We start from the raw sequence: 49,734 nt of genomic DNA on the forward strand, positions 1-49,734 counted from the left end.
GCGCGGCTTTATCCGCGCCGAAACCATCGCCTACGATGATTTCATTGCGCTCAATGGCGAAGCCGGCGCGAAGGAAGCGGGCAAGCTACGCCAGGAAGGCAAGGAATACGTCATCCAGGACGGCGACGTGCTGCACTTCAAGTTCAACGTCTGAGGGAAACCCCAAAGGGCTCAGCGATGGCAGTTCATAACGCCATCGGCTGAGTAGGCGATGCGCTCCTGCGCATCATGCACCATCAGGCGGGCCGGCCACGTCGTATCACTGTCCCCGCCTTCGCCGGGTTGGCGCACGATATCCACCCAATTGGAAAGCCCGATGTAGGCTGACCGGGCACCGCCAGGCAGATCGGCGCTTTCGGTCTTGGCGGCGAAGCGCTTGAGGTCGCTCCCCACGCGCAGGAAACCCTCATCGGGCCCGCCGATGAACAGCGGGTTGGCCTGCCCCTGTTTGGTGAAGGCGCAGCCCGGCTTGTCCAGGCCATAGCGCGCCACATCGTCTGGTGTGATAGGGCTGGGCAGCAGCGGCTTGAACGGCTCACGGCTCATCCGCTTGACCATCGCCACGGCTTGGGCATCCTCGGTCGCTTCGGCCTGCGGATTTTTGCTCCCGCACCCGGCCAGCAGGGCCAGAGCGGCAAGGGTCAACGCGGTTTTCATCATCATTTGCGCCCAAACAGTTTTTCGATGTCCTGATGGGCGAGTTTAACCCACGTGGGCCGTCCATGGTTGCATTGGCCCGAACGGGGAGTGCGTTCCATTTCGCGCAGCAGGGCGTTCATCTCGTCCACCGACAAGGCCCGCCCTGCCCGCACCGAGCCGTGGCAAGCCATCGTCGCGAGGACCAGATCGAGCTTTTCGCCGAGCAAAAGGGCATCGCCATTGCGGGCAAGATCGTCGGCAATGTCGCGTACCAGCGCCGTGGCGTCGCTGTTCGCCAGCACCGATGGCACCGCGCGCACCAGCATCGCCCCCGGCCCGAACCGTTCCAGCACCAGCCCGTGCCGGGCCAGCGCGTCCAGCTTGTCTTCCAGCGCGTCGCAGGCGACCTCTTCCAGTTCGACGACATGCGTCAACAGCAACGCCTGTGATCGGTTCATGGCATCGCCAGCGCCGGCTGCCTTCAGCCGTTCCAGCACCAGTCGTTCATGTGCCGCATGCTGATCGACGATGACCAGTCCATCCTCTGCCTCCGCCACGATGTACGTCCCGGCCACCTGCCCACGCGCGACGCCGAGCGGGTAGCGCAGCCCGCCGTCGTCGATTGCGCGCGCCGGCTCGGCCCGCGCGGAGGGCTGTGCCATGACGTCCGCCTCATAGGCGCGCCACACTTCCGATGCTTCTGAAACGCGCCCGCCAGCCATGCTGCCGGATGGTGCGCCGTACTGGCGGGAAAACAGGGATTCCAGCGACGATGGTCCCGGCGAAGAAAACCCGCGCGCCTCTGCCGGGCCGGGCTCGACCTGCCACATCGCCATCGCGGTTGCCTGCGGGGGCTGCGCGCTTTTCTGGCCGGCGGCATCCAGCGCGTGCCGCAAGGCGCTGACCAGAAAGCCGCGCACGAAGGCGGGGTCGCGAAAGCGCACCTCCGTCTTGGCCGGGTGAACATTGACGTCCACCTCCTCAGGCGGGACGTCCAGAAACAGCGCCAGCACCGCGTGGCGATCGCGCGCCAGCATGTCCGAATAAGCGCCGCGCACGGCCCCAACCAGCAGCCGGTCCTTCACCGGGCGCCCGTTCACGAACAGGTATTGGTGATCGGCGACACCGCGATTGTAGGTCGGCAGGCCCGCCACCCCGGTCAACCGCGCCGGGCCGCGTTCGTAATCGATGAGCACGCCCTCGTCGGCCAGTTCGCGCGCCACCAGACGGGCTACCCGCGCCGCCAGTTCCTCGCGCGGCTGCACCGCGATGACTCGCCGCCCGTCGTGCTCCATCGTGAAACCCACGTCCGGTCTGGCCATTGCGAGACGACGCACCACGTCCAGGCACGCGGCATATTCCGAGCGCGGCGAGCGCAGGAACTTGCGCCGTGCAGGAACCTTGCCGAACAGATCCTCCACACGGATGCGGGTGCCGGGCGGCAGCGCAGCTGGCCCATCCGTGGCGATGGTTCCGTGATCGACTACGCGCTTCCAGCCTTGCGCATCGGACTGATCGCGCGGGCGGCTTTCGATCGTCAACCGCGCGACCGATCCGATCGAGGGCAGCGCTTCGCCGCGAAAGCCCAGGGTGGCAACCAGTTCGATGTCTTCGCCCGGCAATTTAGACGTTGCGTGCCGTTCCAAAGCCAGGGCAATTTCGTCATGGCGCATGCCGCAGCCATCGTCCGTCACCTCGATCAGGTCGAGCCCGCCGGACGCGAGGCTGATGGTGATCTGGCTGGCGCCGGCGTCGATGGCGTTCTCCACCAGTTCCTTCAGCGCGGACGCGGGCCGCTCGACCACTTCGCCCGCAGCGATGCGATTGACGAGGTGCTCGGGCAAACGGCGAATGGTGGGCATTGCGGCCTTGTAGCTGAAAATGGAGGCCGCGAACGCGATGGCGGCTTTGGTAGGATCAAACCTAGCGACGAACTGTAGTAAATTCGAGACGGGCACCGCGCCTTTCCCCCCGGAATCGGGAACAAAATTTTGGCCTTTCGCGAATCCATGGTCTAAGGGGTGCCCTCCCACTCAGAAGCCCTCCCGTCGTCGTCGCAGTGGATTCGACCGGCGGTTGGAAAGAAACGGATTTTAGATGGCCGGCGTTCTCTCGCGATTCTTCAAACTCGGTTCCCAGAACATGGCCATCGATCTGGGCACAGCCAACACGCTGGTCTACGTTCAGGATCGCGGCATCGTGCTGAACGAACCGTCTGTCGTCGCGATCGAAACGCTGAACGGCGTCAAGAAGGTCAAGGCTGTGGGTGACGATGCCAAGATGATGATGGGCAAGACGCCTGACAACATCGAAGCCATCCGCCCGCTGCGCGATGGCGTGATCGCCGACATCGAAATCGCGGAAGAAATGATCAAGCATTTCATCCGCAAGGTGCACGGCAAGAAGAACCTGTTCCGCTATCCGGAAATCGTGATCTGCGTGCCGTCCGGCTCCACCTCGGTTGAGCGCCGCGCCATTCGCGATGCCGCCAGCAACGCCGGCGCCAGCCAGGTCTACCTGATCCTCGAACCGATGGCCGCCGCGATCGGCGCGGACATGCCGGTTACCGAGCCGGTGGGCTCGATGGTGGTCGATATCGGCGGCGGCACCACCGAGGTCGCCGTACTCAGCCTGCGCGGCCTGGCCTACACTACATCGGTGCGCGTCGGCGGTGACAAGATGGACGAATCGATCGTCTCCTACGTGCGCCGCCATCACAACCTGCTGATCGGCGATGCCACGGCGGAACGCATCAAGAAGGATTACGGGATCGCGATCATGCCGGCGGACGGCATTGGCGAGACGATCCACATCAAGGGCCGCGATCTGGTCAACGGCGTGCCCAAGGAAATCACCATCACTCAGGCCAACGTGGCAGAGGCGCTGGCTGAACCGATCGGGCAGATCATCGAAGGCGTGCGCATCGCGCTGGAAAACACCGCGCCAGAACTCGCCGCCGACATCGTCGACCAAGGTATCGTGCTGACCGGCGGCGGCGCGCTCATCCAGGGTCTGGACCAGTACCTGCGCGAGGAAACCGGCCTGCCGGTGTGCGTTGCCGAAGATCCGCTGTCCTGCGTGGCGCTGGGCACCGGCCGGGCGATGGAAGACCCGATCTATCGCGGCGTGCTGATGTCCGCCTGAGCGAACGTGCGGGATCGGCGGGGGGCTTTGTTCTCCCGCCTGAACCCTTGATTGGCGTGGCGGCGCCCTTGGCACCATAGCCGCCGCGCGGAACGACAGGAGTGCATGGCGCATGGCACCGCCAGCCAATCGGCGCTCCGGCTTTTCGCGCAGGGCGCAATATTCGACGTTTCTCCATTATGCCGCCGGCTTCATAGGAGCCGTGGTCGGGCTGATCCTGCTCGTCGTCTCGATCGTCAACCCGGACGCGTTTTCGATCCTGCGCGGGGCCGCGTCGGACGTTACCGAAAGCCCGGCGCAAGTAGTTGCGCAAGGGCGCGGCGCGAGCCAGAATTTCATCACTACCGTTGCCGGCTTCTTCAAGACCGGCAGCCAGCATGCCCGGCTGGAACGGGAACTGGCAGAAGCCAAGCTGCGGCTGGTGGAAACCCAGGCGATCCGGCTGGAAAACGCGCGCCTCAAGCAATTGATGAACCTGCACGAAGACGATGCGCAGCCGGTTGCCTATGCGCGCATGGTCGGCTCCACCGCATCGAGCACCCGGCGTTTCGCCACGTTGGGCGCGGGCCGTGATCGCGGTGTTGCCAAGGGTATGCCGGTCCGCTCGCATATGGGCCTGGTGGGCCGTGTGCTGGAGGTGGGCGCTTCCAGCGCGCGCGTGTTGCTGGTTACCGACACCGAAAGCGTCGTGCCGGTTCGCCGCGCGCGCGATGGCGTGCCCGCATTCGCCCAAGGGGTTGGCGATGGCACGATCCGCCTCCGCCTGCTGAACCTGGGATTGAACCCGCTGCGCCCCGGCGATGTGATGGTCACATCCGGTTCCGGCGGCTTGTACCGTCCCGGCACGCCGATCGCGGTAGTGGCGCAGTTGCTGCGCGACGGCGCGATTGCCCGCGTGCTGAGCAATCCGTCCGACACGGACTACGTGGTGGTCGAAAAGGCCTGGGCTCCCCCGCCCCCACCGCCCTTGCCCGTGGTCGACGCCAAGTCCCGGAAGCGCTAGGCGTGCCGCTGCTCTCCCGCCCGGACGGTACGGTCAGGCAACGCATTAACCGTCGCCCCTCCGTGATCGTGGCAAGCGCCCTGCCGTGGCTGACGGTGATCGCCGGCTCGATCATGCCGGGGTGGCTGCTGATCGCGTCGGCGCCCGTCCTGCCGCCGCTGGGATTCCTCGTTTTTCTGGCCTGGCGCCAACTCAGGCCCGGCCTGCTGCCGATGTGGGCCGGCCTGCCGCTGGGGATGGTGGACGACCTGTTTTCCGGCGCCCCGTTCGGCACCGCCGTGCTTTTGTGGTCGGTTGCCGCAATCGTGCTGGATAACGTGGAGACACGCCTCCCGTGGCGCAATTTCCTGACCGAGTGGCTGGTGGCGATCGGGCTGATCATCGCCTATATGGTGCTGTGCCTTGGCATCGCGAACATCGCCGGTGCTGCGGCGTTCATCGACGTCATTTTTCCGCAGGTCTTCATCTCGGTGCTTTTCTATCCCCTCGTCGGTCGCTTCGTGGCCCTGGCTGACCGCGTGAGGCTGACCGCGTTCGTGGCCGCACGATGAAGATCAATTTCCGGCGCTTCCTGCGCGCGCCGCACGTCACCACTGGAACCTTGCGCAACAGCTTCGATCGCCGGGCAGTGGTGATCGGCGGTATCCAGGGCGGTATCGGTTGCCTGCTGGCCGCGCGCATGACGTACCTGTCGGTGTTTGAGAACGAGAAGTACAAGCTTCAGGCCGAAAGCAACCGGGTCAACCTGTCACTCATTCCGCCACGCCGGGGCTGGATCCTCGATCGCAACGGCCAGCCTCTCGCGTCCAACCGCGCGGACTTTCGCGTCGACATCATCCCCGAGCGGATGACCGAGGGTGATCGCACGCTCGCGGAACTGGGCAAGCTGCTGTCTCTGACCCCGATCGCGATGCAGGACTTGCAGGACAAGCTGGAAAAGGCCCGCGGTTTCGCCGCCGTTGAAGTGGCATCAGGGCTGGACTGGGAGCGGTTCGCCGCCGTCAGTGTGCGGCTGCCCGACCTTCCCGGCGTGGTGACCCAGCGTGGCTATTCCCGCTTCTATCCTACCGGACCGGCGGTGGGCCACCTGATCGGGTATGTGGGCGCGGCCTCTGCCGAAGAGTACGAAAAGGACCGCGATCCCGTCCTCATCACGCCGGGCTACAAAGTCGGCAAGGACGCCCTCGAAAAATTCTACGAGAAGGACCTGCGCGGCAAGCCCGGTGCTCGCCGCGTCGAGGTGACGGCGTCAGGGCGGATCGTGCGCGACCTCGATACCCGCGAGGATGTGCCCGGCAAGACGATCAAGCTGACGATCGATGCCGGCATTCAGGACTATGCCGCCCGCCGCATCGGCCCCGAATCCGCTGCGGTGGTGGTGATGGACTGCCAGACGGGTGACTTGCTCGCGATGTGCTCGATGCCGTGTTTCGATCCCAACAGCTTTTCCGACGGCATCGGCCGGCTCGAATGGAAGATGCTGTCGGACGACGATCATGTGCCCTTGCGCAACAAGGTGCTGCGCGGGCTCTATCCGCCGGGCTCCACCGTGAAGCCGATGGTCGCGCTGTCGTTCCTGGAAGCCGGCCTCGACCCCAACGAATCGGTAATCTGCAACGGCGGCCTCAGGGTCGGCAACCGGGTGTTTCATTGCTGGCAGCACCGGGGGCATGGCTCGGTCAACATGGCCAAGGGCATCTACCAAAGCTGCGACGTGTATTTCTACCATTTCGCCCAGCGCATCGGCATGGACCCGATCGCGGCGATGGCGCACCGGCTGGGGCTGGGCCATGATTTTCCCCTGCCCGTGGCCGGCCAATCCTATGGCACCGTACCCGATCCCGCTTGGAAGCTGCGCAAATACGGCAAGGAATGGCAGACGTTCGACACCGTGAACGCTACCATCGGCCAGGGCTATTTTCTGGTCAATCCGCTGCAACAGGCCGTGCAGGCCTCCCGCCTTGCTACGGGCCGCATCATCATGCCGCGCCTGATCCACGGGCAGGAAAACACGATGCAGGCCTCGCTGGGCATTCCGGCGGATCATATCGCCTATATCCGCCAGGCCATGTCCGATGTGGCCAACGGGCCGGGCTCCGCGCCCCACGCGCGCCTGCCGTTCCCGGACATCAAGCTGGCTGGCAAGACCGGCACCGCGCAAGTCGTCGGCCTCAATGTCGGCAACGGCAAAGGCGGCTTGTGGAAGCACCGGGACCACGGGCACTTCATCTGCTTCGCCCCGGCGGACAATCCGCGCTATGCCTGCTCGGTCGTGGTCGAACATGGCGGGGGATCGGGCGCCGCCTATCCCATCGCGCGCGACGTGCTCACTTACGTGTTCGACAAGCAGAGGGGCATGGACATCCTGACCGAGCTTGAAACAGGCTGGGGCGGCACGCCCGAACAGCGCCTGGATGCGCGCTACAAAGCCTATTCCGCGCAGTACGGCGTCGGCGCGCCAGCGGTGCCCAGCGACGAAGAAAGCCGCAAGTTGCAAGCCGCCGACGGCGCGGACGAGCCGGCCCAGCCCATCACTGAGGCGCAGTCTCCCGCGCCCGAGCCTGATCCCAACGCCGCTGCCAGCGCTGCCCCCCAGGCATCGCCCTCACCCGTAGCCAGCCCCGGAAGCGCGCCGCAATGAACCGCTCGATCGTCCCCGAAGCGATCTCGCGCCAGCCTTGGCAGATGCTGATTCCGCTGTGCGGTCTCGTGTCGCTGGGCGCCGCCGTTCTGTATTCGGCCGCCGGGGGCAGCCTGCAGCCCTATGCGCTGACCCACGCGCTGCGGTTCTGCATCTTTCTGGTCATGGCGATCTTCATATCACGCCTGAGCCGCAACGTCTTTCGCACCATCGCCTACCCGGTCTATGGCGCGATCCTCGGGCTGCTGGTTCTCGTCGAACTGATCGGCGCTGTTGGCGGAGGCAGTCAGCGATGGCTCAACCTGGGCTTCATGTCGCTGCAGCCCTCCGAACTGATGAAGCCGGCCATCGTGCTGGTGCTTGCCCGCTTCTACGAAACGCTACCCCACGCGATGACCGCAAGCTGGCGCGGGCTTGTGCCCGCCGGCGTGCTGATCGCGCTGCCGGCGATATTCGTGCTGATCCAGCCAGACCTGGGCACGGCCACTGCCGTATGCTTTGGCGGCGTGGTGATCATGTTCCTGGCCGGCTTGCCGCTGTGGTGGTTCCTGAGCGCGGGCGGGGCGCTGATGGTCATCGCCCCGATCGCCTTCTTCACCTTGCTGCATGACTATCAGCGCAACCGGGTACTGGTGTTCATGGACCCGGAGGGCGATCCGCTCGGCACCGGCTATCACATCACCCAATCGAAGATCGCCATCGGATCGGGCGGCATATTCGGCAAGGGCTTTGGCAACGGCACGCAAAGCCATCTGCAATACCTGCCCGAAGCCCACACGGACTTCGTGTTCGCCACCATGGCGGAGGAATGGGGCCTGCTCGGCGGCCTGTTCGTGCTGACCGTGTTTGCGATCGTCATCGGCTGGGGCATGCGGGTGGCCCGCCGGGCACCGGACCGGTTCTCAAGCCTGCTGGCCGCCGGCATGACCGCCACGATGTTTTTCTATGTGATGATCAATCTGATGATGGTGATGGGTCTGGCACCGGTCGTCGGCATCCCGCTGCCGTTCATGAGCCACGGGGGAACCTCGATGCTGACCAACATGATCTGCCTGGGCACCATCATGGCGGTAAACCGGTGGAACCGTGGTGGCGGTTCGTTGTCCTGAACGGGCGCTGGAATTTTTGGAAATTGCCCCCTTCCCATCTGACAGCCAGTCTTTATAGGAGCCTCTCCGCCGCCGAATCGGCGGGCCGCAAGGCCCTCGGGGACAGGTAGCGTGGACGCATAGCTCAGTTGGTAGAGCAGCTGACTCTTAATCAGCGGGTCCTTGGTTCGAGCCCAAGTGCGTCCACCATCCTTCCCTCCCCGATGCATCGTGGGGACGCATAGCTCAGTTGGTAGAGCAGCTGACTCTTAATCAGCGGGTCCTTGGTTCGAGCCCAAGTGCGTCCACCACCCATCTCCGGCGTTGAAAACTCTCGCATTGGCGATCATCCACCAGGCCCGTAAGAGGCAGTCAGCATTCTGCTTAGCTGGTGTTTCGGGCATGGGGATTAATGGCGGTATCCTGCAATCTTGACGCAATTGGCGCAGTTCGGCCTAGCGAAAAGCGAAACGGCTTTTTCCGTTTCGTCGCAGCAAGCACCGCAGTGTGGATGCCTGCCATGGTGGCTCTTGCCCCTGCCTCGGCTCATGCGAGTGACGATGGACCATCCGATGCCTCGCCCATCATCGTTACCGGCCACGGCCTCGACGACGGCCCTGCGATACCGGCCTACGATGTGCAGACAATAGGCCGTGACGCCCTGGTGACCACCGCGTCGGGGCGGATTGAGGACGTGCTCTCATCCGTTGCCGGATTTCAGCAGTTCCGGCGATCGGATAGCCGCGCGTCGAACCCGTCGAACCAAGGCGTTACCTTGCGCGCGCTGGGCGGGAACGCATCAAGCCGCGCGCAAGTCCTGCTGGACGGGGTGCCCGTGGCCAACCCGTTCTTCGGGTACATTCCTTTAAGCGCCCTGGCGCCAGACCGTCTTGTCTCGGTTCGGGTAACACGCGGCGGCGGCATGGGCGCGTTCGGCACCGGCGCGGTGTCGGGCACCATCGGGATGCAAAGCGCCGGGCCGGACACAATCGGCCTGCTTCAGGGCGAAGCATTGATCGACAATCGCGGCGAAACGCAGACGTCCGTCACTGCCGCGCCGCGCCTGGGCGAAGGGTTCGTGGTCGCCAGCGTGCAATGGGATCGCGGCGAAGGATTTCAGACCACCCCCGCGGACCAGCGGGTGCCGGCAACATCGCGGGCCGCTTATGAAAGCTGGTCGGCATCCCTGCGCGCTGTGGCACCGCTGACCGACACGGCGGAAGTACAGGCCTCCACGCTCGTTTACGACGATCAGCGTACCTTGCGTTTCAAGGGGGCCGATTCGACATCGAGCGGTGAGCAGGGATCCTTGCGCTTCGTAGGGCACGGCGATTGGCAGTTCGACGTACTGGGGTATGTTCAGGCACAGGACTTTTCCAACGTCGTTGTCAGTGCGACCAGCTTCAAGAAGACGCTCGACCAGAAAAAGACGCCAACCCTGGCGATCGGCGGCAAGGCGGAAGTGCGCCCTCCCATTGGAAAGGCGCACGTCCTGCGCCTGGGAACGGACATGCGCCTCTCCAGCGGCAACCTGGTCGAAGTGCCATACAATGCCGCCGGACGGGCTACGGCGTTTCGTCGCGCCGGCGGCAAACAATCGGATTTGGGGTTTTACGTTGAGGATGACTGGACGCTGGGAAAGCTTGTGCTGACGGGCGGCGTCCGGGCAGACCGGTGGACCATCCGTGACGGCTTCTACCGCGAGTTGAACGCTGCCGGCACGGTTAACCAGAGCGTGCTCTATGCCGACCGTGATGGTTGGGAAGCCAATGCACGCGGCGGCGCGCGGTGGCAGACAACGCAGACGTTGTCGGTGCGCGCGGCTGCGTACACCGGGCTTCGGCTGCCTACGCTTAACGAGTTGTACCGGCCGTTCGTGGTGTTTCCGATCACCACGCGCGCCAATGCCAGCCTCAAACCCGAACGTCTGCGCGGCTATGAGGCAGGGCTGGATTTTACGCCTCGACCGGGCTTGTCGCTGTCCCTGACGGCGTTCGACAACCTCCTGAAAGACGCCGTCGCCAACGTTACGCTATCCCCCACCTTGCGCGAGCGCCAGAACGTGAAGGCCATCCGCGCGCGGGGTATCGAGGCAAGCGCCGGGGTGAAGGCCGGACGGCTGGACCTTGAAGCGTCGCTTTCCTGGACCGACGCGCAGGTGGAGGCTGATGGTTTGCAAGCGCAGCTCAATGGGTTGCGTCCGGCCCAGACCCCGCGCCATGCTGCAAGTGGCACCATAGCATGGACGCCGCGCGTTTCCTGGCGGCTTTCCGCAACGCTGCGCCACACCGGTGCCCAGTTCGAGGATGACCTGGAGACCAGCATTCTGCCCGCCGTCACCACGCTTGACCTGTTCGCGCAAATCCCTGTCATCACCGGGGCAACCTTGGTGCTGCGCGCTGAGAATGTGACGGATGCCACGATCGTGACGCGCAACCAGGCGGGCTCCATCGACCTTGGGCAACCGCGCACCGTGTGGGCGGGCGTCAAAGTCGATTTGCGATAACCTGCGCAGATCGTATCACGCGGCGGTGATCTCAATTCCGTAAGCCTTCGCAAGCTGTGCGATGACGTGATCGGCCAGTGGCACGGTGAACTGCAGACCCGTCGCCGTATCTCCGATCCAGCGGACCTGCGCCTCGATCGGCTTCATGTTGGCGATGCTTAGCCGAACGATCTGGCCAGGTACGAACGGCTCGGCGCAACCCACGATGCTGCAGCCCAGATGCGAAACGTCGCCCAGTTCCACCGGGAATACATGCCAGCTCGACTTGCGGCAGCGGGCATGGAGCAGAACGGCTATCCGCTGGCTCGCCCGGCTCCCGGTTTCATCCGACTTCATTGTGATTCCTTGATACGGCACTTGCCGGAAGGGCATAACAACCAAGCGTAAACCACGAGTTTCAGCGCGTGGGCGTTTCCTCGTCCGGTGGCGCGGTGCTGGCCGCCACCTGCGCGTCGATGGTCCTGGCGCGCGTAACCACATCATGCGTGGCTGCATCGTATCGCTCATCGAAGCTGGGCTGGCGCTTGCACCCGCCCGTCAGAAGCAGGATCGCCAGCACCGGCAACACAGCGCGCATCAGTAGTCCTTCTTTATGCGCACGTTCAGGCTGTTGACGCCCGAACCACCCGCCTGGCTCAGCACCGACAGCCACTTCGTCACGCTCACTTCAAGCTGGGTGGCGGTAAAGCCGCGCGCGTCAGTGATCAGCTCGACGTAGATGTCGTCGGTCAGATACTGGCCAGCGGCTACAGCGGTGCCGCGCCCGGTCGTCTGGTCCGGACCCAGAATACGCAGGCGGTCGATGCCAGTTGCCGAACGCAATTTGCCCAGCGGATTTAGGCCGCCACCCGTGCCCCGCAGCGAGTTCAGCGAAGATGCCAGCTGCACCGCCTGGATGGCGGAGAGGTTGGCGATCGAACTGCCGAACAGAATGCGCGAGAGCACCTCGTCGTTAGGCAGGCTCGGGTCTGACGAAAACGTGATCTGCGGATTGGTGGCGTGACCGGTGACTGCGACCTTCACGGTCACGTCGTCGATGTCGTCGGTGGCGGTGATATCGATCGTTGGGTCCAGCGTCGGGCCACCAGTGAACGAGGCTTTACCGTCGCTGAGCTGGAAGGACCGGCCGGCAAAACCCAGCGTGCCGCGAATGAGCGTCACGTCGCCTGAGACGACAGGCGCTGCGCTGGTTCCGGTCACGTCAAACTTGGCGCTCCACTCCGACTCCAGCCCCATGCCAGACACGTAGAGCTTTTCAGGCGCGCGCAGATGAAGGTCGAGGCGCAGCAGCGCAAAAGCGCTTGGTGTGGGCGGCGCAGGCTCGTCCCCGGTGATCCTCGCGGGGCCGCGCGGCGGCTTGAAGCGGACGCCGGTGAGCCGGGGCACTTGCGCCGCGCCTTCACGCACGACCTGATAGCGCGTTTCGGGCAGCCGGATATCGCCAGAGAGCAACGCGGGTTGCCCGGCTGCCTTGGTCAGGCGCACGGTGCCGGTGGCGGTAGCGGAAAGCGCGTCGCTGCGGGCAAGGCGCGCCTTGTCCAGCTTTACGGTCAGGTCCATCGGATACCCTGCGTCAGCCGCAAAGCTGACACGGCCCGATGCGCTGACAGTGCCGTCGCCTGCCTTGGCAGTGAGCGAACTCAGTTCAAGCGAATTGCCGGTGAACTTGCCCGCGAAAGCCATGCTGCTCAGCCGTGTTCCATAGGCCTGGTTTTCATAGACGATATCGCGGCCCTGAACGACGCCGTTGATACACGGATCGGATACGCGGCATGAAAAGTCTGCTGCAACGCCGATCGGGCCTGAGAAAGTCTGGCCGGCCAGTCCCGCGAACGAGAACAGCGTATCGGCTGGCCCATTGTAGCGGATGCCGCCACCCAACGGCGCGTTCATCAGACGGGCAGTCCAGGTGCCGGTCCCGGCGGGCAGCGGCCGCAGCGTTGCCACCAGACGCCCGATCACCGCGCCGCCGCGACGGAAGACCGCACGTGTATCCGCACCATTGGCCTGCAATTTGCCCGCGAAGTTGATGTCCACCGGCTGGCTGACCGTCGACGAGCTCGTCCGCGTGAAATTATTCAGGCTGAGACGGGCATCCGCCTGCGGGAACGCCCCGCTGCCGGCCTGCTCGAAATCGAAACTGCCGCTGGCCTTGCCGCCGATGCCATAGCCGGGCGCAAACGCGTTCAGGATTGCCAGATCGACGCCTTCCATCCGGCTTTGCAGCTTGATCCCGGCACCATAACTGCCCGCGAGTTTCAGAGTGCCGCCGCCGAACGTGATCTCGGTGGGCAGCAATTCGTACGTTCCATTGCGCGGTACAATCCGCGCGGGCGTCGCGGTCTTGAGGTCGAGGCCACGTACTTTCCCGTCCAGCGCCACGCGCCACACATCCGGCTGCAGGTCGGCGTTGACGCCCAGACGGAAAGGAACGCCGCTGACGCCTTCGATCAGGCCCTTCGCCTTGCCGCGCCCGTCGCGATAATCGACCAGCACGCGCGCTGCCGCCAAGTCGAGCGCCCCTATGCTGGTGCCGGCGATCTGCACATCGGCCACGATGGTCGGCTTGTCATACAGCACTGCGCGCCCGTCGATGATGGCAGAGCCGATCGACAGTTTGGCTGGGCCGGCAAACGTGGCGTCCTTGGCGCGCAGATTGAAGTCTGCCGCCTGATACTTGCCTTGCGCATCCAGTCGTACCAGACCGCCGATCCCGTTGCCTTTGGCGGTCAACTGCCCGGAGAACGGACCGGATGGGGTTTGAACGATGCGACCGGCGAAATCCACGCCGGACAAGTTGGCGTTGTTGATCTGGATCAAGGTGGCCTTGCCGAGCCCAAGCGTAACATCGGCGGTTAGCGGGCCATAGTCCGTATCCGCCTTGGCGTTAAGGCGGTAGCCGCCCGGCGCGCCGGTGATGCGCGCATCAAGGTTGGCGATGCCAATCCCGAGGCCGGGCCGTTCGGCGGTGACATGCGCGTCGGGATTGGCGATCGTGCCGGTCACCCGCACGCCCAGGTTGCCATATTGGCTTGACGTGCCATTGGCTGCCAACGTTATGCGGCCATCGGGTGACCAACTGCCCTGCCCGCTGGTGATGCGCATCAGCGGTGCGTTCAGCCTGACGCCTGAGAAATGCACGACGCCGTCCGACCCGTATTTCACGTTCGAGGATGCGGCAAAGTTTCCGCCCAGATACGTCTGCAGGTTAGGGTTAAGCAGTTTGGTCGATCGAGCGCGGACCGTGCCCTGCAGCGCGAAGCCGCGTGCCTCGGTCTTCAGGTCCATGTTGGTGCGGATGTCGAAGATGCCGATGCTGTCGAGCCGATAATTGTCGATCCGCCCGTCGATGGCCCCGGTGTACAGCCCCTTGCTCATGTCCGCGACGAGTATCAGGCCCGCATCGATACGGTCCGAGCGCAGGCGCATATTGTCCGACAGGATGCGCGGGCCCTTGATCGCCAGGTCGCCGTTCAACGTCACGTTGGCAAGGGTGCCACCGGCAACGCTGTCAAGCCCGGTCACCCGGCTCACGCGAGCCGCCACCGGGATCATGATGTGATCGGCATCGACTTTCGCCGCACCTTGTGTGGACAGGTTTTCCAGGCCCATGTCGTTCATCACGATCCGCCGCGCCGCCAGTCGATAGGCGACCGAGGGCGTGGCAAAGGCGCCATTCAGCGTAAGGTTGGCATTCATGCCCGCCCCGCTCAGGTTTTTCGCCAGTGCCGTGGGCTTGAGCAGCACGAAGGCCAGCTTGAAATCGGTAAACGTGTTTGCGCTGAGATCCACCACGCCAGCGGGCGTGAGGTTGAAGGCATCGCTGGACACCATCCCTGACACCGTCGCGCGGCGTTTTTCGAACGCGGTGACCAGATCCAGATTGGTGACGGGGCCAAGCAGGCTCGCGGTCGGCCCGGTAAACAGGCGCGCGGCCTGCGTCGGACCCTTGATTGTGAACGTGCCGTTGCGGGCGGTCAGCGCGAGGCGCGCCAGCGATCCACCGCCCAGATCGGCGTTCAGGTTCCCGTTCCAGGCCGCCCAGTCCCCTTTGCCGCCAAGCTTGAGTTTCACCGGCTGGTTCAGGCCGGCGAGGCCTGCGATCAGACCGCCACGCGGGGCGTCGAGGTCGATCGCCATGTCGAGCCGATTACGTTCCGGAACGGCATCCAGCAGCGCGGAAAACCGGTCGCCGCCGCCCTTGCCTTCGATGGCAATCGTCCCGCCACTGGCGCTGATCTGCGCCCGGCCATCGGCGATATGGGCCCGCCCCTTAACGGTCATGATGCGGCGTTGGCCGGCCACGGGCGCTTCAGCGATGAAGCGGTCGATCTTCAGCATGCCGACGTCGATGTCGAGGTTCGGCAGCAAGGGTTCATTGCTGGGCGGGGTTTCCCGGAACCGGGGTGAGCGGCGCAGGACGACCCGCTGCGCAGTGGCGCTGCGTACATCGACATGGTTCTGCAGGTAGGCGAACGGATGCCAGTCCACCTGGATCTCGGGCGAATACAGGAATTCGCCTGCCGGGTCGCGAACCGACAAGCCGCGCAGGATCATCTTGCCGTATAGCGAACCGTCGATCCGGGCCACGGTGATGCGCATGCCGTTTTCGAATTCGATTCCGGCGATCTGGTCAGCAACGAAACGGCGGCCCGGCCCCGTATTGATGCCGAGCACCACAGCGAGAACGAACGTCAGCAACCCCAGCAGTACGAAGGCCACTGTCTTGGCGATGCGTATCCGCACCCGGCGCCAACGCGAAGTCTGCGACGGCTCTGTCACCACCACAGTATCGTTAACCTGAACCCGATCGTCCCCCGTCATCAGAACGCCTGCCCGATCGAGACATAGACATTCAAAACAGATTCGCCCGGTTTGCGGCCCAGCGGTGTCGCCACATCGAGGCGGACCGGGCCGAAGTTGGTGTAGAAACGTCCGCCGATGCCGACGCCGTAGCGCAAGTCGTTAAACTGCGGGGTGGTCTGGCGATAGGCTTGGCCGCCATCGAGGAAGGCAACAACACCATAGTTGCCGAATCGATAGCGCGCCTCGAACGACCCTTCGTTAAGGCTGCGTCCGCCCACGGGTTTGCCATCGGGCGCCTGCTCGCCCAGCGCCTGATAGGCATAGCCGCGGACCGAACCGCCGCCGCCGGCATAGAGCCGCCGAGACGGCGCAATGTCGAACAGGCCAACGCCCTGAATCGTGCCAAAGCGGACCCGCCCTGCCAGCACCAGACTGTCGCTGACCGAAAAATAGGTAGAGGCGTCAAGTCGGCCGCGAACGTAGGGTTGCACCCCATTGCGAACCGACGCTTCGGGCTCCGCCAACGCTGTCAGGCGATAGCCTTTCGTGGGGTTTAGCAAATCGTCCGACGTATCGAAGCCCACCTGACCGTTGATCCCGGCGATGTAATACGTTTTGCGCGAACGACCGCCAGTGGCGGGATCATAATCGGTTTCCGCCGTGCCCAGAAACTCGATGCCATAGGCATACGTAAACCGCTTCTGCCACAAAGGCGTGGAATCGCGCGCAATGCGGGCTGCGAGCCGTCCGGTGTACGCGTCGTAGGCATCGTAGTTGTTGTGATAGGCCTGCGCCACGATTTCCAGCGTACGATCGCGCTTGCCCGCATTGGAGCGCCGGAAGGTCACGCCTGCACCCTGCTGGCGCGTGCCGGCAATGGCATTTGCGATCAGTGCGCCTTCGGGCGGGAACAGGTTGCGATGGGTCCAGGTGGCCTGCGCCGTAATACCCTCGCCGGCCGCGTAACCCACAGAGCCCGCGATCGTGCGCGGCGGCCCGGCATCCTGCACAACCTCAAGGTCCACATATTGCGTGCCGTCGCCTTCAGGCGTTGCCTGATCGGTCTTTTTCGGGGCAACGGTTACCGTCGAGAACAAGCTGGTGGCGACGAGCGCCTTGCGCAGGTCGTCCACCTTGCGACTGTCATACAGATCGCCCTGCTTGAAGCGGGCGAGCACCTGAATATGGTCCGCCTTGAAGGCCAGATCGCCCTTGGTCGTGATACCGCCAAAGCGGCCACGTGGCCCTACGGTGACCGGCAGAGTATACACACCCGATCCGGCGTCAGGATCCAGCAGGATATCGCGCTGACCCACTTCCGCGAAGGGATAGCCGTTTTCAGGCAACGCCACCGCGATACGGGCTTCGGCGCCCTGCACGCGATCGGCCACGATTGGCTCACCCACCTTCAGCGGGAAATTATCGGCGATCAGCGTGGGCGGCACGGTCGGGTCCGCCTTCACGTTCAATTCGGAAAACACGTAACGCTTACCCGGCGCTACCGTAAGCACTGCGGTCAACGCAGGATCATCCTGATTGCTCGCCGGATCGAGCCGCGTGCGCACGATCGGGCTGTACCAGCCCTCGGACGCCAGCACCGTCTGCATCAACTGACTGTCTTCGCTCAGCCGCGATGCGATCATCGCGCTGTTGGCGGCCTTGCCATGGCCTTTCTTGAGCGCAGACAGGGAATTGAACTCACCCGCGAGATCGGTGTCGCTCTGCTTGTCGGCAATATCGAGACCTTTCAGTTCGGTGCGATAGCGCACCTCGACATCCTTGCGGTCGCTCGGCGCATCGGCGGCGATCTTTACGGGCGTGACTTCGAACTGATTGATTGGCGGAAGTGGCGCAGTCAATTCCGCGTCGCGCACCGGCGCATCGCCGACCGGCACCGTATTCGCGGCGGTGGTCGTCGTCGGCTGCTGGACCGCGGGAGCACCGGCAACCTGCTGCCCAGCCTGTGGCTTGGCCGTTCTGCGCTCGAATTCGTCGATCGACTCCAGCGGCTTGTCCAGCTCGGGATCGTTCGTGGCGTCAAGCTTGGGTATGGAGGCGTTGAATTCGCCGTCAGGAATGATCGGCTCTACCTGGGGCAGATCGACACCCGCAGGAGGCTTCGGCACGACGACTTGCCCGGCTTCCAAACCGTCCGTGCCTGTCTGCGCATCGGCGCCACTAGCGGCCGGGGCGGAATTGCCCCCCGATTGTTGCGCTGCAACAGACAAGGGAAAGGTCGCCGCGACAACCAAAGTGACCGCAATGACATTTCTTGCACATCCGTCCCGCAAAAAAAGGGAACAAGCGGCCTTTCGGTCGATTAGCGAGGACATGAACAACGCGACAAATCACCCCTGTGCCAGACAACCGCGTCCGGCCCCTCCTGAACATGCGTATAGCACGGCGTTAACGAAAGTTCCCTTTCATCGGCAACCATTTGATGGATAGCAAGAACGTCGGGGATGAGAAACCCCAAGCAAGTGGCGGGCAAGGCGAGCAGGCGCAGATGATCGATCCGAAGCCTGGCTACGACGCAGCTTCACCGTGGAGCATGCCCGCAGCGGCTTGGATAAGCGTGCTCAAGCGCGTGTGGGTGATGATCGGATTCCACGAACTGGGATTGCTGGCGGCTGGCCTCGCCTTCTACGTTTTTCTGGCCCTCACGCCGTTGATCGGTGCAACGGTGATGGTCTACGGCCTGGTCGCGAACGTCGACACGGTACGCAAGCAGATCGCCAGCATCGTTGATGTGGTGCCCGCAGATGTCGCGCGGCTGCTGGAAGAGCAACTCCTGCGGATCATTTCGACGAACGCCAGCGTGACGGGGCTGGCGCTTGTCATCGCGCTGTTCTTTGCGATCTATGGCGGCATGCGCGCGGCAGGCGGCATGGTGAGCGCGCTCAACATCATCAATGAAGAGCGCGAAACGCGCGGGATCATCGTGCTGACGTTGCGCACCGCGGTACTGACCCTTGCGGCGATCACCATCGCGCTCACCGGTGTGCTGTCCGGCGGTATCTTCGCCTGGCTGCAAATTCAGACCGGCGTTTTCCTTGGCGACATCACAGCGTTGCTGTTCAAGATCTTGACTTGGGTTGCCGCGATCGGCCTGGGCAGCACGGGTTTTGCGCTGATCATGCGTTACGGGCCTGATCGCAGGCCCGCAAAGTGGCGCTGGCTGGTGCCGGGCTCTCTGCTGGCAACGCTGCTCTGGATCGCGGTATCGTTCGGCTTCTCGCTCTACGTCGCTTATATCAGCGATTACAATGCCATGTATGGGTCGCTCTCGGCGGTCGTGGTGTTTCTGATGTGGTTGTTCCTTTCAGCGTACGGCGTGCTCCTCGGGGCCCTGCTCAATGCGGAGATAGAGCGCCAGACGCTGTGCGATACGACTGCGGGTCCCGCCAGGCCGATCGGTCGACGGGGTGCCGTGCTTGCCGATCTGGTCGATGATAATGTCCCGTCCTCGGATCAGCTTCACAAACGCAAACGCCGCCGTGCCGAGGCGGCCCGCCTCAAGGCGCAGGGCGAGAATGGGCCGGACACCGCCGAGACGACAGAATGACCACAAGAGAATGACTAGGCCGAACACATTCACCTGCCTTCGGGGTTGATCGGAATGTGATGCATAGTTATACATCACACATCTTAATGTGTGGATTAACATCGCAATGGCCAGTGACATAATCGAAAAAGTCCGCAAGCTGATAATTGATGGCGGCATGAGCAAGGCGGGGCTGGCGCGTGCTGCAGGATTGCACGCCAATACCTTGCGAGACTGCACGGAGCCGGACTGGAACCCGACGGCCGATACACTTGGCAAGCTGGAGCGTGTTCTGTTCGCCAACGACGAGCGCAATGCGCTGGTGCCGATCGAGGAAATCATCGACGAAGCGCGCAACGGCCGGATGTTTATTCTGGTGGATGACGAAGATCGCGAGAATGAAGGCGACCTCATCATCCCGGCACAGATGGCCACGCCAAGCGCCATCAATTTCATGGCTACACATGGGCGCGGCCTGATCTGCCTGGCCCTTGCGGGCAAGCGGATCGAGGAACTGGGCCTTGATCTGATGAGCCGGCAGAACGGCACCCGGCACGAAACCGCGTTTACCGTCTCGATCGAGGCGCGCGAAGGCGTCACCACAGGAATTTCCGCAGCGGACCGTGCACGGACTATATCTGTTGCGATCGACGGATCGAAATCGCGCGACGATATCGTCACGCCGGGTCACGTCTTTCCGCTACGAGCCCGTGAGGGCGGCGTTCTGGTGCGTGCTGGTCACACTGAAGCGGCGGTGGACATATCCCGCCTTGCCGGCCTCAATCCTTCTGGCGTGATCTGCGAGATCATGAAAGAGGACGGCGCGATGGCGCGCATGGACGATCTGATGGCGTTTGCCCGCCTGCACGAATTGAAGATCGGCACGATTCGGGATCTGATCGCTTATCGCCGACGGCATGATCGGATGATCGAGAAGCGCAGCGAAGTTGCCTTTCATTCCCGCCACGGCGGCGACTGGACCGCGCGGTCCTATTATAACCGGGCAACCGGGGATGAAACGGTCGCGCTCGTCAAAGGTCGCATAGATCCGGCACAGCCAACTCTGGTGCGCATGCACACCCTGTCGATGTTCAGCGACATCTTCGGAGACGATTCGGGCGAGCGAGGCGATCTGCTGCACGATTCCATGCGGATGATCGCAGCCGAAGGCGCCGGCGCAATCGTGGTCATCAATCGTCCGATGACTAAAATGATGTCGCGGATGATCGATATCCGCAACGAGATACGCGGCGGCGGCAGCCCGGACCTCGAAGAAATCCGCGATTACGGCGTAGGCGCCCAAATCCTGGCGGAACTGGGTATCCATGACATGATCTTGTTGACCAACACCCGCCATTCCCTTGTCGCGCTGGAAGGGTATGGACTCAACATCGTAGCGGAGCGACCGATCACCGGTAGCTGCGCCGAAACGCACGAAGGATAAAACCGCAATGGCCCGATTTCTGATCGTTGAAGCCCGATTCTATGAACGCCTGAACGATTTGCTGATCGACGGTGCGAAGGCGGCAATTAAAGCCGCTGGACACAAGGCCGATGTCATCTCGGTGCCCGGTGCGCTGGAAATTCCCGCCGCCATTTCCTTGGCGGATGGCTCAGGAAACTATGACGGATATGTCGCCTTGGGCGTGGTCATCCGGGGGGAAACCTACCACTTCGAGATTGTAGCCGGCGAATCGGCGCGCGGCATCATGGCGCTGACCATGGACGGAATTCCGATCGGCAATGGTATCCTTACCGTCGAAAACGAAGCCCAGGCACTTGAGCGCGCCGATCCATCACGCAAGGATAAGGGCGGCGAAGCGGCTCGTGCAGCCGTAGCGCTTTACGATCTCAAGCAGCGCTTCGACGGATGATCACGGGTTGCTGCCGCGTCCCGCGCGGAAAACGGAGGACACGGCTCTCGTGAACTTGCCTTTTAAGGTATCTCCGGGAAAATTACGTAATGATACCTAGTGAAGCACCCACCTCCAAGCGCGCGCTGCTATGTTCTCGGCTGCGATGCGTAGTCTGCAGAAACTGCAAGCAATGTGTTCCCAAGTAGGACGTATGCCAATTCGTCGTTTTTTAACAAATGTTCTTGGTGTAGCGCAGCTTTGTCTTCCGAATTAGGTCTAAATCGGAGGATTTCGAAAAACCAATGCCAGGTCAACTGGCGGGTCGCAAACCGAGGCTCGGGAAACGAGTCCGGGCTGGAGATGCTATCTGCAGCCTGCCGGAGAACACGTTAATGAACAAAAATGCCGCTGCCGACGCAGTGCTAACCGAACTTTACGGCTGCATTGCCAGACTTGATGACCTTGGTGCGTCATTGGCTGCAATCCACGTGGATGCTGCGATCGAATCCCTGTGCCGTCAATTCACACTTGCACGCAGAACCTCCGATACGGATCAAGCTGCGCGCGACTAGTACGCGCCCGCCCCATAAGGTTTCATCCAACGCGGACGATATTCGTAGGTATGCGGACCAGGGTTTTGGTCCGATCCTAAGATGTTTGTGACGCATCAATGGATTTAACCTGCGCAGAAAGCACAAGCAAAGTTCTGCGAATTGGAACCGGGTGCCACATATTCATGGAGAATACCGACCAGTTGATGCGTAACCGCGCCAAGGCCATTCGCCTTATCGGTATCGCGAACGAATTGCTGGCGATGGCGCGAGAACTGGAAATTGGCGAAAGCCCATCCATGCTGATGAAATCGCTGGCAAACAAGGATGAGCCACGAGCCAGCGAAAAATCCACAGCGAGCCAGGATCACCCCATCTGGGTGGAGCTTGCCAGGCAAACCTACGAAGACCGGCGGCGGCGCATCAAGATATTCCGAACCGATGATCTGTTCGGCGAGCCTGCGTGGGACATCCTGCTCGATCTGTTCATCGCGGCCAAGGAACGGCGCCGGGTATCGGTGACAAGCGCCTGCATCGGCTCCGCCGTGCCCTCCACCACGGCGCTGCGGTGGATCGCGCAGCTGGAAAAGCATGGTCTGCTCGTGCGGGAGGCTGATCCCGGTGACGCTCGGCGGGTCTACGTCAAGCTCAGCGCCAAGGGCTACGCCGCGATGCTGGAATACTTCGCATCCGCGTCTCGCGCGGTCGTCCGGCTGGATGAGGCGCAGCCTGCAACGCTCGCCCGGCTGATCAGCTACCAGTAACGCAAATGGCGGATCATCCTCCGCTGCTCCCGGTCAAAGCCGGTCAGCAGCGGAGAACGCATCATGGTGTTAACGCGGCTCAGCGCGCCAACCGGCCGAATGCACCGGCGCCGGCATAACGTGCGGCTTTACCCAACTCTTCCTCAATGCGGATCAGCTGGTTGTACTTCGCAAGCCGGTCTGACCGCGCCAGCGAACCGGTCTTGATCTGGCCGCAGTTCGTGGCGACAGCCAGATCGGCAATCGTCGCGTCCTCGGTTTCGCCCGAGCGGTGCGACATAACGGCGGTGTAGCCTGCGCGATTGGCGATCGAAACCGCCTCAAGCGTTTCGGTCAGGGTGCCGATCTGGTTGACTTTCACCAGCAGCGAGTTCGCCAGACCCTGTTCGATACCCATCGTCAGGCGCTTGGGATTGGTGACGAAAAGATCGTCGCCCACGAGCTGGACTTTGTGGCCGACCTTGTCGGTGAGCGCCTTCCAACCTTCGAAATCGTCTTCGCTCATGCCATCCTCGATCGATATGATCGGGTAGGCTTCTGTCAGGTCGGCAAGATAATCGGCGAATGCCACCGGCGTCAGGCTCAGCCCTTCGCCGCTGATTTCGTATTTGCCGTCCCGGAAAAACTCGGTCGACGCGCAATCCAGCGCCAGCTGGATGTCAGTTCCGGCCTTGAAGCCCGCCTTTTCAACCGACGCCATGATGAAATCCAGCGCATCGCGCGTGCTGGCAAGATTTGGCGCGAAGCCGCCTTCGTCACCTACGGCGGTCGCCAGGCCCTTTTGATGCAGGCCCTTCTTCAAGGTGTGGAAGATCTCCGCGCCCCAGCGCACCGCTTCCGCGATCGATCCGGCCCCGACCGGCATGATCATGAATTCCTGGAAATCGATCGGATTGTCGGCATGCTCGCCGCCGTTGATGATGTTCATCATCGGCACCGGCAGGACATGCGCGGAGACACCCCCGACGTAGGAATACAGCGGCAGCCCTCGCGCGTTGGCCGCAGCCTTGGCGACGGCCAGGCTGGTGCCCAGGATCGCATTGGCGCCAAGCCGCGCCTTGTTTTCGCTGCCGTCCAGTTCGATCATCGCAAAGTCGAGTTCGCGCTGATCCTCGGCGTCAAGGCCGACCAGTTCTTCCGCGATTTCGCCGTTCACCGCGTCTACCGCCTGCAACACGCCCTTGCCCAGATAGCGCGCGCCGTCGCCGTCCCGCAGTTCCATCGCTTCGTGGGCTCCGGTGGAGGCGCCTGACGGCACCGCGGCGCGACCAAAGCTGCCATCTTCGAGCAACACGTCCACTTCAACAGTGGGATTGCCGCGGCTGTCCAGAATTTCCCGGCCGTGAATGTCGATAATCGCGGTCATTGAAGCGGTCTCCTCTACGGGCGCATGTTTCGCGTTTCCGTCCGAACGCGGTCTTAGCAGGGGAACTTCGCCTGACAAGTTGCGTTGCAGCAGGGATGCGTGAGTAGTGTTACTGTGTCCTCATATCGCTGTATATGAAGGCGGCACCAAGCGCCCAAGGAAGCTCAAGGAAGGGATACCATCATGGTCGACGCCACAACTTCTGCCGGCAACGGCACCGAAAGCGCCAAGAACCACTTCAGCAAAGCCGTGGAAGAGGCCAAGGCCGCCGCGCAGGCGCTTGCCGAAGGTCTTACCACCGAAGCCAAAGTGCGCAGCGATGAAGCCAAGGACAAGGCCAGCGCCTATGCTGCCGACGCCAAGGTCAAGGCTGCCGGTATGGCAGACGAGGGCAAGGCCCGTGCCAGCCAGGCCATTGTCGGCCTTTCGAAAATGATCGACGACAATGCCACGCTTATCGAAGAGAAAGTCGGACCCAAGTACGGTGAATACGCCCGCAGCGCCTCGAAATCGATCCAGGATGCCGGTCTGCGCCTTGATGAAAAGTCGCTGGAAGAACTGACAGAGGATGCGCGTGAATTCGTGCGCAAAAGCCCAGGTCTGGCGATCGGTCTGGCTGCAGCGACAGGGTTCATGCTTTCACGCCTGTTCAGCAGCAAGTGAGCGTGATTGCCTGGATCTGAACGCGGGAAATGCATAGCACAGAACCGGAAATCGCGCCTGTTGTGAGGGATGTGGACGACATGTCCCTCATGCAGGACCTTCGTCAGTTGGCTGACGAGGCCAAGTCCTTGGCCCAGGCGGAGATCGCATACCAGAAATCTCGCGCCTCATTTGTAGGTTCGGAAGCCCGCACGATTGTCGTACTGATGGTCCTGGCAGCGGTGATGGTTTTTTTTGCCGGTATCGCTTTGGTGGTCGGCAGCGTTATTGCGCTGGTTCCGCTTCTGGGGCCTTGGGCTGCAACAGCCTGCGTAACGCTCGTTCTGCTCTTGTTGGCTGTCTTGGGCGGATTAAGCGTGCGCGCGCGGATACGCCGCATAATGACGATCATGACGGGCTGAAATCCGCTTTATAAAGGACGGCGTCATGGGAACGCAGGCAGCTCGGTTCATCGCCGACAAGGAAGCGCGCGATGCGGCGCGCGAAAAGCTCACCACGCATTATCAGCTCATCAAGGCAGACCTTGCCGACCGGGGCATCGGCGGCCGAATTGCTGATGATGCTGCGGAGCGGGCTAAGCTGATGTTCGACGAGGCCGTAGCCGTGGTGGAGGAGCATCCTGTCGTTACGGCAGGAACCTTGGCCGTGCTGGCGCTTTGGTTTTTGCGTAACCCGCTTGCGGGCCTTTTCAATGATCTGCGCGATCGCGCCGCAGCGCTAAAGGAGTGATCAAGGTGAGCAACACCGACACCAAAACTTTCCCGGCGAAATCGGATTCCACAAAGCCCGCCAATATCGCGGTCCTTCCGACCAAACTGGTCGAAGAAAGGCCTTCCGAAAAAGTCATCGCGTTCGTTAAGCGCCATCCGGTGCTCACGGTTACCGCAGGTCTGGCGGCAGGCGCGTTGGTTAGTTCGCTAGTGCCACGCCGCGTAAGCCGTAAGGCAGGCAAGCGCGCAGCGCATCTCGCCGAAGTTGCTGCGGCCACCGGCAAGGTATTCGGACGGCGGGCGAGTGATCGCGTCCATGATGCTGGCGTCGTTTCTCGCAAACAGGCCGCGATCCTGGCGGATCACGCCAGTAAGGCAAGCGACCGCGCGGCACACAAGCTGGAAAAGTACGGCATCGCCGCAGCGGCAGCGGCAAGCGCTTTTGGACGTGCGGCTGCCAAGCGCGCCAGCAAATTTGGCGATGTCGCAGCTGATGCTGCCGGACATCTGGGCGACGCGGCTGCGGCGCGCTCCACGAAAGTCGTCGATCTGGCCGAAGAGCTCAAGACCCGCATTAAGCGGTAATTGACAGACTATCGGGGCGTTGTTGGCCGATTAGCACGATATCTGCGTCGCTAACGGGTTGTTATGATAGCCCGGTAAATTTATAGGGGCCGCTCACTCCCACAGGAAAGCGGCCCCTTGATGCAGAAGCTCCACCTTGTCATGGGCGGCCGGGTAAAAGACCCGCGCAGTCTCGAGTTCACTGATCTTAGCACGCTCGATCTGGTTGGCGTGTTCGGCGATTTCGCCTCCGCCCAAGAGGTGTGGAAGGCAAACGCGCAGCGCACTGTCGACGACGCCGAGATGAAGTACGTCATCGTGCATCTTCATCGCCTGCTTGAACCCGACCTTCCCCAAGGTTGATCAACCCAGTCACTGACACACAAAAAAGGCCGGCGTAAAACCGGCCTTTTTTGTGTTTTATCAAATTATTCAGATAAATTCGATTTTCTTCACCAGGTAGAACTTGTCACCCGATGGCACCGTCACTTCAACCTCGTCGTCCACGCGTCGACCGATCAGGGCCTTGCCCAGCGGTGAATTGTAGCTGATCCGGCCGATCTTGGCGTCGGCTTCGTAAGGACCGACGATCTGGTATTTCACCGGCTTGTCATCTTCATCAAGCAGAGTGACGGTGGCGCCGAAAATGACCTTATCGCCCGAAAGCGTGGCCGGATCGACGATTTGCGCGCGGGTAATCTTGTCCTCAAGGTCGGCAAGCATGGCTTCGACCTGGCCCTGCCGTTCTTTGGCGGCGTGATATTCCGCGTTTTCCGACAGGTCGCCATGCGCACGCGCCTCTTCGATCGCATCGACGATGCGAGGGCGTTCTTCACGCAGCGCCTTGATCTCAGCGGTCAGCCTTTCATAGCCCTCCGCGAGCATCGGCAGCTTTTCGATACTTGCCATTCTTCTTCTATTCCTCCTGCCGCCTTCCCGCCGCTAAACGCATGCCATGCAACTGGCATTCGGCCCGGTCCCCGGCATACGCCTGTGGGAACGGGCCGATCTACAGCGATGTCGGGAAGACTAGATCGATTTCAGCTATAGTAGTCCTGCAACGAACGCACTTCAAGCTGGCTCCCGCGAATCGTCCTGATCGCTTCACTTGCCGCCACGCTGGCGGCAGCGGTGGTAAAGATCGAGATCTTGCCGGTGAGCGCGGAGGCGCGAATCGACTGCGAGTCCTTCAGGCTCTGCCACCCTTCGGTGGTGTTGAAGATCATCGCGATCTCACCGTCGACGATCTTGTCGACGATGTGCGGGCGACCTTCCGCCACCTTGTTCACCAGATCCACCGGCAGACCCGCATCCGACAGATATTTCTGGGTGCCGGACGTGGCGATCACCCGGAACCCCTGGTCGATCAGCGTGCGCACGGCGGGCAGGATCATCGCCTTGTCACTGTCCTTCACGGAGACGAACACCGTGCCTTGCGTGGGCAACCTGATCCCGGCGCCCAGCTGCGCCTTGGCGAACGCGGTGGGGAAATCGGCATCGATGCCCATCACCTCGCCCGTCGATTTCATTTCCGGGCTGAGCACCGGATCGACGCCGGGGAAACGGGCAAACGGGAACACCGCCTCCTTGACCGCCACGTACGGCAGATCGCGCTTGAACGGCGGGAAGGTGGACAGCATTTCACCGGCCATCACCCGGCTGGCGATCTTGGCGACCGGCTGGCCGATGGCCTTGGCGACAAACGGCACGGTCCGCGACGCGCGCGGGTTCACTTCGATCAGGAAAACCTCGCCGTCCTTCACGGCGAACTGGATGTTCATCAGCCCGCGCACGCCAAGCCCGAAGGCCAGCGCTTCGGCCTGCCGCTCCATCTCCGCGATGATCTCGGGCGCCAGACTGTAAGGCGGCAGCGAGCAGGCGCTATCGCCCGAGTGGATACCCGCTTCCTCGATGTGTTGCATCACACCGGCTACGACCACCTGCTCGCCATCGCACAGGGCATCGACGTCGCATTCGATCGCATCGCGCAGATACTGGTCGATCAGCACCGGACTGTCCCCGGACACCTGGACGGCGGTGGCGATGTAGTCGTCAAGCTGCTGTTCGCTATCCACGATCTCCATGGCGCGGCCGCCCAGCACGTAGCTGGGGCGCATCAGCACGGGGTAGCCGATGCGGTTGGCAACGTTCACCGCCTCGTCACGGCTGCGCGCGATGCCATTGGCGGGTTGGCGCAGGCCGAGCTTTTCCACCAGGGCGGAAAAACGCTCACGGTCCTCGGCAAGATCGATGGCGTCGGGCGAGGTGCCCAGGATCGGGATGCCCTCGTCTTCCAGCGCCTGCGCCAGTTTCAGCGGGGTCTGCCCGCCGAACTGGACGATCACGCCGACCAGCTCGCCGTTCTGCTGCTCGACACGCAGGACTTCCAGCACGTCCTCTGCGGTCAGCGGTTCGAAATAGAGGCGGTCGGAGGTGTCGTAGTCGGTGGAGACGGTTTCCGGGTTGCAGTTGACCATGATCGTCTCGTACCCGGCTTCGGCCAGCGCGAAACAGGCGTGAACGCAGCAGTAATCGAACTCGATCCCCTGCCCGATCCGGTTCGGACCGCCGCCCAGGATCACGATCTTGCGCCGGTCGGACGGCATCGCCTCGTCTTCCGCCTCGCCGAAGAACGGCGCTTCATAGGTGGAATACATGTATGGCGTCACCGCCTCGAACTCGGCCGCGCAGCTGTCTATGCGCTTGAACACGGGCACCACGCCCAGCTTGCGGCGCAACTGGCGCACTTCCTTCTCGCTGGTGGCGCCGGCCATGGCGCGCAGGGCATCGTGCAGCAGGCCGGAACGCTTGGCCTGCGTTTCGCCCAGCCCGCCGGCCACACCGACCGAGCGCACCGCCAGCTTGGCCAGCCGCTTGTCCGAAAAGCCCATGGCTTTCAGGCGGCGCAGACCGTCCGCGTCGTTGGGAAGCCCGTTCTCCAGAATAAGCGCCTCGGCGGCGATGATCTCTTCGATGTGGCGCAGGAACCACTTGTCGTAATGGGTGATCGCGTGGATCTCGTCCACCGTGAAGCCTTCGCGCATCGCCTGCGCGGCGTGGAGCAGGCGCTCGGGCGTTGCGCGTGACAGGGCGGCGGTGATGACGTCGCGGCCCGCCCCTTCCAGCGCCGGCACGCGGTTGAAGCCATCCAGCCCGGTTTCCAGCCCGCGCAGGGCCTTCTGCATCGATTCCTTGATATTGCGACCGATCGCCATGACCTCGCCGACCGACTTCATCGCGGTGGTCAGGTCGTTCTTGGCGCCCTTGAACTTTTCAAATGCGAAGCGCGGGATCTTGGTGACGACGTAATCGATCGTCGGCTCGAACGCCGCCGGGGTGGCGCCGGTGATCTCGTTCATGATCTCGTCAAGCGTGTAGCCCACCGCCAGCTTGGCGGCCACGCGGGCGATCGGGAAGCCCGTGGCTTTCGACGCCAGCGCCGAGGAGCGTGAGACGCGCGGGTTCATCTCGATGACGATCAGGCGACCGTCCTTGGGATTGACCGCGAATTGCACATTGGAGCCGCCCGTCTCCACGCCAATCTCACGCAGCACCGCGATCGAGGCGGAGCGCATGATCTGGTATTCCTTGTCGGTCAGCGTCAGCGCCGGGGCGACGGTGATCGAATCCCCGGTGTGCACGCCCATCGGATCGACGTTTTCGATGGAGCAGATGATGATGCAGTTGTCGTGCTTGTCGCGCACGACTTCCATCTCGTACTCTTTCCAGCCCAGCAGCGATTCCTCGATCAGCACTTCGGTGGTGGGAGACGCGTCCAGGCCCGAGCGTACGATCGCCTCGAACTCGGCCTTGTTGTAGGCGATGCCGCCGCCGGTGCCGCCCATCGTGAAGCTCGGGCGGATGATCGAGGGCAGGCCGGTGCGTTCCAGCACCGCAAACGCCTCGTCCAGCGTGTGCGCCACGCCGGAGCGGGCGGACTGCAGCCCGATCTTGTCCATCGCCTCGCGGAAACGCTGGCGGTCTTCGGCCTTGTCGATCGCATCGGCATCGGCGCCGATCATCTGCACGCCGTACTTTTCCAGCGTGCCGTCGTTGAACAGCGCCAGCGCGCAGTTGAGCGCAGTCTGCCCGCCCATCGTGGGCAGCACCGCATCGGGCCGCTCCTTCTCGATGATGCGCGCGACGATCTCGGGCGTGATGGGTTCCACGTACGTGGCGTCGGCCATATCAGGGTCGGTCATGATCGTGGCGGGGTTGGAGTTCACCAGGACGACCCGGTAGCCCTCCTCCTTCAGCGCCTTGATCGCCTGCGTGCCCGAATAGTCGAACTCACACGCCTGGCCGATGATGATCGGACCGGCACCGATGACGAGGATCGAGGAGATGTCAGTGCGTTTGGGCATTATTTCACAATCCCGAAGTGCTTGTTTCCAACGGCCACGAGCTGCTCGAACGCAGCTTTGGACAGCCGGAAATTTTGAGTGCGTCCGGCGTCTGGCCCACGGTTCGGATGGCCGTACCCATTCAGCTGCAAGAAAAGCTCGCCATCGAGTTTGAGAGGCACCAGCTTAGCGACGCAAGGCGCGGTAGCGTGTTCCGCACCCTGCTCCAGCATATCAAACCCACGCACGGTAGCCATCAACCCAATATCCCCACGAACTTCTCGAACAGGTAGAAGCTGTCCTGCGGGCCCGGGCTGGCTTCGGGGTGGTACTGCACGCCGAATGCGCGCTTGCCCTTGATGGCGATGCCGCAGTTGGTGCCGTCGAACAGCGAGACGTGGGTTTCCTCCACGTTTTCCGGCAGTGTCTGGTTGTCCACCGCGAAGCCGTGGTTCATCGAGGTGATCTCGACCACGCCATCGCCCAGGCGCTTGACCGGATGGTTCGCGCCGCGATGGCCCTGGAACATCTTGGCGGTCTTGGCGCCGGCGGCAAGACCCAGCATCTGATGGCCCAGGCAAATGCCGAAAACTGGCATGTCCCGCTCCAGCAGGGCCTGGATCACCGGCACCGCGTACTTGCCCGTCGCCGCCGGATCGCCGGGGCCGTTGGACAGGAACACGCCCGCCGGCTCCAGCGCCAGGATCGTCTCCAGCGTGGCTTCCGCCGGCACCACGGTCACCCGCGCGCCAGCCTTGACGAGGTTGCGGAAGATATTGTCCTTGGCGCCGTAGTCGATCGCCACGACATGGGGCCGCGCATCATGCGGAGAGCGGCCATAGCCCTGCCCCAGCGTCCACACCGAGCCTTCCCAGCCTTCCTGGATATGGCGGCTGACCAGCTTGGCCAGGTCCATGCCTTCCAGCCCCGGCCAGTCCTGCGCGCGCTTGAGCAGCGCGGGAATATCGAAGTTGCCTTCGGGATCGTGGGCCATCACCGCGTTGGGCGCGCCCAGCTTGCGGATGCGCCGGGTCAGCGCGCGGGTGTCGATCCCGGACAGGCCCACCTTGCCCTTGTCCGCCAGCCACTGCCCGTATTCGCCCGCCGCGCGGAAGCTGGACGATGGTGTCACGTCTTCGCGCACGATGCAGCCGACCGCGCCATCGACCTTCGATTCCAGGTCTTCCTCGTTGACGCCCACATTGCCGATATGCGGGAACGTGAAAGTGACGATCTGCCCGGCGTAGGACGGATCGGTCATCACTTCCTGATATCCGGTCATCGAGGTGTTGAAGCAAACCTCGCCCACCGCTTCCCCGATATGGCCGAAGCCACGGCCCCAGACCACGTGCCCGTCGCTGAGGACAAGCACGCCGGTCGCGCCTTCCGGTTTGGGCGCAAGCGAATATGCGGCGTCGGCCATGGTGGGTCGCTCCGTTGTACGGCGTTTCTGACGTTGTGTGCTAAGGCGCGGTCGCTAGAGGGGGTTGTGCATCGCGTCAAGGCACACAGGTGCAAAATGGCGCGCGGCTTGCTAGTTTACCGCCGCAACGCGCTCTCACTTTTACGCAAGGACCGTTTGAAAACAATGCTTCGTGATTCGATCAAGGCCGCCCAGATTTCCGCCATGAAGGCGGGAGAAAAGCAGCGCCTCGCCGCCGTTCGCCTGATCCTGGCCAAGATCAAGGACCGCGACATCGAGCTTCGCACCGCCGCGTCCACCCCGGATGACGATGAACTGGTGATCGATGTGCTGCAAAAGATGGTCAAGCAGCGCCGCGAATCGATCCAGCTCTTCGAACAGGGTGGTCGCCCGGAGAAAGCGGCAGAGGAACAGGTGGAGCTGGAAGTGATCGAAAGCTTCCTGCCCGCGCAATTGTCCGAGGAAGACACCAAGGCCGCGATCGAGGCGATCAAGGCTGAGGTTGGCGCCACCGGCATGAAGGACATGGGCAAAGTGATGGCCCAGCTCAAGGCGCGCCACGGCACCGAACTGGACATGGGTAAGGCCAGCGGCTGGGTGAAGGCGGCGCTGAGCTGAAGCGCGTGGCGCGATCAGGCACCCCATCGGCAACAAAGGTTGCCTTGCCATGCTGACCCCGCAGTGGCTCGACCAGTTACGGTCCCGCGTCACGCTCTCTGCGGTGGTGGGCCGCTCGGTGCGCCTGCAGAAAGCCGGGCGCGAGCATCGCGCCTGCTGTCCGTTCCACAACGAGAACTCGCCCAGCTTCTACGTCAACGACGAGAAGGGTTTCTATCACTGCTTCGGCTGCGGCGCGCATGGCGACGCGATCCGCTGGATGACCGATCATCAAGGCCTCGCCTTCATGGACGCGGTAAAGGAGCTTGCAGCGGAAGCCGGGATGGATGTCCCCACGCCCGACCCGAAGATGGCGCGCGCGGCGGAACAGCGCGACAGTCTGCACGACGTGATGGCCGCCGCGCAGGCGTGGTTCAAGGCGAGCCTCGCCGGCGCGGAAGGGGCGGCGGCACGCGCCTACCTCGCCACGCGCGGCTTCGATGCACACACCGTGGAGCGGTTCGGCTTTGGCTATGCGCCGGAGGGTCGTCAGGCGCTGAAAGAGGCGCTGTCGCAGTTCCCTGAAGCCATGCTGGTGGAAGCGGGCCTGCGCATCGTGGTGGAGGAGCGCGATCCCTATGATCGCTTTCGTGGCCGGCTGATGCTGCCGATCGAGGATGCGCGCGGGCGGGTGATCGCATTTGGCGGGCGCATCCTGACCCCCGGCAAGACGGACGCACCCAAATATCTCAACTCGCCCGACACTCCGCTGTTCGACAAGGGGCGCACGCTTTACAACCTGCACCGCGCCGCGCCGGCTGCCCGCCAGTCCGGGCGGATCATCGTGGTCGAAGGCTACATGGATGTCATCGCGCTGGCCGCCGCTGGCATCACCGATGCGGTCGCGCCGCTGGGCACCGCGCTGACCGAGCAGCAGATCGAAATGCTGTGGCGGCATGTGGAAACCCCGGTGCTGTGTTTCGATGGCGATGCGGCGGGCCAGCGCGCCGCGATGCGCGCGATCACCCGGGCCCTGCCGATGCTGCGCCCGGCCCATAGCTTGCGCATCGTCCGCCTGCCCGAGGGTCTGGACCCTGATGATCTGATCAAGGCGCGTGGCGCCGGCGCCCTGCAGGACTTGCTGGGACAGGCCGCAACCCTGGTGGACGTGCTGTGGGAGGCAGAGCGCGATGCCGTGCCGCTGCGCACGCCCGAGGACAAGGCCGGCCTCAAGGCGCGGCTGATGGCGCATGTGGAAACGATCCAGAACCCCGATATCGCCAGCCTCTATCGCCGCGAATTACAGGACCGGTATTCCGCCTTCGCCTTTCCCAAACGCGAGAACACCTGGCAGCCCAGGGGCGGCGGCTTTCAGCCAAACCGCAACGGGCAGAAGGGCGGCAAGTGGAACGGCAAGCCCACCCCTGCCCCCTCATCGCCCGAATCGATCAGCCGGCTCAATTCACGCCACGCGCCGGGCGCCCGGCGTGACGGGCTGTCCGCAGCCGTGATTGCCGGGCTGATCCGCTGGCCATCCCAGCTACCCCGCCATGCCGAGGCACTGGCCCGCGCACCGGGGATGGACCCACGCCTCGCGGTGCTGATCGAGTGTTGCGGCGGGGCCGAAGCGCTTGAATCGGCGGCTATTGCTACCATATTGCGCAATAACGGAACGCAAATGCCGTCGCCGGTTGAATACGCCGACCTGCGGTTCGGTTTCCTTTTGCCCGACGTCACTGAGGAGCAGGCGGCCATGGAACTTGCACAGGCCATCGATCTTCTCGTGGAGCGCCCGGTGCTTGAAGCGGCCCTGGCGCAGGCGACAGCGCGGTTCGAGGCAGAGCTTTCCGACGACGCCTTCACGGAACAGCAGCGCATTCGCAAGAGAAAGCTGGAGTTTGATAACCGTCTGAGGCAAATGGCGACCAGACATGCGTCCTGATCGTATAATTATATGTATGCACCGGCTTACGGGGCAGCACGGGATAACGGCGGAATAATGAGCAAGAACGACACAAACGGCGCAGATACCGACGGCATGGACGCGCCGCTGATCGATCTTAACGAAGGGTCGATCAAGAAGCTGATCGCCCGCGCCAAGCGTCGCGGCGTGATTACCGTCGACGAGCTGAACGAGGCCTTGCCGCAGGACCAGATGTCCACTGACCAGATCGAGGACATCATGGCCGCGATCTCGGAAATGGGCGTCAACATCGTCGAAAGCGACGAAGACGCCGACGGCCAGGCCGACGACGATCGCGATGCCGATGAGGCGGAAGACAGCGAAGGCGATGAAGCCTCTCCGCGCGTCATGGTCGATCCTGCGAAGAAGAAGGAAACGATCGAGCGCACCGACGATCCGGTGCGCATGTACTTGCGCGAAATGGGCGCGGTAGAGCTGCTCAGCCGTGAGGGCGAAATCGCCATCGCCAAGCGGATCGAAGCGGGCCGGGACATGATGATCCTGGGCCTGTGCGAAAGCCCGATCACCTTCCACGCCATCATCCAGTGGTCCGAAGCGCTCAACAACGGCGAAATGCAGCTGCGTGAGATCCTTGATCTCGACGCTATGCTATCGAAGGAGCCGCAGCCGGAAAACCTCTCCGAAGACGGAGAAGGCGACGACGATGGCGAGATCAGCGAAAAAACTGCCGGCCCTTCCTTCAAGGAGGAAGATGACGTCGAGGAGGAAGCCGCCGACGACGTCGACGAGGACGGCAATCCGATTCCCAAGCGCAAAGCCGAGGAAGAGGAAGAGGACAACACCTTGTCCCTCGCGCAGATGGAAGCGGCCCTCAAGCCCGAGGCGCTGGAGAAGTTCGCGCTCATCACCGAGCTGTTCCAGACCTTCGAAAAGCTGCAGCGTGATCGGCTCGAATCGCTGGCGCTGGGCATCGATTTCCCGGGCGCCAAGGAAGAACAATATCAGCAGCTGCGCGAGGATCTGACCGCGCAGGTTGAATCGGTGCAGTTCCACGCCACCAAGATCGAATATCTGGTCGACAACCTCTACGCCTTCAACCGCCGGCTGACGACACTGGGCGGGCAGATGCTTCGCCTGGCCGAACGCCACAAGGTGAAGCGCGCCGACTTTCTGGAAAGCTACGTCGGCCGCGAGCTGGACGACACCTGGATGGCCGAAGTCGCCAAAAAAGATAAAAAGTGGGCCGCTTTCGCCGAGAACGAAGGCGATTCGGTTGAACGCATTCGCGTGGAAGTGTCCGACATTGCCGCAGCCACCGGCATGGCGCTTCCCGAGTTCCGCCGCATCGTCAACATGGTCCAGAAGGCAGAGCGCGAGGCGCGCATCGCCAAGAAGGAAATGGTCGAGGCGAACCTGCGTCTGGTGATCTCGATCGCCAAGAAATATACCAACCGCGGCCTGCAGTTCCTGGACCTGATCCAGGAAGGCAACATCGGCCTGATGAAGGCGGTCGACAAGTTCGAGTATCGGCGCGGCTACAAGTTCTCGACGTACGCGACGTGGTGGATTAGGCAGGCGATCACCCGCTCGATCGCCGATCAGGCGCGGACCATCCGCATCCCGGTCCACATGATCGAAACGATCAACAAGCTGGTGCGCACCAGCCGCCAGTTCCTGCACGAGCAGGGCCGCGAGCCGACGCCTGAAGAAATGGCCGAGCGTCTGTCGATGCCGCTCGAAAAGGTCCGCAAGGTGATGAAAATCGCCAAGGAGCCGATCTCCCTCGAAACGCCGATCGGCGACGAGGAAGACAGCCACCTGGGTGATTTCATCGAGGACAAGAACGCGATCATCCCGGTGGACGCTGCAATCCAGGCGAACCTTAAGGAAACCGTCACCCGTGTTCTGGCCAGTCTTACCCCGCGCGAGGAACGCGTGCTGCGCATGCGTTTTGGCATCGGCATGAACACCGATCATACGCTGGAGGAAGTGGGCCAGCAGTTCTCCGTCACGCGCGAACGTATTCGCCAGATCGAGGCCAAGGCCCTGCGCAAGCTCAAGCACCCCAGCCGATCGCGAAAGATGCGCTCTTTCCTCGACCAGTAAGCGAAAAGTCCCGCTTCGGCGGGCTTTTTGTTGCCCTCTGCGGTATCGTGCACCGCCCTCTCCCTTGTCCCAGTTTCACGCTCTGGCGCCGCGCCTAGGCTGACGGGCAACAAGAACGGCGGGATGAGGACATGGGATCGATTGCACCGGCACACGTGCCTGCGGAGCGCATCGTGGATTTCGACGTGTTCAGCCCGCCGGGCGTGGAACATGATTTCTTCGCTGCCTGGAAATCGCTGCTCGACGGGCCGGCCCTGGTCTGGAGTACAGCCAACGGCGGCCACTGGATCGCCGCCGATGGAGCCACGGTGCGAACGCTGTGGAACGACGCGGAGCGGCTTTCCAGCGAGTGCCTGGCGGTTACGCCGGGTCTGGGGGAGGTCATGCGCTTCATCCCGCTCCAGCAGGACGGCGAGGAACACAAGGCATTCCGTAAGCCGGTCGTCAAAGGGTTGGCCTCGCGCTTCGTAACGGCTTTGGAACCCGGCGTTCGCGATGCCATGCGCCTGCTGGCTACCCAGCTGCGCCCGCGCGGGCAGTGCGATTTCGTGGCCGACTTTGCCGAGATCATACCGCTCAACGTATTTCTCGGAATGATCGACGTTCCGCTCGAAGATCGCCCGCGCCTGCGCCAGCTGGGCGTCCAGCTCACCCGCCCGGATGGATCGATGACGGTCGAGCAGTTGAAGCAGGCGGCCGACGATTACCTCTGGCCATTCATCGAAAAACGCATGGAATCGCCCGGCGACGACTTGTTCAGCCGCATCCTGGCAGAGCCCGTCAATGGCCGCCCGTGGACGCACGATGAAGCCCGACGCATGTGCCGTAACCTGCTGTTCGGCGGGCTGGATACCGTGGCCGCGATGATGGGGATGGTGGCGCTGCATCTTGCCCGCCACCCCGATGATCAGCGCACGTTGCGCCAAAGGCCTGACCTTATCCCCGCCGCTGCCGACGAGTTGATGCGCCGCTATCCCACCGTTGCCGTAAGCCGCAATGCCGTGGCGGACGTCGATATCGACGGCGTCACGATCCGAACCGGCGACCTGGTCTACCTGCCTAGCGTGCTGCACAACCTTGATCCGGCGTGCTTCCCCGATCCGGAAGTGGTCGATTTCGATCGCGGCATGGCGCCGGTGCGCCATACTACGATGGGCGTTGGCGTGCATCGCTGCGTCGGAGCTGGCCTTGCACGCATGGAAATCATGGCGCTGCTGCAGGAATGGCTGGCGGTGATCCCGGAGTTTTCCCTAGCGCCTGACCGGCCCGTCACGATGAAAGGGGGCAACGTGGGTGCCTGCACCGCGCTACCCCTCGTGTGGGCAACCTGACGGTCGGTCCATCTCGATCGCACTACGGGACTGGCAAAGCGGCAAACTGGCGACTAAGGGGGCGCAGACGAATCCCCGCCAGCAGGAGCGCCCTCTCCCATGCGCATTGCGATCGCATCCGACCATGCCGCCGTCGATCTCAAGGCTGAACTGCGCGAGTATCTGATCGCGCAGGGTCATGAAGTGGCCGATCTGGGCCCTGACACGGCGGACAGGGTGGATTATCCCGACTATGGGTACAAGCTGGCTTCGGTCGTGGCGGATGGCACAGTGCAGTTCGGCGTTGCGTTATGCGGCTCGGGCATTGGCATTTCGATCGCGGTGAACCGCGATCCCGCCTGCCGCTGCGCATTGGTCGGCGAGCCCTTGTCCGCAGCCCTGGCGCGCGAACACAACGACGCGAACGTCATCGCCATGGGTGCGCGGCTCACCGGACCGGACATGGCGAAGGCTTGCCTCGATGCGTTTCTTTCAACCGATTTCGGCGGTGGCCGCCATGCCGGCCGCGTCGAAAAGCTTTCTCATCCCGCGTTCTGAAGGGCCCAGACACCATGACCGTTGAAACCGCCATTCGTTCCGCCGGCTTTTTCTCCGACACGATCGCGCAAAGCGATCCGGACGTCGCCAAGGCGATCGGTCATGAACTGCAGCGTGAGCGCAAGCAGATCGAATTGATCGCCTCGGAAAACATCGTGTCCAAAGCCGTGCTCGAAGCGCAGGGCTCGGTCCTTACCAACAAGTATGCCGAAGGGTATCCGGGCAAGCGCTATTACCAAGGCTGCGAGCCTTCGGACGCGGTCGAGACCCTGGCTATCGAGCGCGCCAAGACGCTGTTCGACTGCGGTTTTGCCAACGTGCAGCCGCACTCCGGCGCGCAGGCCAACGGCGCGGTGCTGCTCGCCACGGTCAAGCCCGGCGATACGGTGATGGGCATGAGCCTGGACGCCGGCGGCCACCTCACCCACGGCGCCAGGGCCGCACTTTCAGGCAAGTGGTTCAACGCGGTGCAGTACGGCGTGACCAAGGATACCCACCTGATCGACTACGATCAGGTCGAGGCACTTGCCCGCGAGCATAATCCCAAGCTGATCATCGCCGGCGGCTCTGCCTATCCGCGTGTGATCGATTTCAAGCGGATGCGTGAAATCGCTGACGCGGTGGGTGCTATCTTCCAGGTCGACATGGCCCACTTCGCAGGGCTCGTGGCGGCAGGCGTCCACCCCTCGCCCTTCCCACACGCCCACATCGCCACCACCACCACGCACAAGACGCTGCGCGGCCCGCGTGGCGGCATGATCCTGACCAACGACGAGGCGCTGGCCAAAAAGATCAACTCCGCCGTATTCCCTGGCCTGCAAGGCGGCCCGCTGATGCACGTCATCGCGGCAAAGGCGGTGGCGTTCGGCGAAGCCCTTCGTCCCGACTTCAAGGACTACGCCGCGCGCGTAATCGAAAACGCGCAGGTTCTGGCCGATACGCTCAAGGCGCGCGGCGCGGCGATCGTCTCGGGCGGCACCGACACGCATCTGGCGCTGGTGGACTTGTCACCGCTGGGTGTGACCGGCAAGGATGCCGACGAGGCGCTGGAGCGCGCCGGCATCACCTGCAACAAGAACGGCATCCCGTTCGACCCGCTGCCCCCTATGAAGACCAGCGGCATCCGCGTGGGCTCGCCCGCCGGCACCACGCGCGGCTTCGGCCCGGCGGAATTCCGCGAAATTGGTGAAATGGTGGCCGATGTGCTGGATGGTCTGGCGCGTTGCGGCGAAGAAGGCGATGCTCAGGTGGAGCAGAATGTGCGCACGCGCGTTGAAGCGCTGTGTGACCGTTTTCCCATCTATGAGGATTGAAAACCATGATCGACCCGCAACGCCCCCAGCCTGAAGGCCATTTCGTTGAAGATGCCCGCCATGAACTGGCCGGGATGCTTCAGGATGGCCTTGCGCATCCTTCCACCAAGCCGGTGCTGGTGTGGGGCGCGATCGGCGCTGTAGCCGGCGCGTTTCTGCCGTTCGTATCGATCGGCATGGGGCTGGCTGCAGGCGCGGGATACAAGTTCTACAAGCGGGTCCGCCCCGATTGACGAAAGCTGGATATTGAATGCGCTGTCCCTTTTGCGCTCACGACGATTCGCAGGTCAAGGACAGTCGCCCGACCGAAGATGCCACCGCGATCCGCAGGCGCCGCCAGTGTTCGAGCTGCGGCGCCCGCTTTACGACGTTCGAACGCGTGCAGCTTCGCGATATCCTGGTGGTCAAAAGCAACGATTCCGCAGGACAGGAACGGCGTGAGCCGTTTGACCGCGCCAAGATCGAGCAATCGGTGACGCTGGCTTGCCGCAAGCGCGGGATCGAACGCGAAAAGATCGATCGCCTGGTATCGGGCGTGCAGCGGCAGGTGGAAACATCGGGCGATACCGAGGTGCCGTCCCGCGTAATCGGCGAACTGGTGATGGAAGGCTTGCGCCAGCTCGATTCAGTGGCCTACATCCGCTTTGCCAGCGTCTACCGGGCCTTCAACGAGGCGCGCGACTTCGAGGAATTTGCAGGGACAGTGCGTGATGTCGGCGTCAACTGAACCGCAACAGCCCGTGATCGTTCTGGTCCGCCCTCAGCTGGGTGAAAATATCGGCAAGGCCGCTCGCGCGATGCTCAACTTCGGGTTGACCGAGATGCGATTGGTCTCGCCACGTGACGGGTGGCCCAACCCGTCGGCTGGTCCTGCCGCTGCCGGGGCTGACGCGGTGCTGGAACAGGCCGCCGTTTTCGAAACACTTGCCGACGCGGTGGCGGACTGCGCGCATGTATATGCCACCACGGTGCGCAAGCGCGGCGTCACCAAGCCCGTAGTCACACCGGAGGAAGCTGGACGGCAAATCCACGCATCGCCGGGGCGCTCCGCCTACGTGTTCGGGCCGGAGCGGTCTGGGCTGGAGACGCAGGACGTGGCTTTGGCGCGGGCGATCCTCACTGTTCCGATCAACCCGGCGTTTGCCTCGCTCAACCTTGCGCAGGCGGTGATTCTCTGCGCGTACGAATGGTCCAAGGGCGTCCAACTGGCCCAGCCCACCACCGAGGACCTGCTGCCCCCGGCGCCGCAGCAGGAACTGGAAGGCATGATCGACCAGTTTGAGGAGTTGCTTGCGCCGACCAACTACTTTTTTCCCGAAAGCCGGGCTGAGGCGACTCGCCGCACCTTGCGCAACATGTTGACGAAGCCCGGATGGAACACGCTTGAAGTGCGCACGATGCGCGGCGTCTTGAGCGCATTACGCGGGAAGAACAGACGGCCCAGTTGATCGCCGGATTGTGGGCAAAGCATTAAGATAGTTGGCAATCTTGTTGCTGCACTGTATCTGACGTCCATGTGCGGCACGGGATTACGGCGATGATTTCACATATTTTGATTGTTCTTGCGGCAACAGCCACCAGTTCTGCCGCACCTCCGCCAGAGCAACCTACGGTCGTTCCCGCCAAGAAGAAGACAGCTGAGGTCGATCCCAACAAGATCGTCTGCCGCTCCAGCACCTCGGCCGGCTCGTGGATCCCGCAGCGCGAATGCCATTCAGTGGCCGAATGGAAGCAGATCAGGGGAAGGCAAAACAAAGATTCCGAGGATGCCATGAGCAGAATGCGAACAAGGGGCGGTTCGGCGAATCCCAGTGAGTTTTGAATCCCACACCGTGAATCCTCCCACAGGATCTTGACTCTACGGCGCAAGCCCGTAAGGGCGTCCACTTCACATGGTGCCTGCGATCACTTGCAGGCCTGACCATTCGGCCCCGCACTTCCGGTGAAGCGGCGGCCGCATCCGGCATAATCGGCTGGATGGTGCGACCCGGAAATAACCGATCGCGATGCCGGGTGGCGGCGCGGTAGCAGAATGAAGGAAGACTGATGTCAAAGCGCCAGAGCGCCAAGTACAAACTCGACCGTCGCATGGGCGAGAACATCTGGGGCCGTCCCAAGAGCGCGGTCAATCGCCGCAGCTACGGCCCCGGCCAGCACGGCCAGCGCCGCAAGAGCAAGATCTCCGATTACGGCATCCAGCTGCGCGCCAAGCAGAAGCTCAAGGGCTACTACGGCGATGTGACGGAAAAGCAGTTCAAGCGCACCTATCAGGAAGCGTCCAGCATGAAGGGTGATACCGGTCAGAACCTGATCGGCCTGCTCGAACAGCGCCTGGACATGATCGTCTATCGCGCCAAGTTCGCGCCGACGATCTTCTCGGCTCGCCAGATCGTTTCTCACGGCCATATTCGCGTCAACGGCGTGAAGTGCAACATCGCCTCGCGCCGCGTGCGCGTCGGTGACGTGATCAGCCTGGGAACCAAGGCGAAGGAAATGACCCTGATCCTCGAAGCACAGAACCTGCCCGAGCGTGAAGTGCCCGACTACGTGGCGCAGGATGGCAACGACAAGGTCACGTTCGTGCGCGTTCCCACACTCGACGAAGTGCCATATCCGGTGAAGATGGAACCCAATCTGGTGGTCGAGTTCTACTCGCGCTGATCGGTTTTTTGATACGCCAGCCAAAAAGGCGGTCCTTGCGGGCCGCCTTTTTTCATGCCGTCGCTTCACAAAAAATTACAGTATCACAGTCGGTTGTCAGGGAACCGCCATGCGCTGACGGTATTAAACTGGTACTATGTCACGCTATCGATTCATTACCCCCCACCGCACCGGCAAATGGTATTCCGATCTCGCTACGGCGAAGCGTTTCGCTTGCTCCATAGGAGCCGGATTTTTGGATACGCGCACCGGAAAATTTGTGGCCTACGTCGGTACCCAGTTGCAGGAAGCAACGATGGCCGGGGACGGGATGGTCGAGGCTGCCTGAAGCGGCCCCCTACGCGCAATCCCAGGCCTATCCTTCAGTGTAGGCCCATGGCTTTTCGCAAGAACGCGTCGCTTTCGAAAAGCAACTTGGTTCGAGCTTCCGCAGATCCGAGTTGATGGTCCAGCCCATCGAATTCTACGTACTCGACCTGCTTTCCAGCGCCACGAAGTCGCGAGTTCATTAACCGCGATTCTGAAACATTCACGTTTTGGTCCCGGTTGCCGTGGAACAGCAGCACCGGCGATTTGAAAGCCGCCGCATGCCGCGCCGGCGACCCGGCTTCGATATGCGGCCCGCGCCCGATAGCCTGATCGACGACATTGTAATCCACGAACCCTTGCGACTCCTCACGCAGAGCCGCCAAATCCGTTACCGGGGCGATCGCAACCACAGCCTTGTAGAGATCAGGGTCCACAACCTGGGATTGCAGCGCCGCATAGCCGCCATAAGACCAGCCAACGATGCCCAGCTTGTCGGGCGCAGCGATGCCCTGCTTGATCAGCCAGCGGCCAGCATCGTCAACATCGTTGATCGCCACCTTCCATGACTTGAACCCGTTGTGCTGGTACCAGTCGGCGCCATACCCGGAAGAGCCGCGATAATTGGGCTGCAGAACGGCATAACCGCGCGCGGCAAAAAACTGCACGAGCCAGTCGAATCCCCATTCATCGCGCGCCGAAGGCCCACCGTGGGGCATGACGATCGCGGGCAGGTTGCGCCCCGAACTGCCCGGCGGCAACGTCAGATAGGCGGGGATCATCGTGCCATCCGCAGCCGGGAACGTGATCGGTTTCATCTCGGCAAGCTTGGCGCCAGTCAAATTAGGCCGATAAGGAATGATCTGGCTCAGATGATGACTTTTGCGGTCATACAGATAGAACACGCCGGGATTGGTGTCGCTTGAGGCGAGAATGACGATCTTGTTCTCGTCCGCACTGGCATCGATAAACGATATTGCAGGGGCGCCCGGCAATACCTTCATCAAAGCCTGGCTCAGCTTGTTCAGGACCGGATCGAAATACTCGGCGACACGGCGATCGGTAGCATAGCTCGCGCCCACCACCCGGCGGGATCTGCCGAAAACCATCAGGTCGTCGACATCAACGCCGGGGCGCGACAACACCAGTTCCTTGCGCTGTGAGCCATCGAGCGCCACGCTGTAGAGCCCGGTCAATCCACCCGCATCGTTGTCGAAGCCGTATACGATATTCTTCTGCGCATCGACCGCCTCCGGCCGGAACCCGGTCGATGTGTTGTCAGCAGAGATAGCTTGAGACAGCGGCTTCCACTCGCGACTGTCCAAGGTGCGATAAAAGAACAGCTCCCGACCGGTCATCATGCCGGAATCCTGGGCCTGGATCTGCCCCATGACCCTGACCGTGCCGTGGCCATCGCTGATATATGTTCTTGCCTGGCGGCGGCCGGGCTCAACCGTCCTGCGGGCGCCGGACACCACATCAATGTCCTGAACGCCGATCCCGTCGGAATTGTTCTGAATGATCGACCCGGTCTTGGTTTCCGGAACGAAGTTCTGCGTCATCAGCACATGGCCGGGCTTGACCAGGTTCGTGTCGATCACTTCACCGCCATAAATGGCAACGCCAGTACTGCGATCAGTGGGCCGCTGCGCAAGCTGCATCACATTTCGCCCATCGGCATCGACCGCCAGAGGCCGGGTGAACGTCAAGCGCTTACCGTACATTTCGGCCTGAACGGATACGATGCAAACCAGGCGACCGTCGGTCACCCATTCGCACCTGCGCAGTTGCGCGTCGATACTGGGAGAGCCCATGATGCCCTTGAGGTCGGAGCCTTTTTCCGTATCCAGCACCGCCAGCAATGAACGGCCGTCCGGCTGGCGCATGATCAACGAGATCTTGGTGCCGTCCGGAGACAGGCTGACGTGCTCAACCGCCGGCAAGGCACCGAAGCGCGCTGCATCATTCGTCGTTTCCGCGCGCGGTGACGTTGCACACAGTGCCAGGCACCCCGCGCTCAAGCTCAACAAAGTTTTTCTGATCATCGCCCCTCTTCGAAGAGAAACCCTGAGTCTCTTCGCCGTGGAACGTATCCGCTTTGTTGCTGCGGACAAGTTGTTGATCAGACGCCGCTACAAATAATTCTGCCGAAAAGTGGCGGCAAATTCTGCAAAGGAACCTGCTGCGATGGCATCGCGCATGCCTTGCATAAGCTGCTGGTAGAACGACAGATTGTGTTCGGTGAGCAGCATGGCTCCCAGCATCTCGCCCGCCTTGATGAGGTGATGGATGTAGGCCCTGCTATAAGTGGCGCATGTGGGGCAGATGCACTGCGGATCCACCGGTCCGGTGTCCTCAGCATGGCGGGCGTTGCGCATGTTCAGCGGGCCGCTCCACGTGAAGGCCTGACCGTTGCGGCCCGACCTTGTGGGAAGCACGCAGTCGAACATGTCGACGCCGCGCTCCACCGCCCCTACCAGATCGTCCGGCTTGCCAACGCCCATCAGATAGCGCGGCCGATCCAGGGGCAATTGGCCAGGCGCGAAATCGAGCGTTGCGAACATCGCCTCCTGCCCCTCGCCCACCGCCAGACCGCCGATCGCATAGCCATCGAAGCCGATCGCGGTCAGTGCATCGGCGCTGGTTTTGCGCAAGGATTCGTCCAGCGCGCCTTGCTGGATGCCAAACAGCGCAGACCCTTCCGCGTGATCGCCTCCGGCATCGAACGCGGCCCGGCTGCGCTGTGCCCAGCGCATCGACATTTCCATGGACCGCGCGATGACGTCGCGCGGCTGATCGATCTTGGGACATTCATCGAAGCACATGACGATGTCAGAGCCCAGCAGCCGCTGGATTTCCATCGAGCGTTCGGGAGACAGCATATGCCGCGAGCCGTCGATGTGGCTGGCGAACGTCACTCCGTCCTCGGTGATCTTGCGCAGTTCGGACAGGCTCATCACCTGATAGCCGCCACTGTCGGTGAGGATCGGCCGGTCCCAGTTCATGAACCTGTGGAGCCCACCCAGCCGTGCCACCCGTTCGGCGCCGGGGCGCAGCATAAGGTGGTAGGTGTTGCCAAGCAGAATGTCGGCCCCGGTGGCGCGCACGTCCTGCGGTTTCATCGCCTTGACCGTGGCGGCGGTGCCGACGGGCATGAAAGCGGGCGTGCGGATGTCACCGCGCCGCATCTTAATCACGCCGGTGCGCGCCTTGCCGTCGGTAGCGTGGATCGAAAACTGGAAACGAGGGTTCATGACGCGCTCCCTAATCACTTTGGCGTGTTTCGGAAACGACGGAATGCGCACAACTGCCCGTATGGTCAGAATCCGTAGACCAGCGAGAACCGGGAAATCGTGTCGGTCTTCAACGATCCTTCAGGAGGCGACGTTTCATGTTCGATCGAGTACGAGATCTTGGCCTTCAACCCTTTTGCCATGCCCGCCTCGATCGCGGTCAACGATGTAAACGTGTTGTTGTCTGACCCCACATAGGCGCTGGCATCCTGCGTCAGTTTGATCGTCGGGTTGATCTTCCAGTCGAAATCAAGCGAGGTCAGCGTCGACCAGGCAGTTTCGTTAGGCTCTCGCACGTAATCGACCTGGCGGATGGCGGGACCGGCCTCAAGGGACAAAGTGCGTCCGGGGCGGTTGAGGATGCGATACCCAAGCCCGCCTGACAGCGTATACCGGTCCTCGAAGCCCTGGATGGGGTCCCGCTCATACTGCGCGCGGGCATAGGTAAACAGGCCTTCGTTCAGGGTGTAACGCGGCTGATAGCTGGCCGTGTACTGTTCGCGGGTTACCGTGCCGCGATCCTCCTGATAGTCCGCCGTCGCCTGGAAGATATGCTCCCAGTCGATGCCCTTGCGATCCAGCTTGAGGGCCGCACTGAAGCCGAAGTTGTCGGTATTGCCGGTCGCGCGAAAGGCGCCCAGTTCGATCTGACCCTTCCACAAGTCAAGCACGCCGGAGGCGCGGATACGGTTCTGCTCGGCCAAGGTCCTGGCGGCGATTTCCTTGGCCCGGCGGTCATTATACGCGCGCTGCAGTTCGCGGATCTCGTCCTTGTCATAGCGCTGGGTTTCGAGAGCGAACTTGACGACAGCAGCAACGGCGGCGCTGTCGTCCGTCTTCATCGCGGCTTCCAGCATCGCGCGAACCTGCCGGTCGAGTTGGGGCCGCTCGGCACGGACATAAGGCACGAACGGCGGATAGGCCGGCAGATTTAGGCTCAGCACACTTGGCGCGGCCAGAGGCACGATCAGGTTCTGCGGATACTCTTGCGCAAGAGCCGGGGCGCAGAACACGACAAAAGGAGCGCTGGCGAGAACCCGGCGGTGCATCGTCATAGTGGCAACCTTACGCGGCTATGTTCGCAGGCGCCACCCGGTGCGGAATATCCATGCGATGAAGACCACGCATATTGCGAGGAACAGCAGTGTCAGGCCGATCGAAAGGCCGATAGGCACGTCGGAGCGATCATAGAACGTCCAGCGCAGGCCGTTGACCAGGAACACCACCGGGTTTGCCAAAGCCACCGACTTCCAGGGATCGGGCAGATCGTTGATCGAATAGAACGTGCCACCCAGGAACGTTAGCGGCGTCAGGATCAGCATCGGCACCACAGTGAGTTTCTCGAAGCTGTCCGCCCAAATGCCCAGGATGAAACCTAGCAGCGAAAAACTGGCTGAAACCAGCAGGATGAAGCCGAATGCGTAGAACGGATGTGCGATTGAATAATCAACGAACTGGCTGGCCGTTACTAGAATAATGGCGGCCAGGATCAGCGACTTGGTCGCCGCAGCGCCCACGAACCCGACCAAGGTTTCGCCCACCCCGACCGGCGCAGACAACAACTCGTAGATCGAGCCGGTGAAACGCGGCATGTAGATCCCGAAGCTGGCGTTGGACGTGCTTTCGCCCAGTAGCGTGAGCAGCAACAGGCCCGGCACGATGAACGCACCGTAACTTACGCCGTCGATGCCGCCGCCGCTCATCTTGCCGCCGATCGCCGCGCCGAACACCACGAAATAGAGCGTGGTGGTGAGGACCGGGGCGAGGATGGACTGCATCGCGGTGCGAAAAGCGCGGAGCAATTCCTGCTTGTAGATGGTCCAGGCGCTGCGCGCGTTGAAGACGCTCATGCCGCTTGTCCATCGCGCTGGGCCACGCCCTGCGGGCCTTCCAGCAGGTTGACGAAAATGTCTTCCAGGCTCGATTCGTGGATGTCGATCGCTGTGTAGTCGATTCCGGCGCGGGTCAGGTCCTTGGTCAGATTGGCCACGTCCTGCGTGCCTGTCCCTCCCCCCTCACCGCCACCACCGCGATAGCACAGCACCGTGCCCTCCTCGATCAGTGAGACCGGATACCGGGCGATGGGCCCCGGCAGTTCTGCCAACGGCTGGGCCAGGGAAATCAGCGCCTCGGTGCGCCCCAGCCGTTCCATCATCGCGGTCTTTTCATCCACCATCAGGATTTCGCCCTGGCGGATGATGCCGACGCGGTCCGCCATTTCCTCGGCCTCTTCGATGTAGTGGGTGGTCAAGATCACCGTCGTCCCGCGTTCGCGCAGCAGGGCGATTTGCTTCCACATGTCGCGCCGCAGTTCGACATCGACGCCGGCGGTTGGCTCATCCAGGAACAGCAGTTCGGGTTCGTGAGCCAGCGCCTTGGCGATCAGCACGCGCCGCTTCATGCCGCCCGAAAGCGTGCGGATCTGCGCATCGCGCTTGTCCCACAAGCTGAGCGCGCGCAATATCTCCTCGATCCGCGCGGGGTCTGGCGCCAGGCCAAAAAGCCCACGCGAATGGTTCACGGATCGCAGCACGGGTTCGAACATGTCGGTCGCCAGTTCCTGCGGAACCAGGCCGATGCGCGAACGCACGGAACGCCAGTTCCGGGCCAGATCCTCGCCGAACACCGCGATGGTGCCAGACGTGGGACGCACCATGCCGCATACCGCCGCGATCAGCGTCGTCTTGCCGGCGCCGTTCGGCCCCAGCAGCGCGAAAATCTCGCCTTTGTTGATGACAAGGTCCACGCCCTTGAGCGCGGTAAACCCGCCTTTATAGGTTTTGGTCAGGCCGCGAATTTCAAGGATGGGTTGCATCGGCTCTGAATGGCGTTACCCGGCGCGTTTTCCAACCCCCTTCGCCTCGTTCATGCACACGCAAACCGGTCAGGGCAGCAGCAGGCTGGAATCCCCGTAGGAGTAGAAGCGATAATCGTGCGCGATGGCGTACGCATATGCTGCCTGCATCCGCTCCAGCCCCATGAGGGCAGAGACCAGCATGAACAGATTCTGATTCGGCCTGATTTTCCCGTTAGAAAACAAAATTATAAGGACGTGTGGGAGCCACCTTTCAATGACTCCCACCTACCTCGTAACTTCACGTGAAACCCGAATTCGGCCATCATCCACTGGAAGACATTTTGGCCTGATTGTCGATCACCAAACGACCTACCGTTGCCCTACAGCGTTGGCAGCCTTGGCGGCTGAACATCCACCACTGCATTCGCCCATGTCGTTCCAGTGACCTCCGATGCGGCGTTCACCGCCTGAAGCAAGGTATCGGTCGAGAGATGCGCATAGCGCTCACTGGTCTTGACCTGAGCGTGGCCAAGAACCTTTGCCACGACGTAGAGCGACTGCCCCGAATTGACGAGATTGGACGCTGCGCTGTGGCGAAGGTCATGCATACGCACGTCGGGTAGCCCTGCCCGCCGCCGCGCATTGTCCCAAGCGTTGTAGACCGAAACGAACGGCTTGAAGGTTTCCGGATTCGGCACGATGAATGGGCAGGCATCGAACCGAGGAATCGAGTGCAACACGTTGAGCGCGTCCTGAGAAAGCGGCACATGCCGGGGCTTGCCGCTCTTGCTGGTCGGTATCCGCCAGATCTTGCGTTCGAACGATATCTGATCCCATTTGGCATCCAGCAGTTCGCGCTTCCTGCAGCCGGTCAGTAGCAGCAGGGCCACGATGTACCGCAACATGAAGTTGGGGCTTTCTTCGACCGAATCCTTGAGCCGCTGGGTCTCTGCAGCGGTGAGGAAGCGCTCAACCCGGTTCTCGGGGTCCTTTTGCTTTACTCCTTCGAGCGGATTAACTTCTGCCCCTGGAAGGCCCCAGCGCTTTGCCATGCGCATCATGTGGCTCATGATGACCTGCCAGCGATTGATCGTCGCCTGCGCATAGCCCTCGGCCCGCTTCTAGTTCAACCAATCCATGATTTCGGTCTGATCTAGGGTCCGGACTCATTAGAGCCACCATATGACGAAGGCGGCGATGGCGATGGTTGCCATGAAGGTCTTGATGTTGCGGTCAAACCTGGTGGCTACGCGGCGCC

44 protein-coding genes, 2 tRNA genes and 1 pseudogene (1 of these 47 running past the window's edge) are annotated in these 49,734 nt (G+C 62.5%); 29 read left to right on the forward strand and 18 right to left on the reverse strand.

Features of this window, described 5'->3' with window-relative positions; all coding sequences use genetic code 11:
• A protein-coding gene (gene ychF, locus ASE49_RS14140; protein ID WP_056773784.1) for a redox-regulated ATPase YchF crosses the window boundary here: on the forward strand, positions 1-154 show its 3' end. Its footprint begins 947 nt before the window's first position; only the last 154 of its 1,101 coding nucleotides appear in the window; its start codon lies off the left edge, out of view; it ends in the stop codon at positions 152-154.
• Positions 155-171: 17 nt separating this feature from the next.
• On the opposite strand, the gene ASE49_RS14145 is transcribed toward ychF, so the two are convergent.
• Together ASE49_RS14145 and mutL are read right to left on the reverse strand one after the other, a co-directional pair.
• Positions 172-657, reverse strand: a complete 486-nt coding sequence (locus ASE49_RS14145) for a hypothetical protein (protein ID WP_235522993.1) — start codon at positions 655-657, stop codon at positions 172-174.
• Positions 658-659: 2 nt separating this feature from the next.
• Positions 660-2,501, reverse strand: coding sequence for a DNA mismatch repair endonuclease MutL (gene mutL / locus ASE49_RS14150; RefSeq protein WP_056773791.1), 1,842 nt, complete (start codon positions 2,499-2,501; stop codon positions 660-662).
• Between the two features lie 235 nt (positions 2,502-2,736).
• Here mutL and ASE49_RS14155 point away from each other — a divergent pair, with 235 nt between their 5' ends.
• The 8 genes from ASE49_RS14155 (at position 2,737) to ASE49_RS14190 (ending at position 11,021) form a co-directional block, all read left to right on the forward strand.
• Positions 2,737-3,783, forward strand: a complete 1,047-nt coding sequence (locus tag ASE49_RS14155) for a rod shape-determining protein (protein ID WP_056773794.1) — start codon at positions 2,737-2,739, stop codon at positions 3,781-3,783.
• A gap of 112 nt (positions 3,784-3,895) precedes the next feature.
• Complete coding sequence (mreC, locus tag ASE49_RS14160) at positions 3,896-4,786, forward strand: rod shape-determining protein MreC (RefSeq protein WP_056773797.1); 891 nt, start codon at positions 3,896-3,898, stop codon at positions 4,784-4,786.
• 2 nt (positions 4,787-4,788) lie between these two features.
• Positions 4,789-5,337 (forward strand): hypothetical protein, encoded by a 549-nt coding sequence (locus ASE49_RS14165; protein ID WP_056773801.1) that lies wholly within the window; start codon positions 4,789-4,791, stop codon positions 5,335-5,337.
• Positions 5,334-7,427, forward strand: coding sequence for a penicillin-binding protein 2 (gene mrdA, locus ASE49_RS14170; protein ID WP_082456480.1), 2,094 nt, complete (start codon positions 5,334-5,336; stop codon positions 7,425-7,427). The genes ASE49_RS14165 and mrdA overlap by 4 nt, the downstream gene beginning before the upstream one ends.
• Complete coding sequence (gene rodA, locus ASE49_RS14175; protein ID WP_056773803.1) at positions 7,424-8,536, forward strand: rod shape-determining protein RodA; 1,113 nt, start codon at positions 7,424-7,426, stop codon at positions 8,534-8,536. Before mrdA ends, rodA begins: the two co-directional genes overlap by 4 nt.
• A 113-nt stretch (positions 8,537-8,649) precedes the next feature.
• Positions 8,650-8,725: transfer RNA gene (locus ASE49_RS14180), tRNA-Lys, on the forward strand.
• A gap of 25 nt (positions 8,726-8,750) precedes the next feature.
• Positions 8,751-8,826, forward strand: a tRNA-Lys gene (locus ASE49_RS14185).
• A 200-nt stretch (positions 8,827-9,026) separates the two neighbouring features.
• Positions 9,027-11,021 (forward strand): TonB-dependent receptor plug domain-containing protein, encoded by a 1,995-nt coding sequence (locus tag ASE49_RS14190; RefSeq protein WP_056773984.1) that lies wholly within the window; start codon positions 9,027-9,029, stop codon positions 11,019-11,021.
• A 15-nt stretch (positions 11,022-11,036) separates the two neighbouring features.
• Here ASE49_RS14190 and ASE49_RS14195 read toward each other — a convergent pair whose 3' ends face one another.
• The 4 genes from ASE49_RS14195 to ASE49_RS14210 all read right to left on the reverse strand — a co-directional run bounded on the left by ASE49_RS14195 (position 11,037) and on the right by ASE49_RS14210 (position 18,160).
• Positions 11,037-11,357, reverse strand: coding sequence for a PilZ domain-containing protein (locus ASE49_RS14195; protein WP_056773806.1), 321 nt, complete (start codon positions 11,355-11,357; stop codon positions 11,037-11,039).
• A gap of 61 nt (positions 11,358-11,418) precedes the next feature.
• Entirely contained in the window at positions 11,419-11,598 is a 180-nt protein-coding gene (locus tag ASE49_RS14200) for a hypothetical protein (protein WP_056773808.1), read from the reverse strand.
• Positions 11,598-15,845 carry a translocation/assembly module TamB domain-containing protein gene (locus ASE49_RS14205; protein WP_056773811.1) on the reverse strand — a complete coding sequence of 1,416 codons (4,248 nt, stop codon included), beginning with the start codon at positions 15,843-15,845 and terminating at the stop codon, positions 11,598-11,600. Before ASE49_RS14205 ends, ASE49_RS14200 begins: the two co-directional genes overlap by 1 nt.
• A complete protein-coding gene (locus ASE49_RS14210; RefSeq protein ID WP_056773813.1) occupies positions 15,845-18,160 on the reverse strand; it encodes an autotransporter assembly complex protein TamA in 2,316 nt (771 codons plus the stop codon). Before ASE49_RS14210 ends, ASE49_RS14205 begins: the two co-directional genes overlap by 1 nt.
• Before the next feature lie 173 nt (positions 18,161-18,333).
• Here ASE49_RS14210 and ASE49_RS14215 point away from each other — a divergent pair, with 173 nt between their 5' ends.
• From ASE49_RS14215 to ASE49_RS14235, 4 genes are all read left to right on the forward strand, one after another.
• Positions 18,334-19,392, forward strand: a complete 1,059-nt coding sequence (locus ASE49_RS14215; RefSeq protein WP_235522996.1) for a YihY/virulence factor BrkB family protein — start codon at positions 18,334-18,336, stop codon at positions 19,390-19,392.
• Between the two features lie 106 nt (positions 19,393-19,498).
• Positions 19,499-20,815, forward strand: a complete 1,317-nt coding sequence (ribB, locus tag ASE49_RS14220; RefSeq protein ID WP_056773819.1) for a 3,4-dihydroxy-2-butanone-4-phosphate synthase — start codon at positions 19,499-19,501, stop codon at positions 20,813-20,815.
• Between the two features lie 7 nt (positions 20,816-20,822).
• Positions 20,823-21,245, forward strand: a complete 423-nt coding sequence (gene ribH / locus ASE49_RS14225; protein WP_056773822.1) for a 6,7-dimethyl-8-ribityllumazine synthase — start codon at positions 20,823-20,825, stop codon at positions 21,243-21,245.
• Between the two features lie 718 nt (positions 21,246-21,963).
• Positions 21,964-22,542: a winged helix DNA-binding protein gene (locus ASE49_RS14235; RefSeq protein ID WP_056773828.1), complete on the forward strand. Its 579-nt coding sequence runs from the start codon at positions 21,964-21,966 to the stop codon at positions 22,540-22,542.
• A 79-nt stretch (positions 22,543-22,621) separates the two neighbouring features.
• Here ASE49_RS14235 and eno read toward each other — a convergent pair whose 3' ends face one another.
• Positions 22,622-23,908, reverse strand: a complete 1,287-nt coding sequence (gene eno / locus ASE49_RS14240) for a phosphopyruvate hydratase (protein ID WP_056773830.1) — start codon at positions 23,906-23,908, stop codon at positions 22,622-22,624.
• A gap of 183 nt (positions 23,909-24,091) precedes the next feature.
• Here eno and ASE49_RS14245 point away from each other — a divergent pair, with 183 nt between their 5' ends.
• The 5 genes from ASE49_RS14245 to ASE49_RS17880 all read left to right on the forward strand — a co-directional run bounded on the left by ASE49_RS14245 (position 24,092) and on the right by ASE49_RS17880 (position 26,208).
• Positions 24,092-24,571, forward strand: a complete 480-nt coding sequence (locus ASE49_RS14245) for a hypothetical protein (protein WP_056773833.1) — start codon at positions 24,092-24,094, stop codon at positions 24,569-24,571.
• Positions 24,572-24,651: 80 nt separating this feature from the next.
• Positions 24,652-24,972, forward strand: coding sequence for a phage holin family protein (locus ASE49_RS14250; protein ID WP_235522997.1), 321 nt, complete (start codon positions 24,652-24,654; stop codon positions 24,970-24,972).
• Positions 24,973-24,997: 25 nt separating this feature from the next.
• Positions 24,998-25,300 carry a hypothetical protein gene (locus tag ASE49_RS14255; protein WP_056773839.1) on the forward strand — a complete coding sequence of 101 codons (303 nt, stop codon included), beginning with the start codon at positions 24,998-25,000 and terminating at the stop codon, positions 25,298-25,300.
• A 5-nt stretch (positions 25,301-25,305) separates the two neighbouring features.
• Positions 25,306-25,866, forward strand: coding sequence for a hypothetical protein (locus ASE49_RS14260; protein WP_056773986.1), 561 nt, complete (start codon positions 25,306-25,308; stop codon positions 25,864-25,866).
• Positions 25,867-25,986: 120 nt separating this feature from the next.
• Entirely contained in the window at positions 25,987-26,208 is a 222-nt protein-coding gene (locus tag ASE49_RS17880) for a DUF4170 domain-containing protein (RefSeq protein ID WP_082456489.1), read from the forward strand.
• Positions 26,209-26,277: 69 nt separating this feature from the next.
• Here ASE49_RS17880 and greA read toward each other — a convergent pair whose 3' ends face one another.
• From greA to carA, 4 genes are all read right to left on the reverse strand, one after another.
• Positions 26,278-26,754 carry a transcription elongation factor GreA gene (gene greA, locus ASE49_RS14270; RefSeq protein ID WP_056773845.1) on the reverse strand — a complete coding sequence of 159 codons (477 nt, stop codon included), beginning with the start codon at positions 26,752-26,754 and terminating at the stop codon, positions 26,278-26,280.
• A gap of 131 nt (positions 26,755-26,885) precedes the next feature.
• Complete coding sequence (carB, locus tag ASE49_RS14275; RefSeq protein WP_056773849.1) at positions 26,886-30,209, reverse strand: carbamoyl-phosphate synthase large subunit; 3,324 nt, start codon at positions 30,207-30,209, stop codon at positions 26,886-26,888.
• Positions 30,209-30,445 (reverse strand): hypothetical protein, encoded by a 237-nt coding sequence (locus ASE49_RS14280; protein ID WP_056773851.1) that lies wholly within the window; start codon positions 30,443-30,445, stop codon positions 30,209-30,211. The genes carB and ASE49_RS14280 overlap by 1 nt, the downstream gene beginning before the upstream one ends.
• Entirely contained in the window at positions 30,445-31,611 is a 1,167-nt protein-coding gene (gene carA / locus ASE49_RS14285) for a glutamine-hydrolyzing carbamoyl-phosphate synthase small subunit (protein WP_056773853.1), read from the reverse strand. The genes ASE49_RS14280 and carA overlap by 1 nt, the downstream gene beginning before the upstream one ends.
• A gap of 165 nt (positions 31,612-31,776) precedes the next feature.
• Here carA and ASE49_RS14290 point away from each other — a divergent pair, with 165 nt between their 5' ends.
• The 11 genes from ASE49_RS14290 (at position 31,777) to rpsD (ending at position 42,080) form a co-directional block, all read left to right on the forward strand.
• The gene (locus ASE49_RS14290; protein ID WP_056773856.1) at positions 31,777-32,229 is read left to right on the forward strand and encodes a GatB/YqeY domain-containing protein; all 453 of its coding nucleotides are present in this window, start codon (positions 31,777-31,779) and stop codon (positions 32,227-32,229) included.
• Positions 32,230-32,278: 49 nt separating this feature from the next.
• A complete protein-coding gene (gene dnaG, locus ASE49_RS14295; protein ID WP_056773859.1) occupies positions 32,279-34,150 on the forward strand; it encodes a DNA primase in 1,872 nt (623 codons plus the stop codon).
• Positions 34,151-34,207: 57 nt separating this feature from the next.
• Entirely contained in the window at positions 34,208-36,238 is a 2,031-nt protein-coding gene (rpoD, locus tag ASE49_RS14300; protein WP_056773862.1) for an RNA polymerase sigma factor RpoD, read from the forward strand.
• A 131-nt stretch (positions 36,239-36,369) separates the two neighbouring features.
• On the forward strand, positions 36,370-37,569 hold the full coding sequence (locus ASE49_RS14305) for a cytochrome P450 (protein WP_056773865.1): 1,200 nt from the start codon (positions 36,370-36,372) through the stop codon (positions 37,567-37,569).
• A 99-nt stretch (positions 37,570-37,668) separates the two neighbouring features.
• The gene (gene rpiB, locus ASE49_RS14310; RefSeq protein ID WP_056773869.1) at positions 37,669-38,106 is read left to right on the forward strand and encodes a ribose 5-phosphate isomerase B; all 438 of its coding nucleotides are present in this window, start codon (positions 37,669-37,671) and stop codon (positions 38,104-38,106) included.
• A 14-nt stretch (positions 38,107-38,120) separates the two neighbouring features.
• Positions 38,121-39,419 (forward strand): serine hydroxymethyltransferase, encoded by a 1,299-nt coding sequence (gene glyA, locus ASE49_RS14315; RefSeq protein WP_056773870.1) that lies wholly within the window; start codon positions 38,121-38,123, stop codon positions 39,417-39,419.
• 5 nt (positions 39,420-39,424) lie between these two features.
• Positions 39,425-39,652, forward strand: coding sequence for a hypothetical protein (locus ASE49_RS14320; protein ID WP_056773873.1), 228 nt, complete (start codon positions 39,425-39,427; stop codon positions 39,650-39,652).
• A gap of 17 nt (positions 39,653-39,669) precedes the next feature.
• Positions 39,670-40,146: a transcriptional regulator NrdR gene (gene nrdR, locus ASE49_RS14325; protein WP_056773875.1), complete on the forward strand. Its 477-nt coding sequence runs from the start codon at positions 39,670-39,672 to the stop codon at positions 40,144-40,146.
• Positions 40,130-40,867, forward strand: a complete 738-nt coding sequence (locus ASE49_RS14330; RefSeq protein ID WP_056773877.1) for an RNA methyltransferase — start codon at positions 40,130-40,132, stop codon at positions 40,865-40,867. The genes nrdR and ASE49_RS14330 overlap by 17 nt, the downstream gene beginning before the upstream one ends.
• Before the next feature lie 89 nt (positions 40,868-40,956).
• Positions 40,957-41,241, forward strand: coding sequence for a hypothetical protein (locus tag ASE49_RS18325; protein ID WP_156370318.1), 285 nt, complete (start codon positions 40,957-40,959; stop codon positions 41,239-41,241).
• Positions 41,242-41,465: 224 nt separating this feature from the next.
• Positions 41,466-42,080 (forward strand): 30S ribosomal protein S4, encoded by a 615-nt coding sequence (rpsD, locus tag ASE49_RS14335; RefSeq protein ID WP_056773882.1) that lies wholly within the window; start codon positions 41,466-41,468, stop codon positions 42,078-42,080.
• A 362-nt stretch (positions 42,081-42,442) separates the two neighbouring features.
• On the opposite strand, the gene ASE49_RS14340 is transcribed toward rpsD, so the two are convergent.
• The 7 genes and pseudogenes from ASE49_RS14340 to ASE49_RS14365 all read right to left on the reverse strand — a co-directional run bounded on the left by ASE49_RS14340 (position 42,443) and on the right by ASE49_RS14365 (position 49,537).
• On the reverse strand, positions 42,443-44,431 hold the full coding sequence (locus ASE49_RS14340) for an alpha/beta hydrolase family protein (protein WP_082456482.1): 1,989 nt from the start codon (positions 44,429-44,431) through the stop codon (positions 42,443-42,445).
• A gap of 87 nt (positions 44,432-44,518) precedes the next feature.
• Positions 44,519-45,640, reverse strand: coding sequence for a tRNA guanosine(34) transglycosylase Tgt (gene tgt / locus ASE49_RS14345; RefSeq protein WP_056773885.1), 1,122 nt, complete (start codon positions 45,638-45,640; stop codon positions 44,519-44,521).
• 65 nt (positions 45,641-45,705) lie between these two features.
• Positions 45,706-46,734, reverse strand: a complete 1,029-nt coding sequence (locus ASE49_RS14350) for a DUF481 domain-containing protein (RefSeq protein ID WP_056773888.1) — start codon at positions 46,732-46,734, stop codon at positions 45,706-45,708.
• 18 nt (positions 46,735-46,752) lie between these two features.
• Complete coding sequence (locus tag ASE49_RS14355; RefSeq protein WP_056773891.1) at positions 46,753-47,529, reverse strand: ABC transporter permease; 777 nt, start codon at positions 47,527-47,529, stop codon at positions 46,753-46,755.
• Positions 47,526-48,494 (reverse strand): ABC transporter ATP-binding protein, encoded by a 969-nt coding sequence (locus tag ASE49_RS14360; protein WP_056773894.1) that lies wholly within the window; start codon positions 48,492-48,494, stop codon positions 47,526-47,528. Before ASE49_RS14360 ends, ASE49_RS14355 begins: the two co-directional genes overlap by 4 nt.
• A 69-nt stretch (positions 48,495-48,563) precedes the next feature.
• Positions 48,564-48,695 (reverse strand): annotated as a pseudogene (locus ASE49_RS18845) (S-adenosylmethionine:tRNA ribosyltransferase-isomerase); the annotation flags it as partial.
• Positions 48,696-48,856: 161 nt separating this feature from the next.
• Positions 48,857-49,537 (reverse strand): site-specific integrase, encoded by a 681-nt coding sequence (locus ASE49_RS14365; protein WP_235522998.1) that lies wholly within the window; start codon positions 49,535-49,537, stop codon positions 48,857-48,859.
• Between the last annotated feature and the right edge of the window lie 197 nt (positions 49,538-49,734).

It is taken from the genome of Novosphingobium sp. Leaf2, from assembly GCF_001421325.1.
In the GTDB taxonomy this organism is placed as follows: Bacteria; Pseudomonadota; Alphaproteobacteria; order Sphingomonadales; family Sphingomonadaceae; genus Novosphingobium.

Bases quoted from the DNA above. Each gene is read 5' to 3' on its own strand.
- ASE49_RS14145 (WP_235522993.1), bottom strand. From the start codon at position 657: ATGAAAACCGCGTTGACCCTTGCCGCTCTGGCCCTGCTGGCCGGGTGC.
- mutL (WP_056773791.1), bottom strand. From the start codon at position 2,501: ATGCCCACCATTCGCCGTTTGCCCGAGCACCTCGTCAATCGCATCGCT.
- ASE49_RS14155 (WP_056773794.1), top strand. From the start codon at position 2,737: ATGGCCGGCGTTCTCTCGCGATTCTTCAAACTCGGTTCCCAGAACATG.
- mreC (WP_056773797.1), top strand. From the start codon at position 3,896: ATGGCACCGCCAGCCAATCGGCGCTCCGGCTTTTCGCGCAGGGCGCAA.
- mrdA (WP_082456480.1), top strand. From the start codon at position 5,334: ATGAAGATCAATTTCCGGCGCTTCCTGCGCGCGCCGCACGTCACCACT.
- rodA (WP_056773803.1), top strand. From the start codon at position 7,424: ATGAACCGCTCGATCGTCCCCGAAGCGATCTCGCGCCAGCCTTGGCAG.
- ASE49_RS14190 (WP_056773984.1), top strand. From the start codon at position 9,027: ATGCCTGCCATGGTGGCTCTTGCCCCTGCCTCGGCTCATGCGAGTGAC.
- ASE49_RS14195 (WP_056773806.1), bottom strand. From the start codon at position 11,357: ATGAAGTCGGATGAAACCGGGAGCCGGGCGAGCCAGCGGATAGCCGTT.
- ASE49_RS14200 (WP_056773808.1), bottom strand. From the start codon at position 11,598: ATGCGCGCTGTGTTGCCGGTGCTGGCGATCCTGCTTCTGACGGGCGGG.
- ASE49_RS14205 (WP_056773811.1), bottom strand. From the start codon at position 15,845: ATGACGGGGGACGATCGGGTTCAGGTTAACGATACTGTGGTGGTGACA.
- ASE49_RS14210 (WP_056773813.1), bottom strand. From the start codon at position 18,160: ATGTCCTCGCTAATCGACCGAAAGGCCGCTTGTTCCCTTTTTTTGCGG.
- ASE49_RS14215 (WP_235522996.1), top strand. From the start codon at position 18,334: ATGATCGATCCGAAGCCTGGCTACGACGCAGCTTCACCGTGGAGCATG.
- ribB (WP_056773819.1), top strand. From the start codon at position 19,499: ATGGCCAGTGACATAATCGAAAAAGTCCGCAAGCTGATAATTGATGGC.
- ribH (WP_056773822.1), top strand. From the start codon at position 20,823: ATGGCCCGATTTCTGATCGTTGAAGCCCGATTCTATGAACGCCTGAAC.
- ASE49_RS14235 (WP_056773828.1), top strand. From the start codon at position 21,964: ATGGAGAATACCGACCAGTTGATGCGTAACCGCGCCAAGGCCATTCGC.
- eno (WP_056773830.1), bottom strand. From the start codon at position 23,908: ATGACCGCGATTATCGACATTCACGGCCGGGAAATTCTGGACAGCCGC.
- ASE49_RS14245 (WP_056773833.1), top strand. From the start codon at position 24,092: ATGGTCGACGCCACAACTTCTGCCGGCAACGGCACCGAAAGCGCCAAG.
- ASE49_RS14250 (WP_235522997.1), top strand. From the start codon at position 24,652: ATGTCCCTCATGCAGGACCTTCGTCAGTTGGCTGACGAGGCCAAGTCC.
- ASE49_RS14255 (WP_056773839.1), top strand. From the start codon at position 24,998: ATGGGAACGCAGGCAGCTCGGTTCATCGCCGACAAGGAAGCGCGCGAT.
- ASE49_RS17880 (WP_082456489.1), top strand. From the start codon at position 25,987: ATGCAGAAGCTCCACCTTGTCATGGGCGGCCGGGTAAAAGACCCGCGC.
- greA (WP_056773845.1), bottom strand. From the start codon at position 26,754: ATGGCAAGTATCGAAAAGCTGCCGATGCTCGCGGAGGGCTATGAAAGG.
- carB (WP_056773849.1), bottom strand. From the start codon at position 30,209: ATGCCCAAACGCACTGACATCTCCTCGATCCTCGTCATCGGTGCCGGT.
- ASE49_RS14280 (WP_056773851.1), bottom strand. From the start codon at position 30,445: ATGGCTACCGTGCGTGGGTTTGATATGCTGGAGCAGGGTGCGGAACAC.
- carA (WP_056773853.1), bottom strand. From the start codon at position 31,611: ATGGCCGACGCCGCATATTCGCTTGCGCCCAAACCGGAAGGCGCGACC.
- ASE49_RS14290 (WP_056773856.1), top strand. From the start codon at position 31,777: ATGCTTCGTGATTCGATCAAGGCCGCCCAGATTTCCGCCATGAAGGCG.
- dnaG (WP_056773859.1), top strand. From the start codon at position 32,279: ATGCTGACCCCGCAGTGGCTCGACCAGTTACGGTCCCGCGTCACGCTC.
- rpoD (WP_056773862.1), top strand. From the start codon at position 34,208: ATGAGCAAGAACGACACAAACGGCGCAGATACCGACGGCATGGACGCG.
- ASE49_RS14305 (WP_056773865.1), top strand. From the start codon at position 36,370: ATGGGATCGATTGCACCGGCACACGTGCCTGCGGAGCGCATCGTGGAT.
- rpiB (WP_056773869.1), top strand. From the start codon at position 37,669: ATGCGCATTGCGATCGCATCCGACCATGCCGCCGTCGATCTCAAGGCT.
- glyA (WP_056773870.1), top strand. From the start codon at position 38,121: ATGACCGTTGAAACCGCCATTCGTTCCGCCGGCTTTTTCTCCGACACG.
- ASE49_RS14320 (WP_056773873.1), top strand. From the start codon at position 39,425: ATGATCGACCCGCAACGCCCCCAGCCTGAAGGCCATTTCGTTGAAGAT.
- nrdR (WP_056773875.1), top strand. From the start codon at position 39,670: ATGCGCTGTCCCTTTTGCGCTCACGACGATTCGCAGGTCAAGGACAGT.
- ASE49_RS14330 (WP_056773877.1), top strand. From the start codon at position 40,130: ATGTCGGCGTCAACTGAACCGCAACAGCCCGTGATCGTTCTGGTCCGC.
- ASE49_RS18325 (WP_156370318.1), top strand. From the start codon at position 40,957: ATGATTTCACATATTTTGATTGTTCTTGCGGCAACAGCCACCAGTTCT.
- rpsD (WP_056773882.1), top strand. From the start codon at position 41,466: ATGTCAAAGCGCCAGAGCGCCAAGTACAAACTCGACCGTCGCATGGGC.
- ASE49_RS14340 (WP_082456482.1), bottom strand. From the start codon at position 44,431: ATGATCAGAAAAACTTTGTTGAGCTTGAGCGCGGGGTGCCTGGCACTG.
- tgt (WP_056773885.1), bottom strand. From the start codon at position 45,640: ATGAACCCTCGTTTCCAGTTTTCGATCCACGCTACCGACGGCAAGGCG.
- ASE49_RS14350 (WP_056773888.1), bottom strand. From the start codon at position 46,734: ATGACGATGCACCGCCGGGTTCTCGCCAGCGCTCCTTTTGTCGTGTTC.
- ASE49_RS14355 (WP_056773891.1), bottom strand. From the start codon at position 47,529: ATGAGCGTCTTCAACGCGCGCAGCGCCTGGACCATCTACAAGCAGGAA.
- ASE49_RS14360 (WP_056773894.1), bottom strand. From the start codon at position 48,494: ATGCAACCCATCCTTGAAATTCGCGGCCTGACCAAAACCTATAAAGGC.
- ASE49_RS14365 (WP_235522998.1), bottom strand. From the start codon at position 49,537: ATGATGCGCATGGCAAAGCGCTGGGGCCTTCCAGGGGCAGAAGTTAAT.